Source organism: Micromonospora palomenae (genome assembly GCF_007829925.1).
Taxonomy (GTDB): Bacteria; Actinomycetota; Actinomycetes; order Mycobacteriales; family Micromonosporaceae; genus Micromonospora; species Micromonospora purpureochromogenes.
In genome coordinates, this window is the sequence record NZ_VIXA01000004.1 from 1 (window position 1) to 57,063 (window position 57,063).

Genomic DNA, 57,063 nt, shown 5'->3' on the forward strand with positions numbered 1-57,063 from the left:
AGCGCGGCGGCCCGGTCGGTGACCGGGAACGGCAGCGCGTAGCCGGCCCGGTCCGCCGGGACCTGGCCACCCCCGGCGCTGAGCTGGAGCACCAGCGCGTCGCGCCGGGCCCGGTGCGCCGCCTCGGCCGACCGGGCGTCGCGGCGGGCGGCGTCGGTGAGCCGTACCCCGATCGGGCCGTACGCGAAGATCGCCGCGTACTCGGCGGCCAGCGCGTCCGCCAGCGCCTGGGCCGGGTCGGTGGGTGCCTGTCGCCGGGTCACCGCAGCACCTCCACGTGGGTGGCGCGGGCGGCGGCGATCGAGCCGAGCACGGCGGCCCGCTCCGCCGGGGCCGCCCCGCACGCCTTCGCGGCCGACTCCCGGCCGCGCTTTTCCGCCGCTCGCAGCTCGGCGAGCAGTCCGTCCCGCTCGGTCGCCGGCGGGGTGGCGCCGGCGGCGGGGGAGCCGGAGGGCGCGGGGCGCCCGATCAGCCGCTGGATCTCCTCGGCGTGCGCGGCGTGCGCGTCGGCGATCGGGGTGAGCCGGTCGGCCAGCGCCGGATCGGCCGCGACGGCGGCCCGGTGCCGGGCGGCCAGCTCGCGTGACTCGGCGGCCAGCGGCTCCAGCGGGTCGGGCGGCGGGGGCGGTTCGTTCCGGTCGAAAAGATCACAGCCAGTCAGCGGCAGGGTCGCGCCGCCCGCCGTCAGGAGTGCCCCCGCGCGCAGCAGCGCCCGCCGGGTTTGCCCCGGTCCACCGCGCTGCGTAGTCGTTCTTCCTGTCGCCACCGGACAAGTCAACACCATCTCCGCCGTCAGGTGGGCGACCGGCGTCGGTGCGCCGCCCGGCCCGGTGCCCGGCCGGCGCGTTACGCTCTGCGCAGCCACCGGCGGGTTCGCCCCGGTGGCGTGTGGGCATGCGGGCCACCGGGCCGCCGCACAACAGGAGAAGGGTGCGCCAGATGACGCAGCGTGGCCGTGCCACCAGGCCGACGGGCCCGACGGGGCGACCCCGTCGTACCGACGGCCCCCGGGGCGGGGACCGTGCGGGCGCACCCCGGGGCGGTGACCTCGCCGCCCGGCGCAACCGACTGCGCGAGGTGATCGAACCCGTCGTGCAGGGTGCCGGGTACGACCTGGAGGACCTGTCGGTGTCCCGGGCCGGCCGGCGGCACGTCGTACGCGTGATCGTGGACGCCGACGGCGGGATCAACCTGGACGCCGTCGCGGACGTCTCCCGGGCGGTCTCGGCGGCGCTGGACGCGGCCGAGGAGGCCGGCGGCGACATCGTGGCGGGCGAGTACCAGCTGGAGGTCAGCTCACCCGGCGTGGACCGGCCGCTCACCCTGCCCCGGCACTGGCGGCGCAACGTGGGCCGCCTGGTCAAGGTGACCACCCGGGCCGGCGCGGGCCTGCCCGGGCCGCGCGGCGAGCAGCCCGTCGGGGACCGCCAGGTCACCGGCCGGGTGGTGGCGGCCGACGACGAGCGCGTGGTGCTGGAGACCGACTCCGGCCGCACCGAGCACCCGTACGCCGAGCTCGGCCCCGGCCGCGTGCAGGTCGAGTTCACCCGCCTCGACGAGATCGACGAGGCCGGCGACGACACCGGCGACATTGACGACATTGACGACATCGACGACGAAGATGATGTGGAGGACGAGGAGAGGTGAACATCGACCTCGCGGCGCTGCGCGCACTCGAGCGCGAGCGGGAGATCCCGTTCGACACGATCCTCGCGGCGATCGAGACCGCGCTGCTGACCGCCTACCGGCACACCGACGGGGCCGAGCCGCACGCCCGGGTGGAGATCGACCGCAAGACCGGGGCCGCCCTGGTCTACGCCCAGGAGGTCGACTCCGACGGCACCGTGGTGCGGGAGTGGGACGACACCCCGCACGACTTCGGGCGGATCGCCGCCATGACCGCCAAGCAGGTGATCCTCCAGCGGCTGCGGGAGGCCACCGACGAGGTGCACTTCGGCGAGTACGTCGGCCGCGAGGGTGACCTGGTCACCGGGGTGGTGCAGGCGCACGAGGCGCGGGTCGAGAAGGGCATCGTCAGCGTCGACCTGGGCAAGCTGGAGGGCGTCCTGCCGCAGTCCGAGCAGGTGCCCGGCGAGCGGTACGTCCACGGCGAGCGGATCCGCTGCGTCGTGGTGCACGTGGCCAAGGGGATGCGCGGCCCGCAGATCACCCTCTCCCGCTCGCACCCCGCGCTGGTCAAGAAGCTCTTCGCGCTGGAGGTGCCGGAGATCGCCGACGGCACCGTGGAGATCGGCGCGATCGCGCGTGAGGCAGGTCACCGTACGAAGATCGCGGTGCGCTCCACCACGCAGGGCGTGAACGCCAAGGGCGCCTGCATCGGCCCGATGGGCCAGCGGGTCCGCGCGGTGATGAGCGAGCTGCACGGTGAGAAGATCGACATCATCGACTGGTCGGACGACCCGGCGACCTTCGTCGGCAACGCGTTGTCGCCGGCCAAGGCGCTGCGGGTCGAGGTGGTCGACCTGGCCAGCCGGACCGCCCGGGTCACCGTGCCGGACTTCCAGCTCTCGCTGGCGATCGGGCGCGAGGGGCAGAACGCCCGGCTTGCTGCCCGACTGACCGGTTGGCGGATCGACATCCGGTCGGACGCGGAGCAGACCAGCCCGGCGGGACGGGGCGGAGCCGATCACGTGCCGGAGCCGGGCGGCGCGATCTCGAGCAGCTAGGGGTAGACTTCCTCCAGTGGTACGACGCGCGCAGCCGGAGCGCACCTGTGTGGGTTGCCGGAGACGTGCGCCGGCCAGCGAATTGCTGCGGTTCGTCGCGGTCGGCGACGAGGCTGGTCACAGCCTCCGGCCTGATCCGGCCCGCAGGCTGCCGGGTCGGGGAGCGCACATGCACCCGGATCCGGCCTGCTTCGCGCAGGCGGTGCGGCGGCGCGCCTTCGGGCGTGCGCTGCGCATCACCGGGGTCCTCGACCACGGCGAGCTGGCGGAGCACGTCGATGCGCCAACCACTACGTCCGGTCAACCCGACCGGGCGAGGGTCGCTAGCAAGGTAGGACGACCGACATGAGCACACGATGAAGTCCCTGAAATGACCAGGCTTCAAGTGCACGAGTGAGGTTGTTGCGGGTACTGCCCGCACGACCTCGGAGTGAGGAGTGCAGTGGCAGGTAAGGCCCGCGTACACGAGCTGGCAAAAGAGCTCGGGGTCGAAAGCAAGACCGTTCTCGCCAAGCTGAAGGAAATGGGCGAGTTCGTGAAGTCCGCGTCCAGCACCGTCGAGGCGCCCGTCGCCCGACGGCTGCGTGGCGCATTCGTCGCGTCCGCCGGAGGCACCACGGCGCAGGCCGCCCCGCCGGCGGCCGCACCGACTCCGGCCTCGACCCCGACGCCGTCCCCGGCCCCGGGCGCCCCCCGGGTGTCGGCCAAGCCGATGCCGCCCCGGCGGCCGGCCGCGCCGACCCCTGGGCCGAAGCCCAAGGGCCCCGTTCCCGGTCCGCCGCAGCCGGCGGCCCCGGTCGCCAAGCCGGCGAGCGCCCACGACATCGAGGTGGCGGCCGCCGAGGCGCGTGCCGCCGCGCTGAAGGCTGAGCAGGAGGCCGCGGTCAAGGCCGCGCAGGCCGCCCGCCAGCAGCAGCGCGAGAACGTCCGACGGGAGCCCCCGACCGAGGGTGGTCCCCGTCCGGGTCCCCGCCCGGGTCCCAACGCCGTGCCCCCGCGTCCGGGTACCCCGGCCGCCGGTCGTCCCGGCGCGCCGACCCCGGGTCCGGGTGCCCGTCCGGGCGGTCGTCCGCCGGCGCGCGGCGCCGGTAACAACCCGTTCGGTATCCAGGGCGGCCAGCAGCGGCCGCCGGCCGCCGGTGGCCCCCGGCCCAGCCCGGCGGGCATGCCGCCGCGGCCGAGCCCGGCCTCCATGCCGCCGCGGCCCAGCCCGGCCTCCATGCCGAGCCAGCGGCCCACCACCGGTCGCCCCGGCGGCCCCGGTGGCGGTCGTGGCGGCCCCGGTGGCGGCGCAGGTCGTCCCGGCGGCGGTGCCGGCGGTGGCTTCCGCGGCGGTCCCGGTGGCGGTGGCGGTGGCGGTGGCTTCCGTGGCGGTCCCGGTGGCGGCGGCGGTGGCGGTGGCTTCCGTGGCGGTCCCGGTGGCGGCGGCGGTGCTCCGGGCGGCGGTTTCCGTCCGGGTGCCCCGGCCGGCGGCGGTGGTCGTCCCGGTGGCGGCGGTCGTGGCCGTGGCGGCGGTGCCGCGGGTGCCTTCGGGCGTCCGGGTGGCCGGCCGACGCGCGGTCGCAAGTCCAAGAAGCAGCGCAGACAGGAGTTCGACAACCTGTCGGCCCCGACCATGAGCTCGGGTGCCCCCCGGGGTCAGGGTCAGGTCGTCCGGCTCTCCCGTGGCGCCTCGCTGTCGGACTTCGCCGACAAGATCAACGCCAACCCGGGTTCGCTGGTCCAGGAGATGTTCAACCTGGGCGAGATGGTCACCGCGACCCAGTCCTGCTCTGACGAGACCCTGCTGCTGCTGGGTGAGCACCTCGGCTTCGACGTGCAGATCGTCAGCCCGGAGGACGAGGACCGCGAGCTGCTCGCGCAGTTCAACATCGACCTCGACGCCGAGGTCGCGGAGGAGCGGCTGGTCAGCCGTGCGCCGGTGGTGACCGTCATGGGTCACGTCGACCACGGTAAGACCAAGCTGCTCGACGCGATCCGCAAGGCGAACGTCGTGGCCGGTGAGGCGGGTGGCATCACCCAGCACATCGGTGCCTACCAGGTCCACGTCCCGCACGAGGGCGAGGACCGGGCGGTGACCTTCATCGACACGCCGGGTCACGAGGCGTTCACCGCCATGCGTGCCCGTGGTGCCCAGGTGACGGACATCGTGGTGCTGGTGGTCGCGGCCGACGACGGCGTGATGCCGCAGACGATCGAGGCGTTGAACCACGCCAAGGCGGCCGAGGTGCCGATCGTGGTGGCGGTCAACAAGGTCGACAAGCCCGAGGCCAACCCGGACAAGGTCCGCCAGCAGCTGACCGAGTACGGGCTGGTCGCCGAGGAGTACGGCGGCGACACCATGTTCGTCAACGTGGCCGCCAAGCCGGGTATCGGCATCGACGACCTGCTCGAGGCGGTCCTGCTGACCGCCGACGCGTCGCTGGAGCTGACCGCTCCGATCGACGGGCCGGCGCAGGGTGTGGCCATCGAGGCGCACCTGGACAAGGGCCGCGGTGCGGTGGCGACGGTGCTGGTGCAGAAGGGCACCCTGCGGGCGGGCGACTCCATCGTCGCCGGCGGGGCGCACGGCCGGGTTCGGGCGATGCTCGACGAGAACGGCAACCAGGTCGCCGAGGCAGGGCCGGCTCGTCCGGTGCTCGTCCTCGGTCTGACCGCGGTGCCGGGCGCCGGCGACACCTTCCTCGCGGCGGCCGACGACCGTACGGTGCGGCAGATCGCCGAGCAGCGGCAGGCACGGCGGCGGGCGGCGTCCTTCGCCAACTCCCGCGGTCGGGCCACCCTCGAGACGCTCATGGAGCAGCTCAAGGAGGGCGAGAAGACCTCGCTCAACCTGGTGCTCAAGGGCGACGTCTCCGGTTCCGTGGAGGCCCTCGAGGACGCGCTGTTCAACCTCGACATCCCGGAGGAGGTCCAGCTCAGGATCATCCACCGGGGCGTGGGTGCGATCACCGAGAGCGACGTCATGCTCGCGAGCGCCTCGTCCGAGGCGGTCACGATCATCGGCTTCAACGTGCGGGCCGCCAACAAGGTCCGTGAGATCGCCGACCGCGAGGGCGTGGAGATCCGGTACTACACGGTCATCTACCAGGCCATCGAGGAGATCGACGCCGCGCTCAAGGGTCTGCTCAAGCCGGAGTACGAGGAGGTCGAGCTGGGCAGCGCGGAGATCCGCGACGTCTTCCGCTCGTCCAAGATCGGCAACATCTCCGGTTGTATCGTCCGGTCCGGCATCATCCGCCGCAACGCCAAGGCGCGGCTGCTGCGGGACGGGGCGGTCGTGGCGGACAACCTCACGATCAGCTCCCTCAAGCGGTTCAAGGACGACGCGACGGAGGTCCGCGAGGGCTTCGAGTGTGGTCTGACGCTGGCCGGTTTCAACAACGTCCAGGTCGGCGACATCATCGAGACCTTCGAGATGCGGGAGAAGCCGCGCGCCTGATCCGGTGCTGACACAGTGATCAAGGGGTTTACGCCGTCCGGCGTAAACCCCTTGATCATGTCCGGGGATGTCCGTATCGTCCGGAGCGATGTACACGGGAACCGCGGTCTTCGACCTGCTGCTGCCGGGCGACTCACGGTCGCTCAAGGCCAAGAGATCATATGTACGCCCCATCGTGGCGGCGCTGCGCCGATTCGAGGTGTCGGCCGCCGAGGTGGGCGCGTTGGACCTGCACGGCCGGGCCGAGATCGGCGTGGCCGTGGTGGCCGCCGAGGCGGCCCACGTGCGCGAGGTGCTCGACTCCTGCGAGCGCCTGGTGGCCGGGCGCCCCGAGGCCGAACTGCTGTCGGTGCGCCGCCGGTTGCACGGCGAGGACGACTGACGCCGGGGTGGCCGTCGCCACCCGCGGTGCCGCGCGACCGGCCCGGCCGCGCGGGTAGTGTTCGACATGTTGGGCGGTCGGTCCCGGCGGTGCCCTGCGCCGTCGTGCCGGCCGGGAGCAGAACGCCCTGGAGGTGGGGGACATGACGGATCCGGCCAAGGTACGCCGGCACGCGGAGCGCATTCGCGAACTGGTCGCGTCGGTGGTGCGGAGCCAGATCAAGGACCCCCGGCTCGGGATGATCACCATCACCGACGCCCGGATCACCGCCGACCTGCGCGACGCCACCGTCTTCTACACGGTCCTCGGTGACGCGGCCGCCCAGGCCAGCACCGCCGCCGCCCTGGAGAGCGCCAAGGGCATGCTGCGCAGCACCGTCGGCAAGGCGCTCGGGCTGCGCCACTCGCCGACCCTGACCTTCGTCCTCGACGACGTGCAGGACCAGGTCAAGCACATCGACGACCTGCTCGCCGCGGCCCGCCAGTCCGATGCCGAGGTGCAGCGGCTGGCGGCCCAGGCCAAGTACGCGGGCGAGGCCCAGCCGTACCGGATCGACGAGGACGAGGACGCCGAGGGCGACCAGGACGGCGACGAGGGCACCCCGTCGGCCACGGATCGGCGGTGAGCGGCACCCCGGGCGCGGCCGGCGATCTGCTCACCGGGCCGGCCCGCACCGGCCCGGACGAGTCCGACTGGGCCGCCGCCGTCGCGGCGGTACGCCGGCTGCCGGCCGACGCCCGGGTGCTGCTGATCTGTCACGTCAACCCGGACGGCGACGCGCTGGGCAGCATGCTCGGCTTCGGGCTCGGGCTGCGCCGGCTCGGCGTACGGCACCTCCAGGCGACCTTCCCCGGTCCGCCCGAGGTGCCCGAGCCGTTCCGCTGGCTGCCGGGGCTCGACCTGCTGGTGCCGTCGACCGGGGCGTACCCGGATCCGGACCTGGTGGTCTGCTTCGACGCGGCGAGCGAGTCCCGGCTGGGTGAGCTGGTCGACCGCCTCGACACCGCCGGCGACGCGCTGGTCCTCGACCACCACGCCTCCAACACCCGGTTCGGCCGGGTGCACCTGGTCGATCCGGCGGCCGCGGCCACCTCGGTCGTCGTCGACGAGCTGCTCACCCGGCTCGACGTGCCGCTGGACGCGGAGATCGCCCAGTGCCTCTACGTCGCGCTGACCACCGACACCGGGTCGTTCCGGTTCGAGGCCACCACCCCCGCCGTGCACCAGTTCGCGGCCCGGCTGCTGGCCACCGGCATCCGCCCGGGGGACATCTCCCGCCAGGTCTTCGACACCCGGCCGTTCGGCGCCGTCCGGCTCTTCGGCGAGGTGCTGGGCCGGGCCCGCCTGGAGCCCTCGGCCGCTGCCGGCCACGGACTGGTCTGGACGTACGCGACCCAGGACGACCTGGCCCGGCACGACCAGCGCCCGTACGTGCTGGAGGCGCTGATCGACTCCGTGCGGTGCACCGCCGAGGCCGACGTGGCCTGCGTACTCAAGCAGGTCGGCCCGGCCGAGTGGGCCGTGTCGATGCGCAGCAAGGGCGCGGTGGACGTGAGCGCCGTGGCGGTGGCGCTGGGCGGCGGCGGCCACCGGTTCGCCGCCGGGTTCACCGGGGCGGGCAGCGCCGAGGACGTGGTGCGCTCCATCCGGGCCGAGCTGGACGGCGCGCTGATCGCCCGCTGATCTCCGCGCACCCCGAAGTGTGTTGGTCTTCCCGCGCTGTGTGAGCACGGGGAGAATCGGAGGATGGAGCAGCCCCCCGAGCTCACCGTCGACCTGCCGCGCGCCTGGGACCGTCCGGTGGTCACGGTGCCGGTGCTGGCCTGCCTCTCCCTGGTCGGTGGGCAGCTGCCGTCCTTCTCGACACAGGCCAACCTGTGGACCCTGGGCACCGGCGGCGCGCTGATCTGGCTCGGCCTGGGCAACCGGGTGCCGCGCCGGCCGGCGCCGCACCGGCTCGGGCGGGGCGCGCTCTGGTGGGTGCTGCCGGCGGCCGTCTTCGGCGTCCTCGAGGCCGCCACCTTCGTGCTGTCGGTCGGTAACGAGTTCCCCACCTTCTCCCGGCTCGCGGACCCGCTGCTCACCGACGAGCTGGTCCGCTCCGCCGCGTGGTTCGGCTGGCTGGCCGCGTTCTGGGGGCTGGTCCGGCGATGATGCGCACCCTGGCCGTCACCGGCTTCCTGACCGCCCTGCTGCTCTTCGCCGCCGTCGAGTGGGCCTCCCGCCGCCCGGGCGCCCGGGTGCCGTCGCTCGGCGACGTCTGCGCGTACGTGATGCGCTACGAGGTCGGGCCGGTCCCGGTGGGCCGGATCGGCGTGTTCGGCTTCTGGTGGTGGCTGGGTTGGCACTTCCTGGCCCGATGAGCGCCCCGGCCGCGATCTCGTCCGAATGGCGGGAACTGTGGGCAGCATGTGGAACTGAACGTTAATTTGGGAAACGACCGGGCGCCGCGCCGCGACGCAGGTCATGGGCGGTGGTGCCACACCCGGCGCCGCCTCCCTCCAGGGTCAGACCGACCCGGGCTCACGCTGCCAGGCGAGCCGCTCCGGTGATCCCGGACCGCCGCCGGGCGCTCAGCAGAACCCGCCCGTAGGGCCGCCGTCCCCGGTGGTCCGCACCCTGGAAGGGAACTCCCATGCCGACCAAGCCCAAGCCCGAGACCACCGACGAGGCGCGCGAGCAGATGCGGCGCGCCCTGCAGACCTCGATGGACACCCGTCAGTGACGCTGCCCGACCGGCGGTGACGCCGCCGACGTCCCGCGTCGCCGACGTCACCGCCTCTCGGCCCTGTTCTCCGGCCCGGCGCCACCACGTGGCCCCCTAGCCGGTACCGCCCGGACAGCCCTCTCGGGTCCGCCCGCCGCCTGGCCCGCCTGCCCGGCTTGTCCTGTCGAGCCCGCCCGATGCCTGGCCAGCCCTGCCCGGCTCGCCCACTCGGCCCCGTCCGGTCCTGCCGGAGTCGCCCGACCCTGTCGGAGTCACCCGGCCCGGCTCGCCGCTGTCGTTGGTGCTGGGCGACCTGCCCTGGCCGCTCTGCCTCGCCCGGGTCGTCCGCCGCCGCTGGGACCGCCGCGCCGCCGACCGCCCCGACCTGCCTGCCGGCTGCCCCGAACGGCTCGACCTGGGCTTCCTGCGCTACATCTGGCGTTACCCCGGCCGCTCCCGGCCCCGGGTCTTCGCCGCGGTCGCCGCCCACGCACCGGAATTGCCGGTCGTCCGGCTGCGCAGCCGCCGCCAGGTCCGCCGCTGGCTCGAAGCCCTTCCCTCCCGCTGAACCACCCCGGGCCCGTTTGCCCGTCCGCCGGGCGGGTCGGTTCCGGTCCGGTGATCGACGCGGATTGCGGCGTGTCGCGGTGTTCTTGAGCGGTGACACCCCGACATGCCCGCATCTGGAGTGGATCACCCGGCCGTGCCCAGGGGCCGAAGCCGAGGGACCGCCGCCGGCCGGCGCGGTCGGCTTGCTGGTCGCGAGCCCGCTCGACCTTCGTGGCGTCAGCCTGCCAGGTCTGCCCTCCCCGCGATGTCCACCGGCCGAGCTGTCCGCGTCAGTCGAGTTCCCCGTCTCCGGGCCAGCCGCCAGCCGGAAACGAGCGACCCGGAGCCGCCGTGGGCGTAAGCGCTGACAAGTCTTGCGATCCTTACCTGCCCCGTGCCAGGATCGGCGGCGATGAGTCAGACCGCCACCGCCACCGCGATCGCGCCGCCGCGCCGGATCGCCGCCCTCGCCCTGCCCGCGCTGGTGGTGCTCGCCGCCGAACCGCTCTACGTGCTGGTCGACACTGCCGTGGTCGGGCACCTCGGCCGGGTGCCGCTCGCCGCGCTGGCCGTCGGCGGCACCGTGATGACCCTCACCGCCTGGCTGGGCACCGTGCTCGCGTACGGGATCACCGGTCGGGCGGCCCGGCGGTTCGGTTCCGGCGACCGGGCGGCGGCGGTGGCCGAGGGCGTGCAGGCGTCCTGGCTCGCCCTCGGGGTGGGCGTGCTCGTCGCGCTCGCCATGCAGCTCGGCGGCGGGGCGCTGGCGCGTACCCTCGCCGGGGGTGGTGACGACGTGGCCGGCGCGGCCGCGCAGTGGCTGCGGATCGCGGCGCTCGGCGCGCCCGGGCTGCTCCTCGCCGCCGCCGGCAACGGCTGGTTGCGCGGTATCCAGGACACCCGCCGCCCGCTGGTCTTCGTGCTCGCGCCCAACCTGCTCTCCGCGCTGCTCTGCCCGCTGCTGGTGTACCCGGCCGGGCTCGGGCTGGCCGGCTCGGCGGTGGCCAACGCCGTCGCCCAGACCGTCTCCGGCGCGCTCTTCGCCGTGGCTCTGGTCCGCGAGCGGGTCTCCCTGCGGCCCCGGCCCCGGCTGATCCGGCAGCAGTTGGCGCTCAGCCGCGACCTGCTGGTCCGGGGCGTCGCGTTCCAGGCCAGCTTCCTCTCCGCCACGGCGGTCGCCGCGCGGTTCGGCGCCGCCGCCGTCGGCGCCCACCAGATCGCCCTGCAACTGTGGTTCTTCACCGCGCTGGTGCTCGACGCCCTCGCCATCGCGGCCCAGGCGCTGATCGGCGCCGCGCTCGGGGCCGGCGACGCCGCCGGGGCGCGGGCCCTCGCCCGCCGGTTCGCGCTGCTCGGCGGCGTTGCCGGCGTCGGCTTCGCGGTGCTGATCGCCGCCGGGGCCGGCGTGGTGCCGTCCTGGTTCAGCTCCGATCCGCAGGTACGCGAGCAGGCCATGGTGGCTTGGCCCTGGTTCGTGGCGATGCAGCCGCTGGCCGGCGTGGTCTTCGCCCTCGACGGCGTGCTCATCGGCGCCGGGGACGTGCGCTACCTGCGCAACCTGACCATCGTCGCGGCGCTCGGCGGCTTCCTGCCGGCGATCTGGCTCGCCCACGGGCTCGACCTGGGGCTCGGCGGGATCTGGGCCGGGCTGACCCTGTTCATCGTGATCCGGCTGGTCGCGCTGCTGCTGCGGCTGCGCTCGGGCGGGTGGGCGGTGACCGGCGCGGTCCGCTGACCCGGCCGGCCCGGGTGCGGTGCCGCGCGGCGTGACGCGTCCTAGCTGCCGGTGCCGCCGTCCTGCGCAGCGTCGACAGTGCCGGTGGGCGCCGGCGCCGGCGGCGCCTCCCCGCCGACCAGCCGGACGACGGCGACGCCGACCAGGATCGTCAGCGCGACCAGGAACGGGGGACGGTGGTGGGGACGCGAGGGGCATTGGGCCGTGCGGTGACGGCGCCGGTGACCCCGTCTGGCAGGCTTGGCGGTCGTGAGCGGTGACGGGCTGATCGTGGTGGACAAGCCGGGCGGCATGACGTCGCACGACGTGGTGGCGCGGATCCGCCGGTTGGCGCGGACCCGGCGGGTGGGGCACGGCGGCACCCTCGACCCGATGGCCACCGGCGTGCTGGTGATCGGGGTGGGTCGGGCGACCCGGCTGCTGACGTACGTGATCGGCGCCGGCAAGAGCTACACCGCCACGGTGCGGCTCGGGCAGGCCACCGTCACCGACGACGCCGAGGGCGACGTGATCGCCACCACCCCGGCCGGCCAGCTCACCGACGAGGCGGTCCGGGCGGCGTTCGCCGCGCTCGCCGGCGAGGTCGACCAGGTGCCCAGCGCGGTCAGCGCCATCAAGATCAACGGCCAGCGGGCCTACAAGCGGGTACGCGAGGGCGAGAGCGTCGAGCTGCCCGCCCGGCGGGTCACCATCTCCCGCCTCGACGTGCTGGCCGTCCGCCGGGACAACCCCGACGTGCTGGACGTGGACATCGACGTGACCTGCTCGTCCGGGACGTACATCCGGGCCATCGCGCGGGACGCGGGCCTGGCGCTCCGGGTGGGTGGGCACCTGACCGCGCTGCGGCGTACCGCGGTGGGTGGGTTCCGGCTGACCGAGGCGGCCACCCTCGACGAGTTGGAGCAGCGCGCCCCCGAGGTGGTCAACCTGCCGCTCGACGCGGCCGCCGACCGGTTCTTCCCGCGTCGGGAGGCCGGCGCCGACGAGGCGAAGGTGCTCTCCCACGGCGGGCCGCTCGACGCGGCCGGCATCGCCGGGCCGTACGCGGTCTTCGGTCCCGACGGCGGCCTGATCGCTATCGTCAGCGAGCGGGACGGCCGGGCCCGCGCGGAGATCGTGCTCGCCCCGGCCTGACGGCGGTGGCGGGTGCGCCGGTCGCGCGGCCGGCGCGGGTACCCGGCGAGGCCGGGGAAGCAGGGGAGGAGCGGCATGCAGCGGTGGCGGGGGTACGACGCGGCGCCCGGTGGCTGGGGGCGTTCGGTCGTCACCATCGGCGTCTTCGACGGCGTGCACAAGGGGCACCAGGCGACCATCGGGCACGCCGTGGCCCGGGCCCGGGAGCTGGGCGTGAAGTCGGTGGTGGTCACCTTCGACCCGCACCCGGCGGAGGTGGTCCGCCCGGGCTCGCACCCCGCCGTGCTCACCGAGCCGGCCCGCAAGGCGGAGCTGATCGAGGCCCTCGGCGTCGACGTGCTCTGCGTGGTGCCGTTCACCCCGGAGTTCTCCCGGCTGCCGGCGGAGGCGTTCGTGCACGACGTCCTGGTCGAGCACCTGCACGCCGCGCTGGTGGTGGTCGGGGACAACTTCCGGTTCGGGCACCGGGCGGCCGGTGACGTGGCGCTGCTGACCCGGCTCGGCCGCACCTTCGGCTTCGGCGTGGAGGGCGCGCCGCTGGTGGCCGAGGCGGGCACCGTCTTCTCCTCGACGTACATCCGCTCCTGCGTCGACGCGGGGGATGTGGCCGCGGCGGCCGCCGCGCTGGGCCGCCCGCATCGGCTGGAGGGGGTGGTGGTCCGGGGCGACCAGCGCGGACGTGAGCTGGGTTACCCCACCGCCAACCTGCTCCGCCACCGGTACGCGGCGGTCCCCGCCGACGGGGTGTACGCCGCCCGGCTGGTGCGTCGGGGACAGCGGGAGCCCCTGGCGGCGGCGGTGTCGATCGGCACCAACCCGACCTTCTCCGGCCGGGAGCGGCGGGTGGAGGCGTACGCGCTGGACTTCTCCGGCGACCTGTACGGCGAGCGGCTGGCCCTGGACTTCGTCGCGCACCTGCGGGAGCAGCGCCGGTACGACGCCATCGAGCCCCTCGTGGCGCAGATCGCCGAGGACGTCGAGCGGACCCGCCGGGCGGTCGGCTGAGCGCGCCGCGGGCGGCTTTGCCGACCTTGACCGGATGGGACCGGGCCGGACTGGTAGTCTGGCGGGGACGTCGGCTGACCGACGTGGGGCCTCGCGTGCCTGCACGACGCCGCGGGTGCGAGGTACCGGTCCGTTCCGGTCTCCTGACCGGTTCGACGGACACCAGTGATCAACCCACCGAAACAGGGAGAACATGGCGCTCGACCAGGAAGCCAAGGCCACGATCCGTGCGGAGTACGCGACCGCCGAGGGCGACACCGGTTCGCCGGAGGTGCAGGTCGCGGTCCTCACCAAGCGGATCGCCGAGCTGACCGAGCACCTGAAGGTGCACAAGCACGACCACCACAGCCGCCGCGGGCTGCTGCTGCTGGTCGGCCGGCGCCGTCGGCTGCTCAACTACGTCCAGAAGAAGGACATCAACCGCTACCGGTCGCTCATCGAGCGACTCGGTCTGCGCCGGTGACGTGACGGGGGAGTGGCCTGAGGCCGCTCCCCCGTTCCGGTACCACTGAAGAACAGGGCCGCGCGACCACCCGAGAGGGAGCCGGTCAGCGTACCGGTCTCCGGTAGTGGCCTCCGGGCACCCCGGCATCACGCCGGTCACCCGGGCGCTTCGATCGAAGACCGGCCGTCTGAGCAGCTCCCGTGTCGTGGGCCCCCGACGCGAAGGAGCACGACAGCACCATGACCGAGACCAACCTCGGCACCGAATCCCGTACCGCCGTGATCGACAACGGGTCCTTCGGCACCCGTGAGATCACCTTCTCCACCGGTCGGCTGGCCCGTCAGGCCGCCGGTTCGGTCGTCGCCCAGCTGGGCGAGACCGTGGTCCTCTCCGCCACCACCGCCGGCAAGCAGCCGAAGGAGCAGTTCGACTTCTTCCCGCTGACCGTCGACGTCGAGGAGCGGATGTACGCCGCGGGCCGGATCCCCGGCTCGTTCTTCCGCCGCGAGGGCCGCCCCAGCGAGGACGCGATCCTCACCTGCCGGCTGATCGACCGGCCGCTGCGCCCGTCGTTCGTCAAGGGCCTGCGCAACGAGGTCCAGGTCGTCGAGACCGTCCTCGCGCTCGACCCGCAGCACCCGTACGACGTCGTGGCGATCAACGCCGCCTCGATGTCGACCAAGCTCTCCGGCCTGCCGTTCTCCGGCCCGATCGGGGCCACCCGGATGGCGCACGTCGACGGCCAGTGGGTCGCCTTCCCGACCATCGACGAGCTGGCCCGGGCCACCTTCGACATGGTGGTGGCCGGCCGCGCCCTGGCCGACGGCGACGTCGCGATCATGATGGTCGAGGCCGAGGCCACCGAGCACACCGTGGCGCTGGTCGCCGGCGGTGCGCCGGCCCCGACCGAGGAGGTCGTGGCCAGCGGCCTGGAGGCCGCCAAGCCGGCCATCCGCGAGCTGTGCCGGGCGCAGAGCGAGCTGGCCGAGGTGGCCGCCAAGCCGGTCGCCGAGTTCCCGGTCTTCCTGGACTACCAGGACGACGTCTACGCGGCGGTGGCCGACCTGGCCCGCGCCGACGTGGCCGAGGCGCTCACCATCGCCGGCAAGGCCGCCCGCGAGGAGGCCCTGGACCGGGTCAAGGCCCGGGTCGCCGAGGAGCTCGGCGGTCGTTTCGAGGGCCGGGAGAAGGAGCTCAGCGCCGCCTTCCGGTCGCTGACCAAGTCCGAGGTCCGCAACCGGGTGCTGCGCGAGCAGATCCGCATCGACGGCCGCGGCCCGCGCGACATCCGCCCGCTGACCGCCGAGGTCGGCGTGCTGCCCCGGGTGCACGGCTCGGCGCTGTTCGAGCGGGGCGAGACCCAGATCCTGGGCGTCACCACGCTGAACATGCTGCGCATGGAGCAGTCGCTGGACACCCTCTCCCCGGAGAAGTCCAAGCGCTACATGCACAACTACAACTTCCCGCCGTACTCGACCGGTGAGACCGGCCGGGTCGGTTCGCCGAAGCGGCGCGAGATCGGCCACGGCGCGCTCGCCGAGCGGGCGCTGATCCCGGTGCTGCCGGCGCGCGAGGAGTTCCCGTACGCCATCCGGCAGGTCTCCGAGGCGCTCGGCTCCAACGGCTCCACCTCGATGGGTTCGGTCTGCGCCTCGACGCTGGGCCTGCTGTCGGCCGGTGTGCCGCTGAAGGCGCCGGTCGCCGGCATCGCCATGGGCCTCATCTCCGACGAGGTCGAGGGCAAGACCCAGTACGTGACGCTGACCGACATCCTCGGCGCCGAGGACGCGTTCGGTGACATGGACTTCAAGGTCGCCGGCACCCGGGAGTTCGTCACCGCGCTGCAGCTCGACACCAAGCTCGACGGCATCCCGTCGGACGTGCTGGCTGCCGCGCTCCAGCAGGCGTACGAGGCCCGGCAGACCATCCTCGACGTGATGCAGGCGGCGATCGAGGCTCCGGCCGAGATGTCGGACTACGCGCCGCGGGTCACCACGGTCAAGATCCCGGTCGACAAGATCGGCATGGTGATCGGCCCGAAGGGCCAGACCATCAACGCCATCCAGGACGAGACCGGCGCCGAGATCTCCATCGAGGACGACGGCACGATCTACGTCGGCGCGACCAACGGCCCGTCGGCCCAGGCCGCGGTGGACCGGATCAACGGCATCGCCAACCCGACCCTGCCGAAGGTGGGGGAGCGGTTCCTCGGCACGGTGGTCAAGACGGCCGCCTTCGGCGCGTTCGTCTCGCTGCTGCCGGGCCGCGACGGCCTGCTGCACATCTCCAAGGTGGGCGACGGCAAGCGGGTCGAGAAGGTCGAGGACTTCCTCAACGTCGGCGACAAGGTCGAGGTCGAGATCGCGGACATCGACGCCCGCGGCAAGATCTACCTGGACAAGGTCCGCCCGGAGGGCGCCGAGGCGCCGGCCGCCGGCGAGGCCGCCGGTGGCGAGCGTCCGGCCGGTCGGGGCGGCGACCGCGGTGGTGACCGTGGCCCGCGCGACCGTGGTGACCGGGGCGGTCGTGCCCCGGAGCGCGGCGACCGGCCCCAGGGCGGCGGCGAGGGTGGCGAGGGCGGCGAGCGCCCGCGTCGCCGGACCCGGCACAGCTGACCCACCGCGCCACAGCACCACCCACCCCTCGTCAACTGAGAGCAGGTTTCCGTGAGTCGGGCCCAGCGTTCGTCTTTCCCTGCGGCTCGACGGGGGGTGGGGCCGTCCGGAGCCGTCCGGCACGCCACCGGGACGCAACCCGGTCGCGCCGGGTCGGGCCGGGCGGTCACCCGCACGCTGAGTGACGACCCGCTGGGCGGCACGGTACGCCGTACCGTGCTGCCCAGCGGGTTGCGCGTGCTCACCGAGGCGATCCCGGCGATGCGCAGCGTCTCGTTCGGGATCTGGGTGGCGGTCGGCTCGCGGGACGAGACCGGCCCGCAGGCCGGCGCGGCGCACTTCCTGGAGCACCTGCTCTTCAAGGGCACCCACAAGCGCGGCGCGCTGGAGATCTCCTCGGAGATCGAGGCGGTGGGCGGCGAGACCAACGCCTTCACCACCAAGGAATACACCTGCTACTACGCCCGCGTGCTGGACGAGGACCTGCCGCTGGCGATCGATGTCATGTGCGACCTGGTGGCCGACTCGGTGATCGAGGCGGCCGACGTGGAGACCGAGCGCGGCGTCATCCTCGAAGAGATCGCCATGCACGACGACGAGCCCGGCGACGAGGTGCACGACCTCTTCGCCCGCGCCGTCTACGGCGACCACCCCCTGGGCCGGCTGATCTCCGGCACCGAGGAGACGGTCACCCCGATGACCCGGCGGCAGATCCACAGCTTCTACCGGCACCGGTACACCGCGCCGCAGATCGTCATCGCCGCCGCCGGCAACCTGGACCACGCCACCGTGGTCAAGCTGGTCCGCCAGGCCCTGCGCGACACCCCGCTGGACACCGACCCGGCGACCCCGGCTCCGCACCGGCCGGCCACCCCGGCGGTACGCACCAGGCCGGCCGCCACCCTGGTGGAGCCGAAGGAGTCCGAGCAGGCGCACGTCATCCTCGGCTGCCCCGGCATCGACCGCCTCGACGAGCGGCGCTTCGCCCTCGGCGTGCTCAACAACGTCCTCGGCGGCGGCATGTCCAGCCGGCTGTTCCAGGAGATCCGCGAGCAGCGGGGCCTGGCCTACTCGGTCTACTCGTACGCCAGCCAGTACGCCGACAGCGGCCTCTTCGCCGTCTACGCCGGCTGCGCGCCGGGCAAGGTGGACGAGGTGCTGGAGTTGACCCGCGCCGAGCTGGCCCGGGTGGCCGCCGAGGGGATCAGCGAGGCCGAGCTGGCCCGGGGCAAGGGCATGAGCAAGGGATCGTTCGTGCTGGGCCTGGAGGACACCGGCTCGCGGATGAGCCGGCTGGCCAAGGGGGAGCTGCTCTACGGCGACCTGATGCCGGTGGACGAGCTGCTCACCCGGGTCGACGCGGTCACCCTGGCGGACGTGAACACGCTCGCCGCCGAGCTGCTGAGCCGGCCGATGTCCCTGGCCGTGGTCGGCCCGTTCGGCGAGCACGACTTCTCCGCCTGATCCGTCCGGCCGGCGGTGCCGGCGTGCGTGCCGGGTCCGCCGCGCGTGGATCACCGTCGCCCCGTGGGACGTGGGTGGTCCCGGCGGGTGACCGCGTCCCGATTGGGATAGGTTGTGCCCCGTGACTGACGAGCAGGAGAAGGGCCTGGACGAGCCGATCCGGGTCGGCGTGCTGGGTGCCCGGGGCCGGATGGGCGTCGAGGTGTGCAAGGCGGTCGACGCTGCCTCCGACATGGACCTGGTGGCGATGGTCGACCAGGGCGACTGGCTGTTCAACGCCTCCGACGCGGGCGCCGAGGTGGTCGTCGACTTCACCACCCCGGACGTCGTCATGGACAACCTGCACTGGTGCATCGACCAGGGCATCAGCGCGGTGGTCGGCACCACCGGCTTCACCGAGCAGCGGATCGAGCGGGTGCGCGGTTGGCTGGAGCGCAAGCCGGGCGTCGGCGTGGTGATCGCCCCGAACTTCGGCATCGGCGCGGTGCTGATGATGCAGTTCGCCGCGCGGGCCGCCCGGCACTTCGAGTCCGTCGAGATCATCGAGCAGCACCACCCGCGCAAGCTCGACGCCCCCAGCGGCACCGCCATCCACACCGCCCGCCGGATCGCCCAGGCGCGCGCCGACGCCGGTCTCGGCCCGTCGCCGGACGCCACCTCCGACGAGGTGCCGGGTGCGCGCGGCGCCGACATCGACGGGGTACGGGTGCACGCCGTGCGGGCCACCGGGCTGGTCGCCCACCAGGAGGTGCTCTTCGGCACCACCGGCGAGACGCTGACCATCCGGCACGACTCGTACGACCGGGCCTCGTTCATGCCCGGCGTGCTGCTGGCCGTCCGCGCGGTGCGTACCCGCCCGGGCCTGACCATCGGCCTTGACTCGCTGCTCGACTGAGCGTCCGCCCGGCCGGCCCGTGCCGCGGGCCGGCCGGCGCCTCGACGCCCGGGCGAACTGAGCCGGCCGGTCGAGGCTCACCCGGGCGTGCCCCGGGGCGACGGGCCGGGTGAGCAGGACCCGCCGGGTGAAACGGCTCGCCACCCGGTCCGGCCGGGACCTAGGCTGACCCTCATGATCGATTCAGGGCTGCGCGACCGGGCCGGACGTCACATCACGTTGCGGCCGGTCGACGACCACAACTGGCGGGATGTCGCCGACGTGGCGCCCCGCGACGACCAGCGCGCCTGGGTACCCGCCCTGGCCGCTCGTTACCTGGTGCTGACCATGCGTTCCGACGTGTGGACCTCGCTGGCCGTCTACGCCGACGAGACGGTGGTCGGACACGCCATGTGGGGGGTGGACGACGACGGCTCCCGCTGGATCGGCGGCATGGTGATCGCCGCCGGCGAACAGGACCGGGGCGTCGGGCGGGCCACCGTCCGTACCCTGGCCGACTGGCTCGCGGCGCAGGACGGCGGCAGCGTGGTCCGCCTCTCGTACCACCCCGACAACACCCCGGCGGCCCGCCTCTACACCGCCCTCGGCTTCGCCCCGACGGGTGCTGTGGAGGACGACGAACTGGTCGCCGAACTCACCTCCTGATCCGCCCGGCCACGAGGTCGACGGCGCGCGCGCCGCCGACCTCGGCACCGGTCCGGTCACGCCTGGACGGCGGAGTCGGGCGCGTGGCGGGGAGAGGGGACGGTGGGGGTCAGGGTGAGGGTCGGCGGGAGGTTGGCGAGCGTGGCGTGGCCGGTGGCGTCGACGTGGACGTCGACGCGGGCGCCGGCGACGCGCAGGCCCTGAACGGAGACGGCGCCCAACTCCGGGCCGGCCAGGGGACGCAGGGCGACCCGGCCGTTCGGCACGTCCGGGTGCAGCCCGGTCGCGGCGTGCAGCAGCAGCACCGCGGCCGCCGCCGACCAGGCCTGCGGGCGGCAGGCCGCCGGGTAGGGGACCGGCCGGCCGAGCAGCGTACGGTCGTCGCCGCCGTAGAGCTCGGGCAGCCGGTGGTCGAACGCCTCCGCCGCACCGAGCAGCCCCTCCGCCAGGCCCAGTGCGGCCTCCCGGAAGCCGGCCCGGGCCAGCCCGGCGAGCACGATCGCGGTGTCGTGCGCCCAGATCGACCCGCAGTGGTACGACAGCGGGCTGAACCCGGCGTCGCCGGCGGACATGGTGCGCAGCCCGAACCCGCCGGCCAACGCGTCGCCGGTGAGCAGGCGGGCGACCTGGGCCTCCTCCTCGCCGGAGAGCAGGCCGGTGCCGAGCAGGTGGCCGATGTTGCTGGTCAGCGAGTCGACGGGGCGCTTGTCCCGGTCCAGCGCCAGCGCCGGGTGCGGGCCGTGCGGGCCGTCCACCCAGAAGGCGGCGCGGAACCGGGTGGCGAGTGCGTCGGCGTACCCGCGCCAGCGGTCGGCGCCCGGGCGGCCGAACGCGTCGAGCAGGTCCGCCCCGCCGACGGCCGCCTGGTACGCGTACCCCTGCACCTCGGCCAGCACGATCGGCGACGCGGCGAGCCGGCCGTCGCGGAACCGGACGGCGTCCCCGGAGTCCTTCCAGCCCTGGTTGGTCAGGCCGTGCCCGGTGGTGTCGACGTACTCGACCAGGCCGTCGCCGTCGGCGTCGGCGTGCCCGTCGAGCCAGCCGAGCGCCGCCTCCAGATGGGGCAGCAGCGGCTCGATCTGCTCGGCGGGCAGTCCCCAGCGCCAGGCGTCGTGCAGCAGCGCCACCCAGAGCATGGTGGCGTCGACCGTCCCGTAGTACGCCGGCGGCAGCCGCAGCCCTCCGCCGAGCATGGCGAACTCGTGCCGGCGCAGCTCGTGCAGGATCTTGCCGGGCGCCTCACCGGTGGCCGGGTCGAGCCGGGCGCCCTGCCGGCGGGCGAGCACCCGCAGCGTCCCGGCGGCCAGTTCGGTGCCGAGCGGCAGCATCATCCGCGCCGCCCAGAGACTGTCCCGGCCGAACAGGGTGAGGAACCAGGGCACCCCGGCGCCGAGGAAGACGTCGGCGGGCGCGGCGGGTTCGGCCAGGCGCAGCCCGCGCAGGTCGTCCAGGGACCGGTCGAGCAGGCGGACCAGCCGCCGGTCGTCGGCCCGGACCACCGGCCGGGACCAGTTCGGCTCCCCGGTCGGGGCGGTCACCACGGCTCGGGGGTCGTCGACCCGCAGCCGCCAGCGCAGCGTCGCGGTCCCGCCGGGGCCGAGGTCGACCGGCCAGGACAACCGGGGCGCGGTGGCCCGGTCGGTGTCCACCCGGGCGCCTTCGCCGGTGACGGTCACCGTGATGCCGTCGGCGGCCCAGCGCACCACACCCGGCTGCCCGGTCCGCGCCTCGATCGGCGTGGCCGCGCCGCCGGACTTGACCACCTCGATCGGGGCCAGGTCGCAGCCGAGGTCGACGCTGACCGTGGCCCGCACCGGCACGGCGGCCGTCGAGATGACGCGGATCTCCTCGTCGACGCCGTGCGGGCCGGCCCGGCGGGCGCGTTCCACCCGCACGGTGGGGTCCGCGCCGGGGTCGCCGAGCCAGCGGGCGAGGCCGACGAAGCGCGCGCCGTGCGGGCCGTCGGGGCCGTGGGCCAGCGCCTCCGGCTCCCGGTCGTCGATCCGCAGCTCCGCCCGGGACAGCACCCGGGCGTCGGCGTGGAAGACCCCCTGGACGCCGGCCGGGCGGATCTGCCCGGCCCGGTCGCCCAGCGCGCTGGTCGGGGCGAGGACCACCCCGACCAGCTCGTGCAGCAGGGGTTGCAGCTGGCGTTCGGTCACGGTTGCGGCTCCAGGTCCTGAGGGGACGGACTCTTGACAAGCCGTCCGGGGCGGTGCAAAGTGCGAAACAATCCAGAAACTTGAACGATCTAATCCTGCCGTATCCGAATTGGATCGTTCAAGACGGCGAGAGGCATCAAGTGTCCGAAAAGGTGACCATCGCGACGGTGGCCCGGCACGCGCAGGTCAGCCGGCAGACGGTGTCCAATGTGCTCAACTCGCCGCACGTCGTGCGGGAGGAGACCCGCCGGCGCGTGCAGGAGGCCATCGACGCCCTCGGTTACCGGGCCAGCCAGGCCGCCCGGCAGATGCGTACCGGCCGGTCCCGGCTGATCGCCGTCCGCATCGAACCCACCCGCGACGGGATCAACGGCTCGGTGCTCGACCGCTTCCTGCACGGCCTCACCGAGACCGCCGAGGCGGCCGGCTACCGCGCGATGCTCTACACCGCCGCCGACGCCGCCGCCGAGATCGCCACCTTCGACGACCTGCTCAGCGCGTACGACCTGGACGGGTTCGTGCTCACCGGCACCGACCACGGCGACCCGCGTACCGCCTGGCTCGCCGAGCGGGCCGTGCCGTTCGTGACCTTCGGCCGGCCCTGGGACGACCCCGACGCCCACCCCTGGGTGGACGTGGACGGCGCCGCCGGAACGGCCCAGGCCACCGGCCACCTGCTCGCCGCCGGTCACCGCCGGATCGGCTTCATCGGCTGGCCGGCCGGCTCCGGCGTCGGCGACGACCGCCGCGCGGGCTGGCGGGAGGCCCTGCGGGCGGCGGGCGTGGACCCGGCCGGGCTGGACCGGGAGGCGGTGGACGGCATCGCCGAGGGCGAGCGGCTCGCCGCCGACCTGCTCGCCGCCGCGTCACCGCCGACCGCCCTGGTCTGCGCCAGCGACTCGCTCGCCCTGGGCGCCCTCCAGGCCGCCCGCGCTGCCGCGCCGAGCACCGCAACGGCCGCCCACACCGGCCCGGCCGCCCACACCGGCGCGCCGGCCGTGCCGGTGATCGGCTTCGACGACACCCCGGTCGCCGCGGCGGTCGGCCTGACCAGCGTCAGCCAACCCCTGGGCGACGCCGCCGCCCGCTGCGTCGACCTGCTCACCGCGGTCCTCGACGGGCCCCCGCGGACCCCTGCCCCCGTGCTGCTCCAGCCCTCGCTGGTGCTGCGGCACACCGCCTGACACCGTCCCCCACCCAGGAGAACCGATGGCACCTCGAACCCTCACCCGCGCGGCGGTGGCCGGCCTCGCCGCCGTCGCGCTCCTCGGCTCCGCCGCCTGCGGCAGCGGCTTCGACGACGACGAGTCCGGCACCGCGCAGTCCAGCGGACCGGCCAACCTCCAGATCCTGATCGGCTCCTCCGGCGACGCCGAGACCAGGGCGGTGCAGGACGCCGCCGCGAAGTGGGCCTCGTCGTCGGGCAACCAGGCCTCCGTCACCCCGGCCCAGGACCTCACCCAGCAGCTCGGCCAGGCCCTGGCCGGCGGTACCCCGCCGGACGTCTTCTACGTCGACGCGGCCCGGTTCGCCGACTACGCCAGCGTCGGCGCCCTGGAGCCGTACGGCGACAAGATCAGCAACAAGGACGACTTCTACGAGAGCCTGCGCACCACGTTCACCTACGACGGCAAGCTGTACTGCGCGCCGAAGGACTTCTCCACCCTCGCCCTCCAGATCAACACCGACCTGTGGACGAAAGCCGGCCTGACCGACGCCGACGTCCCGACCAACTGGGACCAGCTCACCGCCACCGCCCGCAAGATCAAGGCGAAGGGGCAGGTGCCGCTGGCCCTCGGCGACACCCGGGACCGGATCGGCGCCTTCCTGGTGCAGAACGGCGGCTGGCTGCTCAGCGCGGACGGCAAGCAGCCCACCGCGGACACGGCGGAGAACCTGGCCGCCCTCACGTACGTGAAGTCGCTGATCACCGAGGGGCTGGCCCGGTACCCGAAGCAGCTCGACGCCGGCTGGTCCGGCGAGGCGTTCGGCAAGGGCAAGGCCGTGATGACCATCGAGGGCAACTGGATCAAGGGCGCGCTGCAGAACGACTTCCCGAACGTCAAGTACAAGGTGGTCGAGCTGCCCGCCGGCCCGAAGGGCAAGGGAACCCTGTCCTTCACCCAGTGCTGGGGCATCGCCGCCAAGAGCAAGTACAAGGAGCAGGCGGTCAAGTTCGTCGAGGCGATGACCGCCGGCGAGCAGCAGATCACCTTCGCCAAGGCGTTCGGCGTGATGCCGTCCCGCCAGTCCGTGCGCGAGCAGTACACGGCGGCGTTCCCGGCCGACAAGCCGTTCATCGACGGCGCCGAGTACGCCCAGGGCCCGGTGAACGCCCCGAAGATGGACAGCGTCGTCGGTGACCTGGACACCGGCCTGCAGGGGCTGGCCAACGGCGACCCGAAGACCATCCTCGGCAACTTCGACAAGAACGCCAAGGCCGCGCTCGGCGGCAGCTGACGGGCCCGGGGCGCCGCCGCACCGGTGGCGCCCCACGGCGAGTCGAAGGAGGGTGGATGGCAACCGAAGCAATCGCCGCGCCGGCCACCGCGACCGGCGGCCCGGAGCGCCGGCGCGGCCGGGGCGTCCGCGGTGACGAGAACCTGGCCGGCTGGCTCTTCGTCGCCCCGGTCATCGTGATCCTCGGCCTGTTCCTGCTGCTGCCGATCCTGATGGCGCTCTGGGTCAGCCTCACCGACTGGAACGGCCAGGGCAGCCCGTTCACGTCGAAGGTGCCGTTCGTCGGCGCCGACAACTACACCCGGCTGTTCACCGAGGACGGGCTGGCCCGTCGGGACTTCATGACCAGCATCCGCAACAACGGCTACTACGTGGCGATCGTGGTGCCCGCGCAGACCGCGCTCGCCCTCGGGCTCGCGCTGGTCGTCAACAACCGGATGCTCAAGGGCAAGGCGTTCTTCCGCAGCGCCTTCTACTTCCCGTCGGTGACCAGCTCGGTGGCGATCAGCGTGGTCTTCCTCTTCCTGTTCGCCAACTCCGGTGCGGTCAACGCGCTGCTCGGCGTCTTCGGCGTGGACGGGCCGCAGTGGTTCGCCGACTCGCGCGGCGTGCTGCACCTGCTGCTCGGGGCCGTCGGGATGGACACCGCGCCGGCCGCGCTGGCCGGCGGCGGGCCGCTCGGGCTGAGCTGGTGGGACTGGCTGTCCGGGCCGAGCGTCGCGATGATGTCGATCATCACGCTGGTGGTCTGGACCACCTCCGGCACGTTCATGCTGATGTTCCTGGCCGCGCTGCAGAGCGTCCCGGTGGCGCTGGACGAGGCGAGCACGCTGGACGGCGCGAGCCGCTGGCAGCGGTTCCGCCACGTCACCCTGCCGATGATCAAGCCGACCATGTTCCTGGTGCTCACCCTCGGCCTGATCGGCTCCTGGCAGGTCTTCGACCAGGTCTACGTGATGAGCCAGGGAGAGCCGGCCAAGACCACCCTCACCCCGGCCTACCTGTCGTACCGGACCGCGTTCCGGGACTTCGACTACGGCTCCGGCGCGGCCATCTCGTTCGTGCTGTTCCTGATCATCATCGTGCTCACCCTGGTGCAGCGCCGGGTGATGGCCGACCGGGACACCGACCGGCCGCGGCGGGCCCGGTGGTGGCGTCGGCGCGTACCGGAAGGGTCGCCGTCATGACCGCAATCGCCGACCGCCCGCCGGTCGCGGCGGCGCCCGCCCAGCGCGACCGCCGCGGCGCCCGCACCCTGGCCACCCGGATCCTCGGGTACGCCACGCTGGTCTTCTTCGGGCTGGTCTTCCTCTACCCGTTCGTCATCCAGCTCGGCAACTCGTTCAAGACCGAGCCGGATGCGGCGGCGAACCCGCTCTCGCCGATCCCGGACCCGCTGACCATCGCCGGCTTCGAGCGGATCTTCGCCGGCACCAACTTCCCGCTCTGGCTCGGCAACTCGCTGCTGGTGACCGTCCTGGTCACCCTGGGCCGGGTCTTCTTCGACTCGCTCGCCGGGTACGCGCTGGCCCGGCTGCGGTTCCGGGGACGGTCGGGGCTGTTCGCCGCGGTCATCGCGGTGATGGCGGTGCCCGGCGTGGTGCTGCTCATCCCGAAGTTCCTGGTGCTCAACCAGCTCGGCATCTACAACAGCTACGCCGGGCTGGTGGTGCCGCTGCTCGCCGACGCGGCCGGTGTGTTCATCATGAAGCAGTTCTTCGAGTCGATCCCGGTCAGCATGGAGGAGGCGGCCCGCATCGACGGGGCCGGAGTCTTCCGCACCTACTGGTCGGTGGTGCTGCCGATGGCCCGGCCGGCGCTGATCACGCTCACCATCCTGTCCTTCCAGGGGTCCTGGAACGAGTTCCCGCACAGCCTGGTCTCGGTGCAGGACCCGGACCTGTTCACCCTGCCGCGCGGCCTGGCCGACCTGGTCAGCGGCTCGCTCGGCAAGGGCACCCAGTATCCGTTGAAGCTGGGGGCGGCGCTGCTGGCCACCATCCCGGTCGCGGTCCTCTTCGTGATCTTCCAGCGGTACTTCGTGCGGGGTGCCAACGAGGGCGCCGAGAAGGGCTGACCACCGGTGGCGGTTCCCGGCCGACGCCGGGAGCCGCCACACCGGGTCAATCCTGCGCGAGCACCGACAGGATGTTGCCGGCCGGGTCGGTGAACCAGGCGATCGTCGGCCCCTTGCCGCGCATCACGCCCTTCTCGTCCTGGCCCATCCCCTCGTAGCGGGCGAACCGCACGCCCCGCGCGGTCAGCTCGTCCACGGCCCGGTCGACGTCCGGCACCGGGAAGTTCAGCACGGTGTGCCGGGCCGGCTCGTGGTCCGCCTTCGGATAGACGAGCACCGGCCGGTCCCCGGCGATGTGCAGGGTCAGCAAGCCGCCCATCTTGTCGTCGCGCGACACCCGCAGGCCGAGGGTGTCGGCGTAGAACTGCTGGGCGCGTCCGATGTCGTCCACCGAGAACGAACTGAACGCCTTGATGTCCGTGAACATGCTGGTCTCCGTTCCTGCGTGGCCGGCGGCACGACCGTCGCCGGGTGGCTGCCGTCCCGGTCATGGTCCTCCGCCGACGGGACGCTGTCCTGGGATGGACTCAGGCGCCGGCCGGAATCATCGGTTCGGACACGGGCCCATCGGCGCCGTACCGCTAGGGCAGCCGCTCGGGCAGGCCGAACAGCGGGAAGAGCCGCGGCTGGAGGAAGTGGGTGAGCCGGATGATCCGACCGCCGGAGGACTCCACCAGCTGGATCGAGAACGCGCGATGGCCGCCGGCCGGGTCGGGCCGGAACTGCGCGAGGGCCGACCCGCCGTTGGCGGCCACCGGCAGCAGCCGGGAACCCCGGCAACCGGCGCCCGGCCCGGTCAGCCACCGGCCGATGTCGGCCGCCCCCCGCAGCCACACCGGATACGGCGGCATGGCGTGCACCGCGTCCTCGCGCAGCAGCGCCACCAGGGCGTCGATGTCGTACCGCTCGAAGACCTGGACGTAGCGGTCGAGCAGCTCCCGGTGCTCCCGGTCCAGCGCGGGGGCCGGCGCGGCCGCCTCCCGGTCGGCCATCGTGGCCCGGGCCCGCTGCAAGGCGCTGGTCACCGCGGCGACGGTGGTGTCGAGCAGTTCGGCGACCTCGCCGGCCCGCCAGCGCAGCACGTCCCGCAGGATCAGCACCGCGCGCTGCCGCGGCGGCAGGTGCTGCAACGCGGCGACGAAGGCCAGCCGGACCGACTCGCGGGTCACCGCCAGCTCGGCCGGGTCCTCGGGAAGGACGACGGCGTCCGGCGCCGGCTCCAGCCACTCCCGGCCCGACCCGGGCGCGCCGAGCGACGTCGCCACCGGGGCGGACGGCACCCCGAGGTCCATCGGCAGCGCCCGCCGGCCCTGGCCCCGCAGCAGGTCAAGGCAGACGTTGGTGGCGATCCGGTAGAGCCAGGTGCGCAGGCTGGACCGCCCGTCGAAGCGGTCGAGGCCGCGCCAGGCCCGCAGCATCGTCTCCTGCACCGCGTCCTCGGCGTCGAAGACCGAACCGAGCATCCGGTAGGCGTAGCCGGTCAGCTCGACGCGGAACCCCTCCAGACCGGCGGGGTCGGCCGCCGAGCGCGCGCCGGGGGCGGCCCGGTCCGGGCCCGCGTCGGGTCTCGCCGTCGCTGCGGTCATGCGGCCACCGTAGGCGAGGCCTCCGACACCGGTGGCCGACGGCGCGCCGCCCGCCGCTCAGTCGGTGGCGACCGGCTCGGCCGGGACCGCGACGTGCAGCCGGAGCTGGGGGACCAGCATGTCGTCGACGTCCAGCGCCCGCGCCGCGCCGTCCGGCTCCCAGCCGGTGGAGGTGAGGAACTTCCGGGTCGCCTCGTCGCCGTCGAACGCCCAGGCCACCGCCCGGTCGAAGCCGTCGGTGCGCCACAGGTCCACGGTGGCCGCGAGCAGCCGGCTGCCGTGCCCGCGCCGGCCCCAGCGGGGCTCGACCAGCAGGTCCGTCACCGCCGCCACGCCCTCGGCCAGCGCCTCGGCCGGCTCACCGGGGGCGAGCGCCTCGGCGTCCGCCGGACCGGAGGCGGCGAACCCCACCAGATAGGATTGCTCGGCCTGTTCGACGGCGACCAGCACGCGGTGCGCGCCGGAGGGCGGCTCCTGCACCGCCGCGCTCCACCGCCGGGCGAGCCATGCCTCGTCCAGGTTGTCGAGCACGTGCCGGGGCAGGATCCGGCGATAGGCGACCCGCCAGGTCGCGAGCTGGATGCGTGCGATCTCGCCGGCGTCCTCGGGACGCGCCGGGCGGACGTACCCCATGGCCATGGGACGGAAGCCTACGCAGGGCGGGAGTGACGATGGTGGCGCAGGGTGCCAGGCGGACGGCCGCGCAGGTCGCCGGGGTGGTCGCGCTCGCCGTCGCGGTGACGGCCTTCCTCTCCGTGGCGGCCGTCCGGCACGGCTTCTTCGACCTCAAGGTCTACTACGGCGCGCTGACCTTCTGGGTGCACGACCACGGCGAGATCTACGACTACCTCAAGCCCGGCACCCAGTACGGCTTCACCTACCCGCCGTTCGCCGCCCTGGTGATGCTGCCGATGGCGTACCTGCCGTGGCCGGCGGCGATCACCGTCAGCGTGGCCGCCAGCGTGGTGGTCAGCGCGGTGCTCATCTGGTGGCTGCTCGACCCGGTCTCCCGCCGGGCCGGCTGGTCCCGCTGGTTCACCCTGGCCGTCGCGCTCTGCCTGGCCGCCGCGTACGAGCCGATGCGCGAGACGATCAACTTCGGCCAGGTCAACATGCTGCTGCTCTTCCTGGTCGGACTGGACCTGCTGCGGCTGCTGCCGGCCGGCAGCCGGTGGGCCGGCGTGGGCATCGGGCTGGCCACCGCGATCAAGCTGACCCCGGGCGTCTTCATCGTCTACCTGCTGATCACGCAGCGCTGGCGGGCCGCGTTCACCTCGATGGCGGCCGCGGCGGTGGCGACCCTGCTCGCCGCCGGGCTCTTCCCGGACGCCTCCCGGGAGTTCTGGACCTCGTCGCTGTGGAACACCAGCCGGGTGGGGGAGCTGGCGTTCGTCTCCAACCAGTCGTTGCGCGGGGTGGTGGCCCGGCTGGACCCCGACCACCCGAGCACGCTGGCCTGGCTGCTGCTGGTCCTGACTGCCCTCGGGATCTGGGCCTGGCGGTCCCGGGCGGCGGTGGCCGCCGGCGACGAGGCCACCGGGCTGGCGCTGACCGGCGCGCTGATGTGCCTGGTCAGCCCGGTCACCTGGGTGCACCACCTGGTCTGGCTGATCCCGGCGCTGATCCTGCTGGTCGACAACGCGATGGCCGCGCCCGCGCACGGTCCGCGGCGGCGGGCCCTGCTGGCCTTCGCGGTCATCGCGTACGGGCTGCTGATCAGCCGGATCGTCTGGGCCTGGGAGAAGGACTTCACCGGCCTGGACGGCTTCCTGGGCAGCAACACCTACGTCTGGATCAGCCTGGCCCTGCTGATGCTGCTGCCGATCCGGCGCTGGGCCGTCCCGGCCGCCACCGGTCCGGCCGCCGGGCGTCCGGAACCCACCGGGTCAGCCGTCGAGCCGGCCGACGTACCGCAGCTCGTCGAGCCGGACCGGGGGACGCCCACCGGCGAGCGGCACCGGGTAGGTGGACCGCTCGCCGTCCGCTGACAACCCGGCCCGCTCGTAGAAGCGGCGGGCCCGGGTGTTCTCGGCCAGCACCCAGAGCCGGTACTCCCGCCAGCCCCGGCCCGCCAGGCCGTCGCGGGCCGCGGCCAGCAGCGCCCGCGCGGTGCCGTCACCCCAGTGCGCCGGCTCCACGTACGTCGCCAGCACCTCGCCGTACGCCGGGTCCAGGTCGCCCCGGTCCTGGTTGTTGCGGTACGGCCCGAAGGTGACGAACCCGGCGGGCACCCCATCGACCTCGGCGAGCAGCGTGGTGAACGGGTGCTCCGGGTCGGCGGTGCCGAGGTCCCGACGCCGTTGCGCCCAGGCCGCCGGGTTGAGCCGGCGCAGCACCTCGTCGGGCATGATCCCGGCGTAGCCGGCCTGCCAGCCGTGGATGTGCACCCGGGCGATCGCCTCGGCGTCCTCGGGCTCTTCGCGGCGGATGGTGAGCATGTGTCCGTTCTATTCCTCGCCGGGCGTCCGGTCCAGCGTCCGCTCCGGCGTCGTACCGCTGGTTTAGGGTGCCCGACGATGGCCGCACCGGAATCACTCTCTCTCGCCCAGGCCCGGCGGGTGGCGCTGGCCGCCCAGGGCTTCGCCGACCCGGCGCCCACCGGCGTGCCCACCCGGCGACACCTGCGCCGGGTGCTGGACCGGGTCGGGTTGATCCAGATGGACTCGGTCAACGTGCTGCAACGGGCGCACTACCTGCCGCTCTACAGCCGGCTTGGGCCCTACCCGACGACGCTGCTCGACACCGCCGCCTACCGCCGCCCCCGCGAGCTCTTCGAATACTGGGGCCACGAGGCGTCGCTGGTGCCGGTGGGGCTGCACGCGGCGCTGCGCTGGCGGATGGCCAAGGCCCACTCCGACGCCTGGGGCGGCATGCGGCGCATCGCCCAGGAGCAGCCCGAACTGGTCGCTTGGGTCCGCGACGAGGTGGCCGCCCGGGGGCCACTGACCGCCGCCGAGATCGAGCACGACGCGCCCCGGGAGACCGGCAACTGGGGGTGGAACTGGTCGGCGGTGAAGCGGGCCCTGGAGTTCCTCTTCTGGGCCGGCGAGGTGAGCGCCGCCGACCGGACGACCTCCTTCGCCCGCCGCTACGACCTGCCCGAGCGGGTGCTGCCGGCGGCCGCCCTGGCCGCGCCCACTCCCACCGACGCCGAGGCGTACCGCACGCTGGTGTCGGCGGCCGCGCGGTCGCTCGGGGTGGCCGCCGAGCCGGAGCTGCGCGACTACTACCGGCTCCCGCTGGCCGGTGCCCGGCAGGCGATCGCCGAGCTGGTCGAGGCCGGCGAGCTGCGGCCGGTGACGGTGCAGGGCTGGCGGCAGCCGGCCTGGCTGCACGCGACCGCCCGGCTGCCCCGGTGGGTGCGCGGCAACACCCTGGTCAGCCCCTTCGACCCGCTGGTCTGGGAGCGGGCCCGCACCGAGCGGCTCTTCGACTTCAGCTACCGGATCGAGATCTACGTGCCCGCACCGCAGCGGGTGTACGGCTACTACGTGCTGCCGTTCCTGCAGGGGGAGCGGTTCACCGCGCGGGTCGACCTCAAGGCCGACCGGCGGGCGGGCGTGCTGCTGGTGCCGGCCGCCTGGATCGAGCCGGGCGCCGACCCGGGGGAGACCGCCGTCGCGCTGGCGGCCGAGCTGTACCGGCTCGCCGGCTGGCTCGGTCTGGACGCGGTGGCCCCGCCGGTCGCCGGGGATCTCGCCGATCCGCTGGCCGCCGCGTTGAAGGGCGTGGCCGGTGTACCGTGAGCGCGTGACGAGCGTGGACGGTTCGGCGGGTCAGCCGGGTCAGCAGGTGCCCGACACCAGCGCACCGCAGGCCGCACCGCCCGGCGCGGTGGCCGCCCCGCACGCCGACGCCCTTCCGGCTGAGGGTGTCGCGCACGGCGCGGGCGACCCGCACGGGCATGCCGGGCACGCCGAGGGCGCCTGGGCGCACGACGGCGCTTCCGCCGCCTGGCCGCCCGGCGCCTACCAGCAGGTCGAGCCGGACCGGCTCACCCGGTTCGTGCTCCGGGTGCACGCGCGCTCGCCCCGCTGGGCGGCGCCGCTGGCCGCGCTCGGCTGCGTCGGCATCGGGCTGGCGTACGCGCTGGTCAGCGACCCCACCCGCAGCGACCCGGACGCCGCCCCGAGCTGCCTGCTCAAGCTGACCACCGGCCTGGACTGCCCGGGCTGCGGCGGCACCCGCGCCCTCTGGTACGTGCTGCACGGCGACCTGCCCGCCGCCGCCCGGCACCACTTCCTCTTCGTGTTCGCGCTGCCCTTCCTGGCGTACCTCTTCGTGGCGTGGGCCGGGAAGCAGGCCTTCGGCTGGCGCCTGCCCGAGCTGCGGATCAGCTCGCCGGTGATCGCCGGGTTCCTCGCCGTCTGGCTGGCCTTCTCGGTGGCGAGAAACCTGCCCTGGGCCCCGTTCACCGCGCTCTACGTCTGACCCCCCCGCACCCGACGGCCCCGCCGCCGCGCGGTCCGGTCTGCGAGATCTTGGACACTTGTCGTTCTCCCGGAACGGAAACTGTCCAAGACTCGCAGCTCACGGCGGCTGTCGCAGCCGGGAGGTCAACTTTCGCGCACCGGGGCGGGGCAACTACAGTCCCAGGAATGCCGGAGATGGTGCAGCCCCAGGTCAAGCTGATCGCATGGACCCAGTTCCAGGCCCCGGACGAGGTGCCGTGGTCGACCGACGCCGACGGCGGTCAGGCCCTGGCGGAGTTCGCCGGCCGGGCCTGTTACCAGAGCTGGAAGAAGCCGAACCCGGCGACCGCGACCAACGCCGGCTACCTGGCGCACATCCTTGAGGTGGGCCACCTGAGCGTGCTGGAGCACGGTTCGGTGAGCTTCTACTTCACCGGGGTCTCCCGCTCCTTCACCCACGAGCTGATCCGGCACCGGCACTTCTCGTACTCCCAGCTGTCGCAGCGCTACGTCCCGGAGCGGGACGCGGCGATGGTCGAGCCCCGGGTGATCGCCGAGGACCCGGAGCTGCACAAGAAGTTCGTCGAGGCGGCCGAGGCGAGCGTCCGGGCGTACACCGAGCTGCTGGAGGGGCTGGAGCAGCGCTTCGTCGACGAGCCGAACCCGACGCTGCGGCGCAAGCAGGCCCGGCAGGCGGCCCGCGCGGTGCTGCCCAACGCCACCGAGACCCGGATCGTGGTGACCGGCAACTACCGGGCCTGGCGGCACTTCATCGCCATGCGCGCCACCGAGCACGCCGACGTGGAGATCCGCGAGCTGGCGGTGGAGTGCCTGCGCCAGCTCCAGCAGGTCGCCCCGAACGTCTTCGCCGACTTCGTCATCTCCACCCTGCCCGACGGCACCGAGGTGGCGACCAGCCCGCACGCCGAGCTGTCCTGAGCCCTTCCCCACCGGGTCTCCGGTGGTCGTCCGCTAGGTTGTGAACATGACGCACGACCACCTTGCCGCCCCCGATCGGGGCGCGTCCCGCCCGTTCGGGCGACTGCTCACGGCCATGGTGACCCCGTTCACCGACGACGGCTCGCTGGACCTGGACGGCGCCGTACGGCTCGCCGCCCACCTCGTCGACGAGCAGGGCAACGACGCGCTGGTGCTCAACGGCACCACGGGTGAGTCGCCGACCACCACGGACGCGGAGAAGGAGACCCTGATCCGGGCGGTGGTGGAGGCGGTCGGCGACCGGGCCAAAATCGTCGCCGGGGTGGGCACCAACGACACCCGGCACACCATCGAGCTGGCCGCGTCGGCCGAGAAGGCGGGCGCGCACGGCCTGCTGGTGGTGACCCCGTACTACAACAAGCCGCCGCAGAGCGGGCTGCTGCGCCACTTCACCGCGGTCGCCGACGCCACCGGGCTGCCGATCATGCTCTACGACATCCCGCACCGGGCCGGGGTGGCCATCGCCACCGACACGCTGGTGCGCCTCGCCGAGCACGGCCGGATCGTCGCGGTCAAGGACGCCAAGGGCGACCTGACCGCCACCAGCTGGGTGCTCAGCCGCAGCGACCTCGCCTTCTACAGCGGGGAGGACGCGCTCACCCTGCCGACGCTGGCCGTCGGCGGGGTCGGCCTGGTGGGCACGTCCACGCACTTCATCGGCGCGCCCGCCAAGCAGATGATCGAGGCGTTCGACGCGGGGGACACGGCGACCGCGCTCGGCCTGCACCGGCGGCTGCTGCCGCTGTTCACCGGAATCTTCCGTACCCAGGGCGTGATCCTGGTGAAGGCGGGCCTGGCGGCCAAGGGCCTGCCGGCCGGTCCGGTGCGGCCGCCGCTGGTGGACGCCACCGCCGACGAACTCGCCCAGCTGCGCGCCGACTGCGCCGCGGCGGGCCTGGAACTGCCCGAATGATCGAACGACACGACGGACGCCGGGTAACGGCGTCGCAGAATGAGGTGGACGCGTGACCGAGGCGCACATCGAGGGTGAGCTGCCCCCGCCGCTGCCGGAGGGTGGCCTGCGGATCATCCCGCTCGGCGGGCTCGGCGCCATCGGTCGGAACATGACCGTCTTCGAGTACGACGGCAAGCTGCTCATCGTCGACTGCGGGGTGCTCTTCCCCGACGTCGAGCAGCCGGGCGTCGACCTGATCCTGCCGGACTTCGGTCCGATCCTGGACCGGCTGGACGACGTCCAGGCGATCGTGCTCACCCACGGTCACGAGGACCACATCGGCGCGGTGCCGTACCTGCTCGCCCACAAGCCGGACATCCCGCTGGTCGGTTCCCAGTTCACCCTGGCCCTGGTCGAGGCGAAGCTGGCCGAGCGGCGGATCCAGCCGTACACGCTGACCGTGCGGGAGGGCGGCCGGGAGCGGCTGGGCCCGTTCGAGTGCGAGTTCTTCGCGGTCAACCACTCGATCCCGGACGCCCTCGCCGTGGCCATCCGCACCCCGGCCGGGCTGGTGCTGCACACCGGCGACTTCAAGATGGACCAGCTCCCGCTGGACGGCCGGATCACCGACCTGGCCGGCTTCGCCCGGCTCGGTGCGGAGGGCGTCGACCTGCTGCTGTCGGACTCCACCAACGCGGAGATCCCCGGCTTCGTCACCCCCGAGCGCGAGATCGGGCCGGTGCTCGACTCGATCTTCGCCAAGGCGCGGGGACGGATCATCGTCGCCTCGTTCGCCTCGCACGTGCACCGGGTGCAGCAGGTCTTCGACTCGGCGATCGAGCACGGCCGCAAGGTGGCGCTGATCGGCCGGTCGATGGTGCGCAACATGGGCATCGCCCGCGACCTCGGCCTGCTCAACATCCCGCCCGGCCTGGTGGTCGGGCTGGAGGAGGCCACCACGCTGCCGCCCGAGCAGATCCTGCTGATGTCCACCGGCTCCCAGGGCGAGCCGATGAGCGCCCTCGGCCGGATGGCCAGCGGCGACCACCGGCACATCACCATCGCCCCCGGCGACACGGTGGTGCTGGCCAGCTCGCTGGTGCCGGGCAACGAGACCTCCGTCTACCGGGTGATCAACCGGCTGGCCCGCGCCGGCGCGGTGGTCGTGCACAAGGACGTGGCCAAGGTGCACGTCTCCGGCCACGCCCCCGCCGGCGAGCTGCTCTACCTGCTCAACATGGTGCGCCCGAGCAACCTGATGCCGGTGCACGGCGAGTGGCGGCACCTGCGGGCGCACGCCCGCCTCGGCGTCGAGTCCGGCGTCGCCCCCGACCGGGTGGTGCTCTGCGAGGACGGCGACGTGGTCGACCTGGTCGAGGGCCGGGCCAGCCTGGTCGGGCACGTGAAGAGCCGCTACGTCTACGTCGACGGGCTCGCCGTCGGCGACGTCAGCGAGTCGCTGCTCACCGAGCGGCGGATCCTCGGCGACGGCGGCTTCATCGCCACCACCGTGGTGGTCGACTCGGTCACCGGCAAGGTGGTCGGCGGCCCCACCCTCTCGGCGAAGGGCTTCTCCGAGGACCCGGAGGCGTTCAACCCGGTCGTCCCGCTGGTCACCGAGGCGCTCAACCGGGCCGCGGCGGACGGCATCACCGACCCGCACCAGCTCCAGCAGATCGTCCGGCGCACCGTCGGGCGCTGGGTCAACGACAAGTACCGGCGCCGCCCGATGATCGTCCCGACGGTCGTCGAGGTCTGACCCACCAGCTCCGCACGCCGGTCCACCGTCCGCGGTGGGCCGGCGTCGTCGTGTCCGGGTACGCCGCGGCGAGTGACCGCCCGGACACGCTGCGCTGAAAGGTCCGGTTCCGGGTCAACCGATCGGCCGTCGTCTCCGTACTCCGTTCCGGCAGGCGTACCCCGCGCCGGCCGGGAGGAGCTTGGCGGATGGACCGCAGACGGATGACAGCCATCGGTGTCGTGGTGGCGGCGGCGGGATTGACGGCGGCGGTGACCCTGCCGTCGTTCGCCGGTGAGAACGCCGCCCCGCGAGCCGGTGGACCGGCCGGGGCGAACGCCACCGGCGGGGTGGCCCCCGAGGTGCTGGACGCGATGAGCCGCGACCTCTCGCTCAGCCGGGAGCAGGCGGTACGGCGGTTGGCGGCCGAGCGGCGGGCCACCGGCACCCTCGGCCGGCTGCGCGCCGAGCTGGGCGCGGCGTACGGCGGCAGCTGGCTCAGCGCCGACGGCGCCACGCTGACCGTGGCGGTCGCCGACCCGAGGCAGGCGGACCGGGTCCGCGCCGCCGGTGCGGTGCCGAAGGAGGTCGACCGGGGCGTGCGGGAGCTGGACGCGGTCAAGGGCCGGCTCGACACGGCCGGTGGCCGGGCCACCCCGGACATCGCCGGCTGGTACGTCGACGTCGCCACCAACTCGGTGGTGGTGCTCGCCCGGCCGGGCGCGGAGGAGGCCGGACGCCGGTTCGCGGCGGCGACCGGGGCGCCGGCCGGGGCGGTACGGGTGACCGCCTCCACCGAGTCCCCGCGGCCGCTGTTCGACGTGCGGGGCGGCGACGCGTACTTCATCAACAACGCCGGCCGCTGCTCGGTCGGCTTCTCCGTGGTCGGCGGCTTCGTCACCGCCGGGCACTGCGGCCAGCCGGGGGACCGCACCACCGGCGCGAACCGGGTCGCCCAGGGCACCTTCGCCGCGTCCTCGTTCCCCGGCGACGACTGGGCGTTCGTCGAGGTCAACAACCAGTGGACGCCGCAGGGCGTGGTGAACGACTTCAACGGCGGCACGGTGCCGGTCAACGGCTCCACCGAGGCCCCGGTCGGCGCCTCGATCTGCCGCTCCGGCTCCACCACCGGCGCCCGCTGCGGGGTGGTCCAGGCCAAGAACGCCACCGTGAACTACCCGGAGGGCACGGTCACCGGGCTCACCCGGACCAACGTCTGCGCCGAGCCCGGCGACTCGGGCGGGGCGTGGCTCTCCGGCGACCAGGCGCAGGGCGTCACCTCCGGCGGGTCCGGCGACTGCACCACCGGCGGCATCACGTTCTTCCAGCCGGTCAACGAGATCCTCCAGCGCAACAACCTGACCCTGGTCACCGCGGAGAGCCGGTCGGCCCCCGCCGAGCCGCCCGCCGGCGGCGACGCCACCGCCCCGCCGGCGGCCGCCGCCCCCACCGCCCCGCCGGCCGGCGACTCCTCGGTCTGCACCGGCGACGTCAGCCGCTCCGGCGCCATCGCCGCCGGCCGTTCCCAGGCGCAGCCCGACGGCCGCTGGTTCGTCGCCGACGGCGGCGCGCAGAGCGCCTGCCTCGACGCCCCCGACGGCGCCCAGCTGGTGCTGGAACTCCAACGCTGGACCGGCACCGGCTTCCGGACCGTGGCCCGGGCCGCCACCGCCGACGGCGTGGCGAAGCTGGAGGCCGAGGGCTCGGCCGGCGCCTACCGCTACCGGGTCACCGCACTGAGCGGCTCCGGCAGCTACACCCTCGCCTTCTCGGCGAGCTGACCCACCCCCGACCGCGGCCCCCGACCCCACCGCCCGGTGGTCGGGGGCCGCTCCACGTCCCCGCCCCCCGGCCGGGGCGGGGCTTGTGGTCGGGGTGGGGGCGGGGTGGGGGTCGGGCGCTTGGGGCTCAGCGGAGCAGGGCGTTCAGTTCGCCGTAGGAGGTGGTGGGGGTGAGGGCGGTGTAGGTGCCGCCGGTCAGCGCCTCGGTGGCGGCCCGCCGGACCAGGCCGTACGCGGCCTCGGCCAGCGACGAGCCGAGGCTGACCCGGGCCACGCCCAGTTCGGCCAGGGTGGTCACGGTGGGTGCGCCCGGGCCGGCGAGCACGTTCACCGGTCCGTCCACCCCGGACACCAGCGCGGCGATGCCCGCCACGTCGACCACCCCCGGCACGAAGACGCCGTCCGCCCCGGCCGCCAGGAACGCCTCGGCCCGGCGCAGGGTCTCGGCGAGTCGCTGCGCCGGGTCGCCGACCGCCCGCAGGTAGGTGTCGATCCGGGCGTTGATGAAGAGCGCCACCCCGGCGGCCTCGGCGGCCTGGCGGGCGGCGGCGATCCGGGCGCACTGCTCCGTGGTGGGGCGCAGCCGGGTCGGGTCGTCCGGGTCGGCGTCCTCGATGTTGATTCCCACCGCGCCGGCGGCCAGCACCTCGGTGACGGTCCGGGCGACGCCGGCCGGGTCGGCGGCGTACCCGTCCTCGATGTCGGCGGTGACCGGCACGGTCACGGCCGCGGCGATCCGGGCCAGGGGCGTGAGCGCCCGGCTGCGGTCCAGCGCCCCGCCGTCGGCGACGCCCAGGGCCCAGGCGATGCCGGCGCTGGTGGTGGCCACCGCCGCGGCCCCGCACTCCTCGACCAGGCGGGCGCTGGCCACGTCCCACGCGTTGGGCAGGACGAGCGGTGTACCGGGCCGGTGCAGGGCGCGCAGGTGGGCGGCCCGCTGCTGTGCTGTCGTCATGCGGCAAGTCCACCAGCACGGGGCGTCGGCGTCCGGCGGGTTTCGGACCTCACCCGCGTCAGGGCAGCGCGGCGACCGCGTCGGCGTACGCGACGCCGGTGGCGACCGCCGCGTCGACCAGGACGCCGAGCTGCGCCGGGGCCACCCCGTGCTCCAGGTCGGTGGTCACGTCCCCGGCCAGCACCAGCTCGCCCTCGCCCAGGTCGTGCACGTACGCCTTCGGCAGCAGCCGGTCGTGGTTCCAGGCGTTGCAGAACTCGTACGCCTCGGTCAGCCGGGCCGCCGGAAGTCGCCGCGCCGCCACCACCCGGGCGTGCAGGATCTCGCCGCGCCGCCCGACCTGCCGGAACTGGATCACCGCCTCGTGCCAGCGCCCGACCACCACCCCGCCGGCGTCCACGGCGTAGACGTCGCCTCGGCGGTCCAGCACCGCGATGATCATCGACAGGCTCAGCGGGGCCAGCTCGTCGGCCGCCGGGGCGAACGGCGGGTCCGTCGCCGGGTCGTCGCCGGTCTCCTCGTCGGGCAGCGGCACCGGCGTGGCCAGCGGCCGCTCCGCCAGCCAGGAGGCGATCCGGCCGGACTGGTGCCCGGTGCCGTTGCGCGCGTCGAAGCTGCCGGCCAGCCCGGTGGCCAGGGTCAGCAGGTCGGTGCCGAGGGTCTCCACGTCCACCTCGGCCGTCGGCCGGCCGCCGTGCGCCGGGCGGTGCACCCGCCGCCCGGCCAGCCCCGCCTCGGCGGCGAGGGCGCAGACCAGCGCCCCGGCGGCGGCGAACTCCATCGCGGACAGGTCGTCGTACGGGTGGTCCAGCCGGGGCAGCTGCTCGGCGAGGATGTCCAGCCCCCGGCCGGGGTGCCCGGCCAGCGCGCAGAAGCGCAGGTGCGCGGCGAGGTACGGGAAGGCCCCCCGCTCCCGCCGGTGCCGCCGGTACGCCCGCAGGTGCGCCTGCCCGGCCCGCTCCGCCTCGCCGGTGCGCAGCCAGGGCAGCAGCGCCACGGCCAGCGCCCGCTCGGGCGAGTCGGTGCAGTCCACCGCGCCGTCGAGGACGGGACGCAACGTGGCCAGCGCCGCCGCGTCGTCGCCCCACCCGGCGAGCAGCTCCGCGCGGCGGGCCGGCAGGCAGCCGGGGCAGCCGGCGGTCGGGTCGGGCTCGGCGGCGGCCCAGTCGTCGTACCGGCGGCGGGCGGTGGGCTCGTCGCCGAGGTGGTCAGCGAGCCGGCAGCGCAGCTGGGCGACGAGCCCGGTCTGCTCGCCGGCCCGCCGTGCCAGGTCGTCGAGGAGAGCGCGGGCCTGGTCCAGGCCGACCCGCGGGGTGCCGATCGCCGCCTCGACCGCGTACCGCTGGTGCCGGCGCAGCAGCTCGGCGTCGCCGGGGCGTTCGGTCAGCAGGCCGGGAGACCGGTCGACGGCGGCCAGGCAGCGCCGCACCGGCTCGGCCAGCCGCCACCGCTCCCCGTGCAGCAGGTACGCCTCGACCAGCGCGAACCGGGCGTCCAGCCCGGAATGCGCGTCGCCCAGCGCGTCGGCCCGGGCGGCGATCCGGTCCAGCTCGGCGAAGCGGGCCTCGCCGTCGGGCATGTCCCGGGCGTCGGCCAGCGCCGCGACCAGCTCCGGGACGCGGCCGGTCAGCCCCCGCCCGACGGGCTCGCCCCGGCCGGTCACCGGGTCGTCCCGCCGGGAAGCTGGGCGACGGCGGCGGCCAGTTGGCAGCCGGTGGAGATGCCGCAGTCGAGGAGCTGGTCGAGCTGGTGCGGGGTCACCCCCCGTTCCAGGTCGGTGATCACCTCGCCGCAGACCCGGGCCACCCCCTCGTCGTCGACGTGCACGAACGCCTTGGGCCAGAGCCGGTCGTGGTTCCAGGAGTTGCAGAAGGCGTAGAGCGTCGGGACGTACTCGATGCCGAAGGCCGGGGCGGCCATGGTGCGGACCTGGAGCAGCTCGCCGGCCTCGCCGGGGCGCAGGAACCAGATGAGGTTGTCGTCCCAGCGGCCGACCAGGTCGCCGTCGGCGTCGGCGGAGAACGCGTACCCGCGGTTGACGAGCACCGCGGCGATCAGTTCGCCGGTCAGCGGCCGCAGGGCCTGCGGGTGCCCGGCCAGGGGGTCGTCCGGACCGTCCTCGAAAGCAGGCGACGCCATCGGGCATCCCTTCCTGAGGCAAATAACACGTCTGGGGGCGTGGTCCGTGCTGCGACGCGCGGACACGACCCGGAAAAGCGGCGATCTCCCGGGTCACGCCGTTACGGTGACTGTATGGCGGGCCGTACCTCTCAGGCGAGCCGGCGACGCGGCGCGTCGCCGCGCGGTACCAACAGCCGTGCCCGCCAGCCGGCGAAGAAGGCCACCCGGGCGACCGCCCGGCGGCGAACGGCGGCCCGGCCCGGCCCGGCGGTCTACCTCGGACGCGCGGTCGGTGCACTGTGGATGGGCCTGGCGCACGGCGTGGGCTGGGCGGTCCGCGCCGCCGGCCGGCAGGCCGCCTCCGCCCGTGACCTCGACCCGGAGCACCGCCGCGACGGCGCCGGGCTGCTGCTGTTCGGCTTGGCCATCCTGAGCGGGGTGGGGATCTGGTTCTCCGGCGCGGGCCCGCTCGGCGCCCGGCTGGCCGACACCGTCCGGCTCTTCCTCGGCGCGATCGCGATCGTGGTGCCGGTGCTGCTGATGATCGGCGCCTGGCGGCTGATGCGCACGCCCGCCGACCCGGAACACCGGGGCCGTGGCCTGGTGGGCTGGGGTTCGATGCTGGTGGCCACGGCGGCGATGCTGCACATCGGACAGGATCCGGTCGACCCGGTGCAGCGCGACTACGCCGGCGGGCTGATCGGCGCCGGGGTCGGCGACCTGCTGGAGGCGGGGGTCACCGCCTGGGTGGCGGTGCCGCTGCTCATCCTGCTGCTCGTCTTCGGTCTGCTGGTGGTCACCGCGACCCCGATCAACAAGATCCCCGAGCGGCTCGGCCTGCTCGCCGGCACGCTGGTCGCGCCGCCGGCCGACCCGGAGGCGGAGGAGGACCCGGCCGCGAAGCCGGCCCGCCGCCGGCCGGCGAAGCGGACCGCGCCGCCGCCGCTGGACCCGGACGACCTGGACGACTCCGACGCGGTCAACCTCCAGGACACCCTGGTGCTGCCCCGCAAGCCGCCGGCGAAGGTGCCCGCCAGCCGCAAGCCGGTCGAGCCGCCGGAGCACTCGCCCGCGCCCACCCGCGCCGAGCAGCTCGCGCTCACCGGGCTGGCCGGCGACTACACGCTGCCGCCGGCGAACATGCTCAGCGGCGGCGCCGCGCCGAAGACCCGCAGCAAGGCCAACGACGAGGTGATCGCGGCGCTGACCGGCGTCTTCGAGCAGTTCGACGTGGACGCCGCGGTCACCGGCTTCACCCGGGGCCCGACGGTCACCCGCTACGAGGTGGAACTCGGGCACGGGGTCAAGGTCGAGCGGATCACCCAGCTCTCCCGCAACATCGCGTACGCGGTGAAGTCGCCGGACGTGCGGATCCTCAGCCCGATCCCGGGCAAGAGCGCGGTCGGCGTGGAGATCCCGAACACCGACCCGGAGAACGTCGCCCTCGGCGACGTGCTGCGCTCGCGGGCCGCCACCAGCGACCACCACCCGATGGTGGTGGCGCTCGGCAAGGACATCGAGGGCGGCTACGTGGTGGCCAACCTGGCCAAGATGCCGCACATCCTGATCGCCGGCGCGACCGGCGCGGGCAAGTCGTCCTGCCTGAACTCGCTGCTGGTGTCGATCCTCACCCGGGCCACCCCGGACGAGGTGCGGCTGCTGCTGATCGACCCGAAGCGGGTCGAGATGACCGGGTACGAGGGCATCCCGCACCTGGTCACGCCGATCGTGACCAACGCGAAGAAGGCGGCCGACTCGTTGGAGTGGGTCGTCCGCGAGATGGACATGCGCTACGACGACCTCGCCGCCAACGGGGTCCGGCACATCGACGACTTCAACCGCAAGGTGCGCAACGGCGAGATCAAGGCCCCGCCGGGCAGCGAGCGGGAGATGCGCCCGTACCCGTACCTGCTGGTGATCGTCGACGAGCTGGCCGACCTGATGATGGTCGCCCCGCGTGACGTGGAGGACTCGGTCGTCCGGATCACCCAGCTGGCCCGCGCGGCCGGCATCCACCTGGTGCTGGCCACCCAGCGCCCCTCGGTCGACGTGGTCACCGGCCTGATCAAGGCGAACGTGCCGTCCCGGCTGGCGTTCGCCACCTCCTCGCTGGCCGACTCGCGGGTCATCCTCGACCAGCCGGGCGCGGAAAAGCTGCTCGGCCGCGGCGACGGGCTCTTCCTGCCGATGGGCGCCTCCAAGCCGGTGCGGATCCAGGGCGCCTGGGTGACCGAGCGCGAGATCGCCGACGTGGTGAAGTTCTGCAAGGACCAGCGCGAGCCGGAGTTCCGCCCGGACGTGCTGGCCCCCGCGCAGGACAGCAAGAAGAAGATCGACGAGGACATCGGCGACGACCTGGACCTGCTGGTGCAGGCGGTCGAGCTGGTGGTCACCTCGCAGTTCGGCTCGACCTCGATGCTCCAGCGCAAGCTGCGGGTCGGCTTCGCCAAGGCGGGCCGGCTGATGGACCTGATGGAGACCCGGGGCGTGGTCGGCCCGTCCGAGGGTTCCAAGGCCCGCGACGTGCTGGTCAAGCCGGACGAGCTGGACGAGGTCCTGGTCGGCCTGCGCGGCGCCGAGGACTGACGGTCCCGGCCCGGCGGCCGGCCCCGCCCGCCAGCTGATCGACTCCGTTCCGCCGATGTGGCGGTGTCCATCGACCCGGGACACCGCCACGTCGGCGTCATGGCGACGGCACCCGGGACACGACGAGGCCCGCCGGTACGCCGGCGGGCCTCGCGGGAGTCCGTGGGGTCAGTTGTTGATGATCGCGGCGACGAGGGCGACACCGATGATGGCGCCCACGACGCTGGCGGCGGCGGCGTACCAGCCGAGCGGCTTGTCGCCGAGCACCGCGCCGACGATGCCGAGCACCAGGCCGGCGATACCGAAGATCACCGGCGCCACGAAGATGGCGACGACGGCGAAGACGAAGGCCAGGATCGTGCAGATCCGGGCGGCGTTGCTGCGCGGGCGGGCGGTCGCGTGCATGTCGGCCATGACGTCCTCCGTGGTGAGAGCCTCTTGGGTGTCCGGCCGCTGTCTACCCACTCCGGCCTCGGACTACTCATCAGGGCCGATACCGCTCGTCCCGGCGCGCCCGTCGGTCAGTGGAAGAGCTTGAGCCCGACCACGCCGGCGACCACCAGCAGCAGGCAGGCGATCCGGGCGAGGCTGGCCGACTCGCCGAGCGCCGCCATCCCGTACACGGCGGTGCCGACCGCGCCGATGCCGACCCAGATCGCGTAGCCGGTGCCGACCGGGATCTCGCGCAGCGCGTACGCCAGGCCGAGCATGCTGAGCACCAGGGTGATCAGGAAGACGACGGAGGGGAGGGGGCGGCTGAAGCCGGCGCTGCGCTCGAGCGACACCGCCCACGCGGTCTCCAGCAGGCCGGAGAACACCAGCACGATCCAGGCCACGGGTCATCACCTCGCGAAGCGGGCCCGGACCCTCGGGGCCGGGACGAGTCGGTCTACCTGTCGCGGGGCGTCTTGGCCTGACCGGGTACGCCCACCACTCGTCCGGGACGGCCGGGGCCGCCATCGCCGACGCTAACACCGCCCGGGGCGGGCGGGTGGTGATCTCGCGCACCACCGGTTGAGCTGAACCTGACTTCAGGTTGCAGGATGGCAAGCATGACGCTGATCTTCACCGACCGGGAGGTCGCCGCCGCCCTGGACGCGTCGGCGACCGTCGCGGCGATGCGGGACGCGCTGCTGGCCGCGCACGCCGGCCGGCTCGTCGCCCCGCCTCGGGCGGCCGCCCCGCTGGACGGCGGGCGGATGGTGCTCACCGCCGGCCACCTCACCGGCGAGTGGTACGGCTTCCGGTCGTACGACACCTTCGGATTGCCGGAGTCCGAGCAGCTGGTGGTGCTGCACGACGGGCGTACCGGGGCGGTGCGGGCGGTGGCGGTCGGCGAGGAGCTGGGCTCCCGGCGTACCGGGGGATTGGGTGGGGTCGCGGTGGACGCGCTGGCGCGGCCGGACGCGGTCACCCTCGGGGTGATCGGCTCCGGCCGGCAGGCCTGGACGCAGGTCTGGGCCGCGGCGGCGGTGCGTCCGCTGCGCGAGGTGACCGTGCACAGCCGCTCGGCCGCCCGCCGGGAGGCGTTCGCGGCCCGGGTCCGCGCCGAGCTGGGGGTGTCGGCCCGCGCGGTGGACTCGCCCCGGGCGGCGGTCCGGGACCGGGACGTGGTGGTGCTCGCCACCACCAGCACCACGCCGGTGCTGGACGCCACCGACCTCGCCCCGGGCACCCATGTCAACGCCGTCGGCTTCAAGCAGGCCGACCGGCACGAGTTCGGCTGCGACCTGCTGGACCGCGCCGACCTGCTGGTCACCGACTCGCCGGCCCAGGCGGGCGCCTACTCCCCGCCGATGCTCGCCGCCGTCGAGCCGTACGCGGGCCGGCTGCGCGACCTGGGCGCGGTGCTGGCCGGCGCGGTCCCCGGCCGGACCGGCGCGGACCAGGTCTCCGTCTTCTGCTCCACCGGCCTGGCCGGCACGGAGGTCTTCCTCCTCGACCGGCTGGTGCGGGTGGGCGCGGCGGCGGTCTGACCGGTCGCGGGTGTGAGCCGGCCGATGCGGCGGCCCGCCGTTGCCGGCCCCCGCCCCGCCGCCCGGTACCCTCGGATGGTGTCTGCCACCTCCTCCTCCGACAACTCCAGCTCGGCGCGTCTGACGCCGCGCCGCGACCTGGAGCTGTCGCCCGACGGCCGCCGGGTCGCCCTGCTGACCCTGGGCTGTGCCCGCAACGAGGTCGACTCGGAGGAGCTGGCCGCCCGCCTGCACGCCGACGGCTGGCAGGTCACCACCGACGGCGAGGGCGCCGACGTGGTGGTCGTCAACACCTGCGGCTTCGTGGAGAAGGCGAAGCAGGACTCCATCCAGACCCTGCTCGCCGCCGCCGACACCGGTGCCAAGGTGGTCGCGGCCGGCTGCATGGCCGAGCGGTACGGGCGTGAGCTGGCTGACAGCCTCCCCGAGGCGCAGGCGGTGCTCAGCTTCGACGACTACCCGGAGATCTCCGCCCGGCTGAACGCGGTCGTCGCCGGCGAGGCGGTCGCCGCGCACACCCCGCGCGACCGGCGCGAGATGCTGCCGCTGACCCCGGTCTCCCGCCGGGACAGCGCGGTGTCGCTGCCCGGGCACGGCACCCCCGCCCGGGGCGTCACCGAGACCGACGAGCACACCCCGGCCCACCTGCGCCAGGTGCTGCGCCGCCGGCTCGACACCGGCCCGGTCGCCTCGCTCAAGCTGGCCAGCGGCTGCGACCGGCGCTGCGCGTTCTGCGCGATCCCCGCCTTCCGCGGCGCCTTCGTCTCGCGTACCCCCGACGAGCTGCTGGCCGAGGCGGAGTGGCTGGCCAAGACCGGCGTCCGTGAGCTGGTGCTGGTCAGCGAGAACTCCACCTCGTACGGCAAGGACCTGGGCGACCCCCGGGCGCTGGAGAAGCTGCTGCCGCAGCTGGCCGCCATCGACGGCATCGTCCGGGTGCGGGCGAGCTACCTCCAGCCCGCCGAGACCCGGCCCGGCCTGGTCGAGGCGATCGCCACCACGCCCGGCGTGGCGCCCTACTTCGACCTGTCCTTCCAGCACTCCAGCGAGCCGGTGCTGCGCCGGATGCGGCGTTTCGGCTCCACCGACCGGTTCCTGGAGCTGCTGGCGGGGGCCCGGGCCCTGGCGCCGGAGGCCGGCGCGCGGAGCAATTTCATCGTCGGCTTCCCCGGCGAGACCCGCGCCGACGTCGACGAGCTGGTCCGGTTCCTGACCGAGGCGCGCCTCGACGCGATCGGCATGTTCGACTACAGCGACGAGGACGGCACCGAGGCCGCCGGCCTGCCCGGCAAGGTCTCCGCCGCCACCGTCAAGCGCCGCTACGACAAGCTCAGCGCGCTCGCCGACGAGCTCTGCTCGCAGCGGGCCGAGGAGCGGCTCTCCTCGACCGTCGAGGTGCTGGTCGACTCGGTCGACGGCGGCGTGGTCGAAGGGCGGGCGGCCCACCAGGCCCCCGAGGTCGACGGCTCGACCACGCTGGTCGCGCCGGTCGGCGGCGGGGTCGACCTGGCCGCGCTGCGCCCCGGCGACCTGGTCCGCGCGACGGTCACCGCGACCGAGGGTGTCGACCTGATCGCCGTGCCGGATGAGATGATCTCGGCGGCGCCCGGCGCGGAACGGTGACGGCGGGTCCGGAGGAAGCGGGGGAGCCACGTGGTGCGGTGCCTGGTACGCCCCGGCGGCCCGAGCGGGGTGCGGCCGTGACCGGGGCGACGGAGTCGGCGCCGGTGGTCGCCCGGGTGCCGGTGCTCAACGCGGCCAACGCGCTGACCGCCCTGCGGCTGGTGCTGGTGCCGGTCTTCGCGGCCTCGGTGATCGTCTCGGGGACGACCCACGCCGGCTGGCAGATGGCCGCCTGTCTGATCTTCGTGGTCGCCTCGGCGACCGACCTGGTCGACGGCTGGATCGCCCGCCGGTTCAAGCTCGTCACCTCGGTCGGCAAGGTCGCCGACCCGATCGCCGACAAGGCGCTCACCGGCGCCGCCCTGGTGCTGCTCTCCTGGTACGACCGGCTGCCCTGGTGGGTGACGGCGGTGATCCTGGTGCGGGAGTGGGGCGTCACCGCGCTGCGCTTCTGGGTGATCCGGCGCGGCGTGATCGCGGCCAGCCGGGGCGGCAAGATCAAGACGGCGCTTCAGATCCTCGCGATCACCTGGTACCTCTGGCCGCTGCCGGCCGACCTCGCCGCCGTCGGCCCGTGGATCATGGCCGCCGCCGTGGTGGTCACCGTGGTCACCGGCTTCGACTACGTCGCCCAGGCGCTGCGCCTGCGCCGGCCCGCCCGCTGACCGCACCCCCGCCGACCTGCGGTCGCCGGGGCGCGCCCCGGCGTGTCGCCCGACAGGGCCGTGACCGGCGCCGCCGGGCGCAGGATGAGTAGGCGTCGGCAGGTGGGGAAGGGAAGCGGGACATGGGGACGGATGCGAACAACGAGCGGCCCGCCGGGAGTCCGGCGGCGGCCGTGGTGCACAGCCTGCACGAGCGGCACGAGACGCTGGCCACCGTCGAGTCCCTGACCGGTGGGCTGCTCTCCGCCTCGATCGTGGAGATCGCCGGGGTCAGCGGGGTCTACCGGGGCGGCCTGGTCACCTACGCCACCGAGCTGAAGTCGGAGCTGGCCGGCGTACCGGCGGAGCTGCTGGCGGAGCGCGGGCCGGTCGACCCGGACGTGGCGCGGGCGCTCGCCGAGGGCGGGCGGCGGCGCTGCGGGGCGGACTGGGGGCTGGCCACCACCGGCGTCGCCGGGCCGGAGCCGCAGGACGGCAAGCCGGTCGGGCTGGTCTACGTCGCGGCCGCCGGGCCGGCCGGCACGGTCGTCCGCCAGCTGGACCTCGACGGTGGCCGGGACCACATCCGCTCCGCCGCGGTGATCGAGGCGCTGCGGCTGCTGGTCGAGCGGATCCAGGCCGCCGACGACCCGGCCGGGGCGGCCGTGGACGACGACGCCACCGCCGCGCCGGCCGGCCGGCGGTGACCGGAGATCGGATTTGACGGGCGGGGTGGGATGTCGGCGGGGCGGGCAACGGGTACGGTTGCGGGAAGGCTCCGGCGCGCGACGCCGGCGACGGCGCGGGTGACCGTGTGCGGCGCGGGCGGATGCCCGGGCGAGAGGGATGCCCGTCAGGGGGAGGTGCGATGGTCCTGCTACGCCGCGTGATCGGCGACGCTCTGCGGACGCGCCGACAGGGTCAGCACCGCACCCTGCGTGAGGTCTCGACCGCCGCCAACGTGAGCCTCGGCTACCTGTCCGAGATCGAACGCGGCCAGAAGGAGCCCTCCAGCGAGCTGCTGGCCGCGATCTGCGACGCCCTCGGCGCCCGGCTCTCCGAGTTGCTGCGCGAGGTCAGCGACACGGTGGCCCTCGCCGAGCAGTTGCCGGGCGTGCTGGTGCCGATGCAGGACGAGCAGGCCGAGCCGACGCCGGCCCCGGTGGCCGTGCGAAAGGCCACCAACCGGGGCGTCCGCCAGGTCACCTCGGACGGCAAGGTGGCCGTCTCGGTCCGCCAGGACTCGCCGCTGAAGGCCACCCTGCGCAGCACCCGGGTCCGTCCCGCCGAGCGGGACGTGGTCTGCGCCGCCTGACCTCCCGCCCGCCGCGACGCATGGCCGGGTTCGCCCCCGCCGCGTAGGGTTGATCGCAGGCCCCACGGCGCACTCCCGCGGTGCGGATGCCCGACTGGCGTCCGGCTGCGACGATGGGAGCACACCGCGTGGCCGGTCGGCCGGTCCGGCTCCGGTCGAGGCGCAGCGACGCTACTGAGGGGATACCGCGGAGATGGCGAACCCGTTCGTCAAGGGCTGGCACTACCTGATGGCGCTCTTCGGTGCCAAGATCGACGAGCACGCCGATCCGAAGGTGCAGATCCAGCAGGCCATCGAGGAGGCGCAGCGCCAGCACCAGGCGCTGGTCCAGCAGGCCGCCGCGGTGATCGGTAACCAGCGCCAGCTGGAGATGAAGCTCTCCCGGCAGATGTCCGAGGTCGAACGGCTCCAGGCCAACGCCCGGCAGGCGCTGGTCCTCGCCGACCAGGCCCGCGCCCGCGGCGACGAGACCGAGGCCGGCCGCTACGAGCAGTCCGCCCAGGTGCTCGCCACCCAGCTGGTCTCCGCCGAGCAGGCCACCGAGGACCTGAAGACCCTGCACGACCAGGCGCTCGGCGCCGCCGCCCAGGCCCGCCGCGCCGTCGAGAACAACTCGATGATCCTCCAGCAGAAGCTCGCCGAGCGCACCAAGCTGCTCAGCCAGCTGGAGCAGGCCAAGATGCAGGAGAGCGTGGCCCGCTCGCTGGAGTCGATGTCCGCGGTCACCGCCCCCGGCAACACCCCCTCGCTGGACGAGGTGCGCGACCGCATCGAGCGCCGCTACGCCAACGCGATGGGCCGGGCCGAGCTGGCCGGCAACTCCGTCGAGGGGCGGATGCTGGAGATCCAGAAGTCGACGCTGGACAGCGCCGGTTCGTCCCGGCTGGAGCAGATCCGCGCCAGCATGGCCGGTGACCAGCTCGGCAAGCAGGAACGGCCGGGCGTGCAGCAGCAGACCCAGCCGGCTGCCCCGGCGGCCGACCCGGCCGCCGCCGCCCGGCTCGACGAGATCCGGGCGAGCATGACCCGCGACCGCGGCACGGGGGACACCACCGCCGCCGGCTGAGCGGACGGCACGAGGAGGTACGGGTGGCGGACGAGCGAGCACGACACTTCCGTCGGCTGCGCCGGTTGCGGCGTTCGGCCCGACGGTGGAGCGTCCTGGCCGGTGGGCTCGGCGGCGCGGCGGCGGTGCTGACCCCGTACGCGGGGCTCGGGCTGCCCGACGCGGCCTGGGCCGGCGCCGCGGGCAGCGCGGTGGCGCTGGCCGCCTGGCGCTGGGTCGACCTGCGGGCCCTCGCCGCCCGGCCGGCGCCGCCGGCCCTCGACCCGGCCGAGGCCGCCGCCCGCTCCCGGGCCCGGCTGGTCGCCGCCGTGGAACGCCTTCCCGTCGGCCCGGGGGTGCTGGCCGAGGTGCGCCGGGTCCGGTCCCGATTGGCGCTGCGCGGCACCACCGCCGCGCAGGCGTGGGCCCGGCTGGACCGGGCGGCGCTCACCCTCGCCGGGATGGCGCCCCGGCTGACCGGGCTGGCCGAGCCGGCGGTGCTGGAGGCCGCCGCGGCCGACCGCTCGCTGCGGGACCTGGCCGGCCGGGCGGCCAGCGTGGAACGCGCCCTCAAGCTGGCCCCGGCCGAGGCCCGGCCCCGCCTCGCCGAGGCACACCGGACGCTGATCGGCCAGCTCGACAGCGGAGTGGCCGCGTACGAGGGACTGGTGGCGGCGGCGGCCGGCTACGTCGCGGAGGACGCCCGCCCCAGCACCGAGCACCCGGCGGCCTCCCGGCTGACCGAGGCGACCGACCTGCTGCACGGCGTGGCGTCGGCCCTGGCCGAGCTGCGCGCCGTCGGCGAGCCACTGCGCGCCCCCACCCGCTGACCGGCCCGCCCCGGCACACCGCTGCCCGGGCGGTTCAGTCCGGCGTGGTGACCGGGAGCGGCCCGGTGAACGGCGAGCTGCCCACCACGTTGAACGAGCGGATCCGGTAGTGGTACGTCACGCCCCGGGCCAGCCCGGTGTTGGTGAAGCCCCGGCCGGTGACGGTGAAGGTGGCCACCTCCCGGGTGAAGGACGGGTCGAGCGCCCGCTGCACGGTGAAGCCCGCGCCCGGCCCGTTCGGCGTGCCCGCCGCCCAGTTCAGCACCACCGTGGCCGTGTCCGGCGCGGGCGCGCTCGGGGTGGCGGTCACCCCGGTCGGCACCGTCGGGGCCGGCGGGGTGGTCACCGTGGCCACCGTCGACCACGGTGACGCCGCGCCGAGGTACGTGGTGCGCACCCGGTAGTAGTACGTGGTGTCCGGGGCGACGGCCGGGTCGAGGTGGTTGTCCGCCACGCCGACGGCAGTGGTGGCCGGCCCGCTGGTGAAGGTGGGGTTGGTGGCCCGCTGCACGTCGATCCCGGTCGCGAAGGAGCGGTTCGTCCAGCGCAGCGCGATCCGCAGCGGCGCGGCCGGCGGGACGGCGGCGGCGATCCCGGTCGGCGCGCTGAGCCGTACCGACGCGGGGACGCTGTTGGACCAGGCCGAGCAGCTCACCGCGTTCTCCGCCCGGATCCGGTAGTGGTAGGTGACGCCGGGGGTGACCGTCGCGTCGGTGTACCGGGTGGCGGTGGCCGCCACCGTGATCGTGGTCAGCCCCTCGGTGAAGGCCGGGTCGGTGGCCCGCTGGAGCAGGTGGCTGCTGGCCGGCGGGCGGCTGCCGTTGCCGGTCCAGGCCAGGGCGATCGCCGGCAGCGCCGTCGCCGAGCCGGGCAGCGGCGTCGCGGTGAGCCCGCTCGGCCCCCGGGGGGAGACCCGCAGCACCAGTGGCCGGCTCATCCCCAGGTCGCGGTGGCCGGCCGCGCCGCTGGACCAGCGGTACTCCCAGCCCAGGTTGACCAGCTGGTTGACCACCGTCGCCGGGCGCCCGTCGAGCGGGCTGACCGGGGTGGAGCCGACCCGGGCGCCGGCCGGGCGGGTCGGGTCGAGCAGCCGGAGACTGTCGCCGATCTTGAACGGCAACGGGGGCACCACCGGGCGCAGCGCGACCACCACGTCCTCGGCGGGGTTCACCCGGATGGTCTCCTTCCAGCCCAGTTCCCCGCCGTCCGGGGGCCGGACGGTGCCGTCCCAGCCGACCCGGTTGACCAGCTGCACGTCGCAGCCGCTGACCCGCACCACGTGCGTCTGCCGGCCGGTGCCGCTGATCCGCCACACCTGGGTGCCGTCGGCCGCCGCGCCCGGGGGCCCGTCCGGCTCGGCGGCGACCAGCACCTCGGTCGCCGGGTCGGCCGGGCCCAGCGGCAGGGACGCCGGGCCGAGCGGCCCCGCGTGCGGGTGGGCGACGCCGAGCCGCCCGGCCTGCCGGCCGTGCCCCGGCTCGAAGACCTGCCCGACCGTCTTCACCTGGATCGGCAGGGTCACCGGGGCGGTGGCGCCGGCCGGGGTGAAGCTGACCGTGGTGGCGTGCACCGGCACCAGCGTCCGCCCGGCGGTACGGGTGCCGAACGCCGCGTCGTACTCCGGCTGCGGCACTATCGGCGGTCGCTGGCTGGCCGCGTACGCCCCGGGCAGCCGCTCGACCAGCCGGCCCAGGTCGTACGGCTCGGCCGGGGTGCCGGCCACCCGGAACTGGAGCAGGGTGCGGGTGTTCGGGCCGTACCCGGGGCGGGTGCCGACGACGCCGCCCTCGGCGCTGCGGTCCGGCGCGTCGGTGTGCTGGTCGTAGCGGGGGTCGAAGCAGGGCAGCGGGGCCGGGGCGTCGTTGTAGAGGATCAGCGTGCCGCCGGGCGGGACGGTGGAGAAGTCCACCACCACGTCGGCCCGTTCGCCGGGGGCGAGCAGCAGCGCGTGGGTGTCCACGTTGAGCACGGTCGGGTCGCGCCGGTCGTAGCGGTAGCCGACCGGCCGGTTCGGCACCACCACCGGCGCGGGGAGCAGGCCGCCCTCGTTGCCGATCCGGATCATGCGGGGCCCGGCCGCCCGGGGGTCGGGCACGCCACCCTCCCGCCCGTCGGTGGGCCAGTCGGGGGGCCGTCCCGAGGCGCGCATCGCCTCCACCATCGGCACCTCGCCGGCCCCGGCGTCGGCCAGCGCGCCGTCCGGGTGCCACATTGCGGCGTCCGAGCGGGCCCGGTAGAGCGCCAGGTTGAGGCTACGGTCGGCGCAGGCGTTGAGGATCCGGAACCGGTACGCCTTCGGCTGCACCTTCAGGTACGGGTACGCGGCGCCGTTGACCAGCGCGGTGTCCCCGTACGCCTCGGGCACCGCGCTCGGGTGCGGCAGCCCCGGCGCGCGGGGCGGCTCCTCCGGGGCGGCGACCGGGTCGTGGTGCGGGTTGTCCACCGGGCCGACCCAGAGCGGGTCGTCGCCGCCCGAACCGGGCACCCAGGGACCGTAGTCCCACCGCCCGGTCGGGTTGCGCCCGGAGGCGACGTACGGGTTCTGCCGGGGCTGGTAGACGTGCGGGTGCCAGAGGTTGCCCCGGGCTCCCCACCGGTCCCGGTCCCAGGTCGGGTCCTCGGCGGCGAGCTGGGCGTCGTCGGGGACGAACGTCTTGTCCTGGATCACCAGCGGGAACTGTTCGGCGGGGAGCACTCCGTCGGCCGCCAACCGCTCCTCGGCCGGGTCGGTGAGCAGGTACGGGGCCAGTTGTCCGGAGTAGACGGTCAGCCGCGACATCCCGAGGGTGTTGTCGTGCAGCCACATCAGCCGGCCGCTCTGCTCGTTGGGGAAGTAGAGCGTGGTGGCGCCCAGGCCGGGGGGCGGCATGTCCGGCACGTGGCTCAGCCCAGGCCCGTTCGGGTACGGGGTGATCTCGCCCGCCGGCGTCACCCACTGCCACGGGTTCCCGGCGCTGGTCCAGCCGGTCTGCGCGCCGGCCAGGTGCGGCACGGCCCGGTTCTGCGGGTACGGCGCCGGCCCGTCCAGCGGCCCGATGCCGGCACCGTCCAGGGTGGTGTCGACCGGGAGGAAGAGTTCGCCGGCCCGCCCGGTGGGCAGCTGGTTGATGAACTTGACCCGCACCGGCCGCCCCCGCCGCGCGACGATCATCGGCCCCAGGTGGTACGGCCGCTCCGGCGGGGCGACGGTGTTGTGCCCGTCGAGGTCGGTGCCGAGGTTGAGCTGCCGGTAGCCGCGCAGCCGGGTGGTGGGCAGGTCGCGGTGCAGCCGCTGGGTGTACTCGCAGAGCCCGATCTCGTAGTAGTCGCAGCCCGGGTAGCTGATGGTGTCCGGCACGGCCACCGGCAGGTGCGCGCCCAGCCCGTTGCGCCCGAGCGGGCCGGGCAGCGGCAGCGCGTCGACGAACTTGCGGATGCCGGTGCCCGGCACCACCCGGCCGTGCCCGTCGAGCGTCGGCAGCGGGCTGTGCGCGAAGTTCGGTACCGGTCCGAAGCAGCGTGGGACGGCGGCCGGGTCCAGGCTGGCCGGCGCCGGTCCGGCCGGCTCGCCGGTACGCGCCGCCGGCACCGTCGGTCCACCGACGCGGTCGGTGCGGACCGCGCGGACCGGCCAGCTGGAGCGCAGTCTGCGGAACAGGGCCATGGCTCTCCCCGGGGCCTGGGGGCACGACGGCCGCCACCTCGACGTGGCGGGTGGTCGCGCCCGGCAGTGACGAGCGGTGAGCACTCAACCGCAGCATGCGACCTGGGAGGCCGGTTAGGAACTACCCAATCGTCCCAATCCGGTACGTGTCCCGTCCGACCGGCGTGTCGGGTCGGGCTGGGTCAGGGCTGTGCCGCGTCGGGTGCCGGCTGGCACCTCGGGCACCAGTAGGTGACCCGCTCGCCCAGCTCCTCCTTGCGGATGGCGGTGCCGCAGCGCCGGCACGGCTGCGCGCGCCGACCGTAGACGTAGCTGGTCCCGCCCCGGTGCAGCGAGCCGGTGGTGCTCTGCGTCCAGCGGCCCCGGTTGGCCGCGAGCAGCCGCTGGGCCAGCGCTACCGTGCCGGCCAGGTCGGGCACCGCCCCGACCGGGGTCCACGGCGAGACGCCGCGCAGGAAGAGCACCTCGCACTTGTAGAGGTTGCCCACCCCGGCGAGGTTGCGCTGGTCCAGCAGCGCCTCGCCGATGGTGACCTCCGGGTGGGCGGTGAGCCGGCGGACCGCCTCGACCGCATCCCAGTCCGGGCCCAGCAGGTCGGGGCCGAGGTGCCCCACCAGGGACTCCTCCTCGGCCGTCGGCAGCAGGGCCAGCTCGTGCAGGTGGTAGCCGACGGCCACCGCGCTCGGGGCGCGCAGCACCGCCCGGATCAGGTGCGCGGGCCGCGCCCGCCAGCGTTCCCCCGGCGCGTACGCCCGCCAGGCGCCGTCCATTCGCAGGTGCGAGTGCAGCGTCCAGTGCCGGACGTCCGACCGTTCCTCGGGCGCGGCCAGGCGCAGCAGCAGGTGCTTGCCGCGGCTGGCGGACTCGCGCACCGTCCATCCGGTGAGGTCGGTGGTGGCCAGCTGCGGCACCCGGAAGTCGCTGCCGGTCAGGGCAGCGCCGGCCAGCGCCCGGTGCAGGACGCGGGCGGTGTTCCAGACGGTGTCGCCTTCGGGCACCTGACCATCCTCCCTCGCTCGAGCCGAATTCGCATGTGTCGCTATTTGTACGGTGCTTCCCCTTCATGTCTTGACAACGCACTATCAGGAGGTTCTGAGGAGAATGCCATGGGCTGTCCCCCATCTCGTACCCTGTCCTCCCTGCTCGCGGGCGTGCTGACCGCCACCGCCGCCGCGAGCCTCGTCCCCGCCGCTGCGCTCGCCGCGCCCCGGACCGTTTCCGCCGCCACCGCCACCGCCGCCGGTCCAGGCGCCGAGCGCTGGTCCGCCGACCTCGCCGTCGCCGGTGGCGACGACGTCAACGTCCGCTGGAGCGCCGGCCGGCTCCGGCTCGCCGACACCCGGCCGGCCGCCCGCACCCGCCCCGCCGCCGTCGGCGGGCCGGTCGCCGAGGGCGCCCTGCTGGCCGCGCCGCGCACCCTGGCCCGCCCGGCCACCCGGGTACGCGCCCAGGTCACCGCCGAGGTGGCGGGAGGCGGCGGGGTACAGGCCCAGGTGCGCGGCTGGCGGGCCGCCGGCTGGACCGAGTGGCGGGAGGCCGCCGGCGCCGGCGCCGTCTTCGACCGGCCGGTCACCCGGGTCCAGACCCGGGTGCTGCTCACCGCCCGCGACCCCCGCGCCACCGCTGCGGTACGCGCCGTCGAGCTCACCACCGACACCGTCGCCACCGTCTCGGCCGCCACCGCCGGCCTCGCCTACCGGGTCTTCGCCACCCGCGAGGGGTCGGTCGGCGGGCAGACCGCCAACGGGCGGATCATCCAGGCCCGGGACCACTTCGTGGCGCTGCCCAGCCGGCGCGCGCTTTCCCCGCTCCACATCGGCGACTACACGGTGCGGGTCTGCACCACCAGCGGCAGCCGCTGCGAGTACGCCCCGGTCTGGGACGTCGGGCCGTGGAACACCCGGGACGACTACTGGAACCCCAGCGCCGTCCGGGAGAACTGGAAGGACCTGCCGCAGGGGCGGCCGGAAGCACAGGCGGCGTACCAGTCGGGCTACAACGGTGGGCGGGACCAGTTCGGGCGCACCGTGCGCAACCCGGCCGGCATCGACCTGGCCGACGGCACGTTCTGGGACGGGCTGCGGCTGACCGACAACGCCTGGGTCGACGTGGCGTACCTGTGGACCGGGACCGGACCCCGGGGCGTGGTCGGCGACGGGCCGCTCAACGTCCGTACCGGCCCCGGCACCGGGTACGGCGTGCGCGGGCTCGCCGCCAGGTACGCCAACGTGCCGATCCAGTGCTACGTCGTCGGGCAGACGGTGACCGGGCCGTACCGCACCACCAACCGGTGGAACCGGCTGGCCGGCGGCCAGTACGTCAGCCACGCGTACATCTCCGCCGTCTACGGCGGGACCGTGTCGCTCTGCTGACCCGGCTCGCGACCGGCGGGGCGCGGACGTCCCGCCGGTTCCGTGGGCTCCACGCCGTCCGGTGCAGGTCGCGCCGTCAGGGCCGTCCCCGTCCGGGCCGTGCGGGTAAAGGCTGTGCGGTCGGTGCCGTGCGGCCAG

Annotated in this window: 52 protein-coding genes and 1 riboswitch; of the genes, 38 read left to right on the forward strand and 14 right to left on the reverse strand. The window is 74.5% G+C overall.

Translation table 11 applies throughout. From position 1 onward, the window contains the following. Both FHX75_RS24685 and FHX75_RS24690 read right to left on the reverse strand, forming a co-directional pair. The coding region (locus FHX75_RS24685; protein WP_154942755.1) for a DUF4439 domain-containing protein at positions 1–263 on the reverse strand (263 nt) is incomplete at its 3' end. Then, on the reverse strand, positions 260–709 hold the full coding sequence (locus FHX75_RS24690) for a hypothetical protein (protein ID WP_211364598.1): 450 nt from the start codon (positions 707–709) through the stop codon (positions 260–262). The genes FHX75_RS24690 and FHX75_RS24685, both read right to left, overlap by 4 nt. A 230-nt stretch (positions 710–939) precedes the next feature. On the opposite strand from FHX75_RS24690, the gene rimP reads away from it, so the two are divergent. From rimP to FHX75_RS24780, 18 genes are all read left to right on the forward strand, one after another. Continuing rightward, complete coding sequence (rimP, locus tag FHX75_RS24695) at positions 940–1,647, forward strand: ribosome maturation factor RimP (protein ID WP_154942756.1); 708 nt, start codon at positions 940–942, stop codon at positions 1,645–1,647. Continuing rightward, complete coding sequence (gene nusA / locus FHX75_RS24700) at positions 1,644–2,687, forward strand: transcription termination factor NusA (RefSeq protein ID WP_154942757.1); 1,044 nt, start codon at positions 1,644–1,646, stop codon at positions 2,685–2,687. The genes rimP and nusA overlap by 4 nt, the downstream gene beginning before the upstream one ends. 16 nt (positions 2,688–2,703) lie before the next feature. Further along, entirely contained in the window at positions 2,704–3,036 is a 333-nt protein-coding gene (locus tag FHX75_RS24705) for a YlxR family protein (RefSeq protein ID WP_154942758.1), read from the forward strand. Positions 3,037–3,129: 93 nt separating this feature from the next. After that, on the forward strand, positions 3,130–6,129 hold the full coding sequence (gene infB, locus FHX75_RS24710) for a translation initiation factor IF-2 (RefSeq protein ID WP_154942759.1): 3,000 nt from the start codon (positions 3,130–3,132) through the stop codon (positions 6,127–6,129). Between the two features lie 88 nt (positions 6,130–6,217). Further along, positions 6,218–6,511, forward strand: coding sequence for a DUF503 domain-containing protein (locus FHX75_RS24715; RefSeq protein ID WP_088963418.1), 294 nt, complete (start codon positions 6,218–6,220; stop codon positions 6,509–6,511). Positions 6,512–6,653: 142 nt separating this feature from the next. Next, entirely contained in the window at positions 6,654–7,136 is a 483-nt protein-coding gene (gene rbfA / locus FHX75_RS24720) for a 30S ribosome-binding factor RbfA (RefSeq protein WP_154942760.1), read from the forward strand. A 26-nt stretch (positions 7,137–7,162) separates the two neighbouring features. Continuing rightward, positions 7,163–8,194 carry a DHH family phosphoesterase gene (locus FHX75_RS24725; protein ID WP_154943140.1) on the forward strand — a complete coding sequence of 344 codons (1,032 nt, stop codon included), beginning with the start codon at positions 7,163–7,165 and terminating at the stop codon, positions 8,192–8,194. 63 nt (positions 8,195–8,257) lie between these two features. Beyond that, positions 8,258–8,665: a hypothetical protein gene (locus FHX75_RS24730; protein WP_088963416.1), complete on the forward strand. Its 408-nt coding sequence runs from the start codon at positions 8,258–8,260 to the stop codon at positions 8,663–8,665. Continuing rightward, positions 8,665–8,874: a DUF6186 family protein gene (locus FHX75_RS24735; protein ID WP_211364599.1), complete on the forward strand. Its 210-nt coding sequence runs from the start codon at positions 8,665–8,667 to the stop codon at positions 8,872–8,874. Before FHX75_RS24730 ends, FHX75_RS24735 begins: the two co-directional genes overlap by 1 nt. A gap of 645 nt (positions 8,875–9,519) precedes the next feature. Further along, a complete protein-coding gene (locus FHX75_RS24740; RefSeq protein ID WP_154942762.1) occupies positions 9,520–9,786 on the forward strand; it encodes a P-loop NTPase family protein in 267 nt (88 codons plus the stop codon). Positions 9,787–10,179: 393 nt separating this feature from the next. Further along, positions 10,180–11,502: an MATE family efflux transporter gene (locus tag FHX75_RS24745; protein WP_154942763.1), complete on the forward strand. Its 1,323-nt coding sequence runs from the start codon at positions 10,180–10,182 to the stop codon at positions 11,500–11,502. Between the two features lie 249 nt (positions 11,503–11,751). Then, positions 11,752–12,636, forward strand: coding sequence for a tRNA pseudouridine(55) synthase TruB (truB, locus tag FHX75_RS24750; RefSeq protein WP_154942764.1), 885 nt, complete (start codon positions 11,752–11,754; stop codon positions 12,634–12,636). A gap of 75 nt (positions 12,637–12,711) precedes the next feature. After that, the gene (locus tag FHX75_RS24755; protein WP_154942765.1) at positions 12,712–13,641 is read left to right on the forward strand and encodes a bifunctional riboflavin kinase/FAD synthetase; all 930 of its coding nucleotides are present in this window, start codon (positions 12,712–12,714) and stop codon (positions 13,639–13,641) included. Between the two features lie 193 nt (positions 13,642–13,834). Beyond that, entirely contained in the window at positions 13,835–14,104 is a 270-nt protein-coding gene (gene rpsO, locus FHX75_RS24760) for a 30S ribosomal protein S15 (protein ID WP_088963411.1), read from the forward strand. A gap of 221 nt (positions 14,105–14,325) precedes the next feature. After that, positions 14,326–16,701 (forward strand): polyribonucleotide nucleotidyltransferase, encoded by a 2,376-nt coding sequence (locus tag FHX75_RS24765; protein ID WP_154943141.1) that lies wholly within the window; start codon positions 14,326–14,328, stop codon positions 16,699–16,701. A gap of 96 nt (positions 16,702–16,797) precedes the next feature. Continuing rightward, complete coding sequence (locus FHX75_RS24770; protein ID WP_154942766.1) at positions 16,798–18,165, forward strand: M16 family metallopeptidase; 1,368 nt, start codon at positions 16,798–16,800, stop codon at positions 18,163–18,165. A gap of 121 nt (positions 18,166–18,286) precedes the next feature. Beyond that, on the forward strand, positions 18,287–19,060 hold the full coding sequence (gene dapB, locus FHX75_RS24775) for a 4-hydroxy-tetrahydrodipicolinate reductase (protein ID WP_154942767.1): 774 nt from the start codon (positions 18,287–18,289) through the stop codon (positions 19,058–19,060). 174 nt (positions 19,061–19,234) lie between these two features. Then, entirely contained in the window at positions 19,235–19,705 is a 471-nt protein-coding gene (locus tag FHX75_RS24780) for a GNAT family N-acetyltransferase (protein ID WP_154942768.1), read from the forward strand. 56 nt (positions 19,706–19,761) lie between these two features. Here FHX75_RS24780 and FHX75_RS24785 read toward each other — a convergent pair whose 3' ends face one another. Continuing rightward, positions 19,762–21,867 (reverse strand): amylo-alpha-1,6-glucosidase, encoded by a 2,106-nt coding sequence (locus FHX75_RS24785; protein ID WP_154942769.1) that lies wholly within the window; start codon positions 21,865–21,867, stop codon positions 19,762–19,764. A 152-nt stretch (positions 21,868–22,019) separates the two neighbouring features. Here FHX75_RS24785 and FHX75_RS24790 point away from each other — a divergent pair, with 152 nt between their 5' ends. Genes FHX75_RS24790 through FHX75_RS24805 form a run of 4 tightly spaced genes read left to right on the forward strand, consistent with a single transcriptional unit; the run spans position 22,020 to position 26,404 of the window. Continuing rightward, a complete protein-coding gene (locus FHX75_RS24790; RefSeq protein ID WP_246158583.1) occupies positions 22,020–23,051 on the forward strand; it encodes a LacI family DNA-binding transcriptional regulator in 1,032 nt (343 codons plus the stop codon). A gap of 25 nt (positions 23,052–23,076) precedes the next feature. Beyond that, positions 23,077–24,327, forward strand: a complete 1,251-nt coding sequence (locus tag FHX75_RS24795) for a sugar ABC transporter substrate-binding protein (protein ID WP_154942771.1) — start codon at positions 23,077–23,079, stop codon at positions 24,325–24,327. Positions 24,328–24,383: 56 nt separating this feature from the next. Further along, positions 24,384–25,514, forward strand: a complete 1,131-nt coding sequence (locus FHX75_RS24800) for a carbohydrate ABC transporter permease (RefSeq protein WP_154942772.1) — start codon at positions 24,384–24,386, stop codon at positions 25,512–25,514. Continuing rightward, positions 25,511–26,404 (forward strand): carbohydrate ABC transporter permease, encoded by an 894-nt coding sequence (locus FHX75_RS24805; RefSeq protein ID WP_154942773.1) that lies wholly within the window; start codon positions 25,511–25,513, stop codon positions 26,402–26,404. Before FHX75_RS24800 ends, FHX75_RS24805 begins: the two co-directional genes overlap by 4 nt. A gap of 46 nt (positions 26,405–26,450) precedes the next feature. Here FHX75_RS24805 and FHX75_RS24810 read toward each other — a convergent pair whose 3' ends face one another. From FHX75_RS24810 to FHX75_RS24820, 3 genes are all read right to left on the reverse strand, one after another. Beyond that, the gene (locus FHX75_RS24810) at positions 26,451–26,831 is read right to left on the reverse strand and encodes a VOC family protein (protein WP_154942774.1); all 381 of its coding nucleotides are present in this window, start codon (positions 26,829–26,831) and stop codon (positions 26,451–26,453) included. A gap of 154 nt (positions 26,832–26,985) precedes the next feature. Next, positions 26,986–27,990: a sigma-70 family RNA polymerase sigma factor gene (locus FHX75_RS24815; RefSeq protein ID WP_154942775.1), complete on the reverse strand. Its 1,005-nt coding sequence runs from the start codon at positions 27,988–27,990 to the stop codon at positions 26,986–26,988. Between the two features lie 57 nt (positions 27,991–28,047). Then, on the reverse strand, positions 28,048–28,629 hold the full coding sequence (locus FHX75_RS24820; protein ID WP_154942776.1) for a GNAT family N-acetyltransferase: 582 nt from the start codon (positions 28,627–28,629) through the stop codon (positions 28,048–28,050). Positions 28,630–28,664: 35 nt separating this feature from the next. On the opposite strand from FHX75_RS24820, the gene FHX75_RS24825 reads away from it, so the two are divergent. Beyond that, positions 28,665–29,978: a glycosyltransferase 87 family protein gene (locus FHX75_RS24825; protein ID WP_154943142.1), complete on the forward strand. Its 1,314-nt coding sequence runs from the start codon at positions 28,665–28,667 to the stop codon at positions 29,976–29,978. Here FHX75_RS24825 and FHX75_RS24830 read toward each other — a convergent pair. Beyond that, positions 29,877–30,428, reverse strand: coding sequence for a GNAT family N-acetyltransferase (locus tag FHX75_RS24830; protein ID WP_154942777.1), 552 nt, complete (start codon positions 30,426–30,428; stop codon positions 29,877–29,879). The two genes, FHX75_RS24825 and FHX75_RS24830, sit on opposite strands and share 102 nt — an antisense overlap. A 78-nt stretch (positions 30,429–30,506) precedes the next feature. Here FHX75_RS24830 and FHX75_RS24835 point away from each other — a divergent pair, with 78 nt between their 5' ends. The 6 genes from FHX75_RS24835 (at position 30,507) to FHX75_RS24860 (ending at position 37,815) form a co-directional block, all read left to right on the forward strand. Further along, positions 30,507–31,736 carry a winged helix-turn-helix domain-containing protein gene (locus FHX75_RS24835; RefSeq protein ID WP_154942778.1) on the forward strand — a complete coding sequence of 410 codons (1,230 nt, stop codon included), beginning with the start codon at positions 30,507–30,509 and terminating at the stop codon, positions 31,734–31,736. A 4-nt stretch (positions 31,737–31,740) separates the two neighbouring features. Beyond that, positions 31,741–32,421, forward strand: coding sequence for a DUF2752 domain-containing protein (locus tag FHX75_RS24840; protein WP_425463535.1), 681 nt, complete (start codon positions 31,741–31,743; stop codon positions 32,419–32,421). Between the two features lie 176 nt (positions 32,422–32,597). Beyond that, on the forward strand, positions 32,598–33,341 hold the full coding sequence (thyX, locus tag FHX75_RS24845; protein ID WP_154943144.1) for an FAD-dependent thymidylate synthase: 744 nt from the start codon (positions 32,598–32,600) through the stop codon (positions 33,339–33,341). A 46-nt stretch (positions 33,342–33,387) separates the two neighbouring features. After that, the gene (gene dapA, locus FHX75_RS24850) at positions 33,388–34,314 is read left to right on the forward strand and encodes a 4-hydroxy-tetrahydrodipicolinate synthase (RefSeq protein ID WP_154942779.1); all 927 of its coding nucleotides are present in this window, start codon (positions 33,388–33,390) and stop codon (positions 34,312–34,314) included. Positions 34,315–34,366: 52 nt separating this feature from the next. Next, entirely contained in the window at positions 34,367–36,055 is a 1,689-nt protein-coding gene (locus FHX75_RS24855) for a ribonuclease J (RefSeq protein WP_154942780.1), read from the forward strand. A 188-nt stretch (positions 36,056–36,243) separates the two neighbouring features. Beyond that, on the forward strand, positions 36,244–37,815 hold the full coding sequence (locus FHX75_RS24860) for a S1 family peptidase (RefSeq protein ID WP_154942781.1): 1,572 nt from the start codon (positions 36,244–36,246) through the stop codon (positions 37,813–37,815). Between the two features lie 127 nt (positions 37,816–37,942). Here FHX75_RS24860 and FHX75_RS24865 read toward each other — a convergent pair whose 3' ends face one another. The 3 genes from FHX75_RS24865 to FHX75_RS24875 are packed head-to-tail and all read right to left on the reverse strand — an operon-like array spanning position 37,943 to position 40,909. Then, complete coding sequence (locus tag FHX75_RS24865; RefSeq protein WP_154942782.1) at positions 37,943–38,770, reverse strand: isocitrate lyase/PEP mutase family protein; 828 nt, start codon at positions 38,768–38,770, stop codon at positions 37,943–37,945. Positions 38,771–38,828: 58 nt separating this feature from the next. Then, the gene (locus FHX75_RS24870; RefSeq protein WP_425463536.1) at positions 38,829–40,433 is read right to left on the reverse strand and encodes a type III secretion system chaperone family protein; all 1,605 of its coding nucleotides are present in this window, start codon (positions 40,431–40,433) and stop codon (positions 38,829–38,831) included. Then, the gene (locus tag FHX75_RS24875; RefSeq protein WP_154942783.1) at positions 40,430–40,909 is read right to left on the reverse strand and encodes a YbjN domain-containing protein; all 480 of its coding nucleotides are present in this window, start codon (positions 40,907–40,909) and stop codon (positions 40,430–40,432) included. The genes FHX75_RS24870 and FHX75_RS24875 overlap by 4 nt, the downstream gene beginning before the upstream one ends. A gap of 114 nt (positions 40,910–41,023) precedes the next feature. Between FHX75_RS24875 and FHX75_RS24880 the strand changes: the two genes are divergently transcribed. After that, positions 41,024–43,477: an FtsK/SpoIIIE family DNA translocase gene (locus FHX75_RS24880; RefSeq protein ID WP_154942784.1), complete on the forward strand. Its 2,454-nt coding sequence runs from the start codon at positions 41,024–41,026 to the stop codon at positions 43,475–43,477. A gap of 168 nt (positions 43,478–43,645) precedes the next feature. Here the strand turns inward: FHX75_RS24880 and FHX75_RS24885 are convergent, their stop codons facing one another. Further along, positions 43,646–43,891: a hypothetical protein gene (locus tag FHX75_RS24885; RefSeq protein WP_154942785.1), complete on the reverse strand. Its 246-nt coding sequence runs from the start codon at positions 43,889–43,891 to the stop codon at positions 43,646–43,648. A gap of 107 nt (positions 43,892–43,998) precedes the next feature. Then, positions 43,999–44,313: a DMT family transporter gene (locus FHX75_RS24890; RefSeq protein ID WP_154942786.1), complete on the reverse strand. Its 315-nt coding sequence runs from the start codon at positions 44,311–44,313 to the stop codon at positions 43,999–44,001. Between the two features lie 61 nt (positions 44,314–44,374). Beyond that, a riboswitch (guanidine-III (ykkC-III) riboswitch) is annotated at positions 44,375–44,438 on the reverse strand. Between the two features lie 91 nt (positions 44,439–44,529). Here FHX75_RS24890 and FHX75_RS24895 point away from each other — a divergent pair. From FHX75_RS24895 to pspM, 7 genes are all read left to right on the forward strand, one after another. After that, the gene (locus tag FHX75_RS24895; protein ID WP_170285473.1) at positions 44,530–45,453 is read left to right on the forward strand and encodes an ornithine cyclodeaminase family protein; all 924 of its coding nucleotides are present in this window, start codon (positions 44,530–44,532) and stop codon (positions 45,451–45,453) included. A gap of 75 nt (positions 45,454–45,528) precedes the next feature. Continuing rightward, positions 45,529–47,076 carry a 30S ribosomal protein S12 methylthiotransferase RimO gene (gene rimO / locus FHX75_RS24900; RefSeq protein WP_246158586.1) on the forward strand — a complete coding sequence of 516 codons (1,548 nt, stop codon included), beginning with the start codon at positions 45,529–45,531 and terminating at the stop codon, positions 47,074–47,076. Positions 47,077–47,153: 77 nt separating this feature from the next. After that, the gene (pgsA, locus tag FHX75_RS24905) at positions 47,154–47,741 is read left to right on the forward strand and encodes a CDP-diacylglycerol--glycerol-3-phosphate 3-phosphatidyltransferase (RefSeq protein ID WP_154942788.1); all 588 of its coding nucleotides are present in this window, start codon (positions 47,154–47,156) and stop codon (positions 47,739–47,741) included. 122 nt (positions 47,742–47,863) lie between these two features. Continuing rightward, on the forward strand, positions 47,864–48,427 hold the full coding sequence (locus FHX75_RS24910) for a CinA family protein (RefSeq protein WP_154942789.1): 564 nt from the start codon (positions 47,864–47,866) through the stop codon (positions 48,425–48,427). 161 nt (positions 48,428–48,588) lie between these two features. Then, positions 48,589–49,035: a helix-turn-helix domain-containing protein gene (locus FHX75_RS24915; RefSeq protein ID WP_154942790.1), complete on the forward strand. Its 447-nt coding sequence runs from the start codon at positions 48,589–48,591 to the stop codon at positions 49,033–49,035. A 193-nt stretch (positions 49,036–49,228) separates the two neighbouring features. After that, positions 49,229–50,101 (forward strand): PspA/IM30 family protein, encoded by an 873-nt coding sequence (locus FHX75_RS24920; RefSeq protein ID WP_154942791.1) that lies wholly within the window; start codon positions 49,229–49,231, stop codon positions 50,099–50,101. A gap of 23 nt (positions 50,102–50,124) precedes the next feature. Further along, entirely contained in the window at positions 50,125–50,910 is a 786-nt protein-coding gene (pspM, locus tag FHX75_RS24925) for a phage shock envelope stress response protein PspM (RefSeq protein WP_154942792.1), read from the forward strand. Positions 50,911–50,944: 34 nt separating this feature from the next. Here pspM and FHX75_RS24930 read toward each other — a convergent pair whose 3' ends face one another. Together FHX75_RS24930 and FHX75_RS24935 are read right to left on the reverse strand one after the other, a co-directional pair. Continuing rightward, on the reverse strand, positions 50,945–54,553 hold the full coding sequence (locus FHX75_RS24930) for a hypothetical protein (RefSeq protein ID WP_154942793.1): 3,609 nt from the start codon (positions 54,551–54,553) through the stop codon (positions 50,945–50,947). A gap of 182 nt (positions 54,554–54,735) precedes the next feature. Further along, positions 54,736–55,551 (reverse strand): zinc finger domain-containing protein, encoded by an 816-nt coding sequence (locus FHX75_RS24935; protein WP_154942794.1) that lies wholly within the window; start codon positions 55,549–55,551, stop codon positions 54,736–54,738. A 108-nt stretch (positions 55,552–55,659) separates the two neighbouring features. Here FHX75_RS24935 and FHX75_RS24940 point away from each other — a divergent pair, with 108 nt between their 5' ends. Beyond that, on the forward strand, positions 55,660–56,925 hold the full coding sequence (locus FHX75_RS24940) for a hypothetical protein (protein ID WP_154942795.1): 1,266 nt from the start codon (positions 55,660–55,662) through the stop codon (positions 56,923–56,925). The last annotated feature ends 138 nt before the right edge of the window (positions 56,926–57,063 follow it).

Coding starts and splice junctions, on each gene's coding strand:
- rimP (WP_154942756.1), top strand. CDS start 940: ATGACGCAGCGTGGCCGTGCCACCAGGCCGACGGGCCCGACGGGGCGA.
- FHX75_RS24715 (WP_088963418.1), top strand. CDS start 6,218: ATGTACACGGGAACCGCGGTCTTCGACCTGCTGCTGCCGGGCGACTCA.
- rbfA (WP_154942760.1), top strand. CDS start 6,654: ATGACGGATCCGGCCAAGGTACGCCGGCACGCGGAGCGCATTCGCGAA.
- FHX75_RS24730 (WP_088963416.1), top strand. CDS start 8,258: ATGGAGCAGCCCCCCGAGCTCACCGTCGACCTGCCGCGCGCCTGGGAC.
- FHX75_RS24735 (WP_211364599.1), top strand. CDS start 8,665: ATGCGCACCCTGGCCGTCACCGGCTTCCTGACCGCCCTGCTGCTCTTC.
- FHX75_RS24745 (WP_154942763.1), top strand. CDS start 10,180: ATGAGTCAGACCGCCACCGCCACCGCGATCGCGCCGCCGCGCCGGATC.
- FHX75_RS24755 (WP_154942765.1), top strand. CDS start 12,712: ATGCAGCGGTGGCGGGGGTACGACGCGGCGCCCGGTGGCTGGGGGCGT.
- rpsO (WP_088963411.1), top strand. CDS start 13,835: ATGGCGCTCGACCAGGAAGCCAAGGCCACGATCCGTGCGGAGTACGCG.
- FHX75_RS24765 (WP_154943141.1), top strand. CDS start 14,326: ATGACCGAGACCAACCTCGGCACCGAATCCCGTACCGCCGTGATCGAC.
- FHX75_RS24780 (WP_154942768.1), top strand. CDS start 19,235: ATGATCGATTCAGGGCTGCGCGACCGGGCCGGACGTCACATCACGTTG.
- FHX75_RS24795 (WP_154942771.1), top strand. CDS start 23,077: ATGGCACCTCGAACCCTCACCCGCGCGGCGGTGGCCGGCCTCGCCGCC.
- FHX75_RS24800 (WP_154942772.1), top strand. CDS start 24,384: ATGGCAACCGAAGCAATCGCCGCGCCGGCCACCGCGACCGGCGGCCCG.
- FHX75_RS24805 (WP_154942773.1), top strand. CDS start 25,511: ATGACCGCAATCGCCGACCGCCCGCCGGTCGCGGCGGCGCCCGCCCAG.
- FHX75_RS24810 (WP_154942774.1), bottom strand. CDS start 26,831: ATGTTCACGGACATCAAGGCGTTCAGTTCGTTCTCGGTGGACGACATC.
- FHX75_RS24815 (WP_154942775.1), bottom strand. CDS start 27,990: ATGACCGCAGCGACGGCGAGACCCGACGCGGGCCCGGACCGGGCCGCC.
- FHX75_RS24820 (WP_154942776.1), bottom strand. CDS start 28,629: ATGGCCATGGGGTACGTCCGCCCGGCGCGTCCCGAGGACGCCGGCGAG.
- FHX75_RS24830 (WP_154942777.1), bottom strand. CDS start 30,428: ATGCTCACCATCCGCCGCGAAGAGCCCGAGGACGCCGAGGCGATCGCC.
- FHX75_RS24835 (WP_154942778.1), top strand. CDS start 30,507: ATGGCCGCACCGGAATCACTCTCTCTCGCCCAGGCCCGGCGGGTGGCG.
- thyX (WP_154943144.1), top strand. CDS start 32,598: ATGGTGCAGCCCCAGGTCAAGCTGATCGCATGGACCCAGTTCCAGGCC.
- dapA (WP_154942779.1), top strand. CDS start 33,388: ATGACGCACGACCACCTTGCCGCCCCCGATCGGGGCGCGTCCCGCCCG.
- FHX75_RS24860 (WP_154942781.1), top strand. CDS start 36,244: ATGGACCGCAGACGGATGACAGCCATCGGTGTCGTGGTGGCGGCGGCG.
- FHX75_RS24865 (WP_154942782.1), bottom strand. CDS start 38,770: ATGACGACAGCACAGCAGCGGGCCGCCCACCTGCGCGCCCTGCACCGG.
- FHX75_RS24875 (WP_154942783.1), bottom strand. CDS start 40,909: ATGGCGTCGCCTGCTTTCGAGGACGGTCCGGACGACCCCCTGGCCGGG.
- FHX75_RS24880 (WP_154942784.1), top strand. CDS start 41,024: ATGGCGGGCCGTACCTCTCAGGCGAGCCGGCGACGCGGCGCGTCGCCG.
- FHX75_RS24885 (WP_154942785.1), bottom strand. CDS start 43,891: ATGGCCGACATGCACGCGACCGCCCGCCCGCGCAGCAACGCCGCCCGG.
- FHX75_RS24895 (WP_170285473.1), top strand. CDS start 44,530: ATGACGCTGATCTTCACCGACCGGGAGGTCGCCGCCGCCCTGGACGCG.
- rimO (WP_246158586.1), top strand. CDS start 45,529: ATGGTGTCTGCCACCTCCTCCTCCGACAACTCCAGCTCGGCGCGTCTG.
- FHX75_RS24910 (WP_154942789.1), top strand. CDS start 47,864: ATGGGGACGGATGCGAACAACGAGCGGCCCGCCGGGAGTCCGGCGGCG.
- FHX75_RS24915 (WP_154942790.1), top strand. CDS start 48,589: ATGGTCCTGCTACGCCGCGTGATCGGCGACGCTCTGCGGACGCGCCGA.
- FHX75_RS24920 (WP_154942791.1), top strand. CDS start 49,229: ATGGCGAACCCGTTCGTCAAGGGCTGGCACTACCTGATGGCGCTCTTC.
- FHX75_RS24930 (WP_154942793.1), bottom strand. CDS start 54,553: ATGGCCCTGTTCCGCAGACTGCGCTCCAGCTGGCCGGTCCGCGCGGTC.
- FHX75_RS24940 (WP_154942795.1), top strand. CDS start 55,660: ATGGGCTGTCCCCCATCTCGTACCCTGTCCTCCCTGCTCGCGGGCGTG.